The sequence below is a fragment of the Actinokineospora terrae genome (genome assembly GCF_900111175.1).
Taxonomy (GTDB): Bacteria; Actinomycetota; Actinomycetes; order Mycobacteriales; family Pseudonocardiaceae; genus Actinokineospora; species Actinokineospora terrae.
In genome coordinates, this window is sequence record NZ_FOGI01000010.1 from 114,447 (window position 1) to 172,117 (window position 57,671).

28 protein-coding genes and 1 pseudogene (1 of these 29 only partly in view) are annotated in these 57,671 nt (G+C 71.2%); 17 read left to right on the forward strand and 12 right to left on the reverse strand.

What is annotated here, in order from left to right:
* Nucleotides 1-101 precede the first annotated feature (101 nt).
* From BMY07_RS23320 to BMY07_RS23340, 5 genes are read left to right on the forward strand one after another with little or no spacing between them, the layout of a single operon-like run.
* Nucleotides 102-944: a helix-turn-helix domain-containing protein gene (locus tag BMY07_RS23320; protein ID WP_177215728.1), complete on the forward strand. Its 843-nt coding sequence runs from the start codon at nt 102-104 to the stop codon at nt 942-944.
* Complete coding sequence (locus BMY07_RS23325; RefSeq protein WP_245782595.1) at nt 916-1,113, forward strand: DUF397 domain-containing protein; 198 nt, start codon at nt 916-918, stop codon at nt 1,111-1,113. The genes BMY07_RS23320 and BMY07_RS23325 overlap by 29 nt, the downstream gene beginning before the upstream one ends.
* A gap of 9 nt (nt 1,114-1,122) precedes the next feature.
* The gene (locus tag BMY07_RS23330) at nt 1,123-1,269 is read left to right on the forward strand and encodes a DUF397 domain-containing protein (RefSeq protein ID WP_092782621.1); all 147 of its coding nucleotides are present in this window, start codon (nt 1,123-1,125) and stop codon (nt 1,267-1,269) included.
* A 56-nt stretch (nt 1,270-1,325) separates the two neighbouring features.
* The gene (locus BMY07_RS23335) at nt 1,326-2,027 is read left to right on the forward strand and encodes a hypothetical protein (protein WP_092782624.1); all 702 of its coding nucleotides are present in this window, start codon (nt 1,326-1,328) and stop codon (nt 2,025-2,027) included.
* Between the two features lie 4 nt (nt 2,028-2,031).
* On the forward strand, nt 2,032-2,475 hold the full coding sequence (locus BMY07_RS23340; RefSeq protein WP_092783038.1) for a hypothetical protein: 444 nt from the start codon (nt 2,032-2,034) through the stop codon (nt 2,473-2,475).
* Between the two features lie 60 nt (nt 2,476-2,535).
* On the opposite strand, the gene BMY07_RS23345 is transcribed toward BMY07_RS23340, so the two are convergent.
* The 3 genes from BMY07_RS23345 to BMY07_RS23355 form a co-directional block, all read right to left on the reverse strand.
* Complete coding sequence (locus BMY07_RS23345) at nt 2,536-4,794, reverse strand: glycosyl hydrolase family 18 protein (RefSeq protein ID WP_092782627.1); 2,259 nt, start codon at nt 4,792-4,794, stop codon at nt 2,536-2,538.
* A gap of 467 nt (nt 4,795-5,261) precedes the next feature.
* Complete coding sequence (locus tag BMY07_RS23350; protein ID WP_092782630.1) at nt 5,262-5,921, reverse strand: hypothetical protein; 660 nt, start codon at nt 5,919-5,921, stop codon at nt 5,262-5,264.
* Entirely contained in the window at nt 5,918-6,172 is a 255-nt protein-coding gene (locus tag BMY07_RS23355; protein ID WP_092782633.1) for a hypothetical protein, read from the reverse strand. The genes BMY07_RS23350 and BMY07_RS23355 overlap by 4 nt, the downstream gene beginning before the upstream one ends.
* 200 nt (nt 6,173-6,372) lie before the next feature.
* Here BMY07_RS23355 and BMY07_RS23360 point away from each other — a divergent pair, with 200 nt between their 5' ends.
* The 4 genes from BMY07_RS23360 to BMY07_RS23385 all read left to right on the forward strand — a co-directional run bounded on the left by BMY07_RS23360 (nt 6,373) and on the right by BMY07_RS23385 (nt 13,543).
* Entirely contained in the window at nt 6,373-7,131 is a 759-nt protein-coding gene (locus tag BMY07_RS23360) for a hypothetical protein (RefSeq protein WP_177215729.1), read from the forward strand.
* 895 nt (nt 7,132-8,026) lie between these two features.
* The gene (locus BMY07_RS23375) at nt 8,027-11,368 is read left to right on the forward strand and encodes a fibronectin type III domain-containing protein (protein WP_092782639.1); all 3,342 of its coding nucleotides are present in this window, start codon (nt 8,027-8,029) and stop codon (nt 11,366-11,368) included.
* Nucleotides 11,368-11,817, forward strand: coding sequence for an MTB12 C-terminal domain-containing protein (locus BMY07_RS23380; RefSeq protein ID WP_092782642.1), 450 nt, complete (start codon nt 11,368-11,370; stop codon nt 11,815-11,817). Before BMY07_RS23375 ends, BMY07_RS23380 begins: the two co-directional genes overlap by 1 nt.
* Before the next feature lie 25 nt (nt 11,818-11,842).
* Nucleotides 11,843-13,543 (forward strand): bifunctional copper resistance protein CopD/cytochrome c oxidase assembly protein, encoded by a 1,701-nt coding sequence (locus BMY07_RS23385; protein ID WP_092782645.1) that lies wholly within the window; start codon nt 11,843-11,845, stop codon nt 13,541-13,543.
* Here the strand turns inward: BMY07_RS23385 and BMY07_RS23390 are convergent.
* Nucleotides 13,521-14,387, reverse strand: a complete 867-nt coding sequence (locus tag BMY07_RS23390; protein WP_092782648.1) for a hypothetical protein — start codon at nt 14,385-14,387, stop codon at nt 13,521-13,523. The genes BMY07_RS23385 and BMY07_RS23390 overlap by 23 nt on opposite strands.
* A 120-nt stretch (nt 14,388-14,507) precedes the next feature.
* On the opposite strand from BMY07_RS23390, the gene BMY07_RS23395 reads away from it, so the two are divergent.
* Together BMY07_RS23395 and BMY07_RS23400 are read left to right on the forward strand one after the other, a co-directional pair.
* Nucleotides 14,508-17,717, forward strand: a complete 3,210-nt coding sequence (locus tag BMY07_RS23395) for a S8 family serine peptidase (protein WP_143073605.1) — start codon at nt 14,508-14,510, stop codon at nt 17,715-17,717.
* Between the two features lie 159 nt (nt 17,718-17,876).
* Nucleotides 17,877-19,127 carry a S8 family peptidase gene (locus BMY07_RS23400; RefSeq protein ID WP_092782654.1) on the forward strand — a complete coding sequence of 417 codons (1,251 nt, stop codon included), beginning with the start codon at nt 17,877-17,879 and terminating at the stop codon, nt 19,125-19,127.
* Between the two features lie 17 nt (nt 19,128-19,144).
* On the opposite strand, the gene BMY07_RS35925 is transcribed toward BMY07_RS23400, so the two are convergent.
* From BMY07_RS35925 to BMY07_RS23425, 5 genes are all read right to left on the reverse strand, one after another.
* Entirely contained in the window at nt 19,145-23,398 is a 4,254-nt protein-coding gene (locus BMY07_RS35925) for a tetratricopeptide repeat protein (RefSeq protein ID WP_143073606.1), read from the reverse strand.
* 24 nt (nt 23,399-23,422) lie between these two features.
* Entirely contained in the window at nt 23,423-24,349 is a 927-nt protein-coding gene (locus BMY07_RS23410) for an AAA family ATPase (RefSeq protein ID WP_092782657.1), read from the reverse strand.
* A gap of 9 nt (nt 24,350-24,358) precedes the next feature.
* The gene (locus BMY07_RS23415; protein WP_092782660.1) at nt 24,359-26,185 is read right to left on the reverse strand and encodes a vWA-MoxR associated conflict system protein; all 1,827 of its coding nucleotides are present in this window, start codon (nt 26,183-26,185) and stop codon (nt 24,359-24,361) included.
* 76 nt (nt 26,186-26,261) lie between these two features.
* On the reverse strand, nt 26,262-27,839 hold the full coding sequence (locus tag BMY07_RS23420) for an MFS transporter (RefSeq protein WP_342741556.1): 1,578 nt from the start codon (nt 27,837-27,839) through the stop codon (nt 26,262-26,264).
* The gene (locus tag BMY07_RS23425) at nt 27,829-28,260 is read right to left on the reverse strand and encodes a MarR family winged helix-turn-helix transcriptional regulator (protein ID WP_177215730.1); all 432 of its coding nucleotides are present in this window, start codon (nt 28,258-28,260) and stop codon (nt 27,829-27,831) included. Before BMY07_RS23425 ends, BMY07_RS23420 begins: the two co-directional genes overlap by 11 nt.
* 865 nt (nt 28,261-29,125) lie before the next feature.
* Here BMY07_RS23425 and BMY07_RS23430 point away from each other — a divergent pair.
* Nucleotides 29,126-29,830, forward strand: coding sequence for a Crp/Fnr family transcriptional regulator (locus BMY07_RS23430; protein WP_177215731.1), 705 nt, complete (start codon nt 29,126-29,128; stop codon nt 29,828-29,830).
* 3 nt (nt 29,831-29,833) lie between these two features.
* Here the strand turns inward: BMY07_RS23430 and BMY07_RS23435 are convergent, their stop codons facing one another.
* Complete coding sequence (locus BMY07_RS23435) at nt 29,834-31,102, reverse strand: hypothetical protein (protein ID WP_092782672.1); 1,269 nt, start codon at nt 31,100-31,102, stop codon at nt 29,834-29,836.
* 372 nt (nt 31,103-31,474) lie between these two features.
* Here BMY07_RS23435 and BMY07_RS23440 point away from each other — a divergent pair, with 372 nt between their 5' ends.
* On the forward strand, nt 31,475-32,761 hold the full coding sequence (locus tag BMY07_RS23440; protein ID WP_143073607.1) for a hypothetical protein: 1,287 nt from the start codon (nt 31,475-31,477) through the stop codon (nt 32,759-32,761).
* On the opposite strand, the gene BMY07_RS23445 is transcribed toward BMY07_RS23440, so the two are convergent.
* Nucleotides 32,758-33,066 (reverse strand): ArsR/SmtB family transcription factor, encoded by a 309-nt coding sequence (locus BMY07_RS23445; RefSeq protein ID WP_245782596.1) that lies wholly within the window; start codon nt 33,064-33,066, stop codon nt 32,758-32,760. The genes BMY07_RS23440 and BMY07_RS23445 overlap by 4 nt on opposite strands.
* 88 nt (nt 33,067-33,154) lie before the next feature.
* Between BMY07_RS23445 and BMY07_RS23450 the strand changes: the two genes are divergently transcribed.
* The gene (locus BMY07_RS23450; protein WP_092782681.1) at nt 33,155-34,330 is read left to right on the forward strand and encodes an MFS transporter; all 1,176 of its coding nucleotides are present in this window, start codon (nt 33,155-33,157) and stop codon (nt 34,328-34,330) included.
* A 106-nt stretch (nt 34,331-34,436) separates the two neighbouring features.
* Here BMY07_RS23450 and BMY07_RS23455 read toward each other — a convergent pair whose 3' ends face one another.
* The gene (locus tag BMY07_RS23455) at nt 34,437-34,718 is read right to left on the reverse strand and encodes an early set domain-containing protein (protein ID WP_092782685.1); all 282 of its coding nucleotides are present in this window, start codon (nt 34,716-34,718) and stop codon (nt 34,437-34,439) included.
* An 851-nt stretch (nt 34,719-35,569) separates the two neighbouring features.
* On the opposite strand from BMY07_RS23455, the gene BMY07_RS23460 reads away from it, so the two are divergent.
* The 3 genes and pseudogenes from BMY07_RS23460 to BMY07_RS23470 all read left to right on the forward strand — a co-directional run.
* Nucleotides 35,570-36,910 carry a serine hydrolase domain-containing protein gene (locus BMY07_RS23460; RefSeq protein WP_092782688.1) on the forward strand — a complete coding sequence of 447 codons (1,341 nt, stop codon included), beginning with the start codon at nt 35,570-35,572 and terminating at the stop codon, nt 36,908-36,910.
* Between the two features lie 98 nt (nt 36,911-37,008).
* Nucleotides 37,009-44,547: pseudogene (locus tag BMY07_RS23465) on the forward strand (amino acid adenylation domain-containing protein); the annotation flags it as partial.
* A gap of 109 nt (nt 44,548-44,656) precedes the next feature.
* Nucleotides 44,657-57,671 carry the 5' portion of a non-ribosomal peptide synthase/polyketide synthase gene (locus BMY07_RS23470; RefSeq protein WP_245782597.1) on the forward strand. It continues 5,915 nt past the right edge of the window, so 13,015 of the gene's 18,930 nt are visible here — the first part of the coding sequence; its start codon is at nt 44,657-44,659; its stop codon lies beyond the right edge, outside the window.

Sequence of the window (57,671 nt, forward strand, 5' to 3'; positions counted from 1 at the left end):
ACACCCTTCACTATTTGCCACGAACACGGGCCGTTCCCGCGTCGGGCAAGGCGAAGCTAGGGCGTTGCCCACCCTGCCAGAAACACCGAAGGAGGACCGCCGTGCCCAGCGGCACCCACAAACCCGCGTCCCCGAAAGACCGCGCGCTGGGCGCGGAACTGCGCAAGCTCCGCAACGCCGCAGGTCTCAGCCTCGCGGCCGTGTGCGAAGTGATCGACTGGAAGGAGTCAACCCTCAGTCGGGTGGAACGCGGCCTGCGCAGTCTTTCACCCGAAACGGTGATGGCTCTTGCGTTGATCTACAAGATCCCGCACAAGCAACGGGAGAGGCTGGTCGCTTGGTCCAAGGAGACGCCCAGCCTTGGGTGGTGGGACCGACCGCCCGCAGACATGCCTCCTGAACTCGGCGCCTTGGCTGCCTACGAACTCGAAGCCACACAGAGGTTTGACTGGAGCCCCGGGATCGTCCCGGGGCTGCTGCAGGTCCCCGCCTACACTGAGGCGGTCATGCGTGAGGCTGGCATCGCGGAGAAGGACATGTCGGTCCGCCTGGAGGCACGTCGCGCTCGTCAGCAGATGCTCATAGGTAGCCAAGCTCCTTACGCAGCCTTGATCGATTTGGGTTCTCTTCGAAACCAACTGTGTTCGCGTGAGGACTTTGTCGCCCAGTTGCGACACCTCACCCGGCTGAGTCAGTCCCCCAACATCTCTCTGCGGCTCGTCGTTCGGCCAACCATTCAGATGATGTCTGCTTGGTATCTCTTGCGGTTCGCCTACGTCGGCCCGATGGTCCACATCGAACACTTCCAGTCCGCCACCTACCTCTTCGACGGGGAAGCTGCGCCGTACATCGAGCTCAAGCGCTTCCTGGAACAACTGGCTCTGAGCGAGCAGGACACCAGGGATATGCTCAACAGTGAAATCGAGCACGTCCTTGGAGGCTGAGTTGCGGCAAGACAGTCTGCGGTTCAAGAAGTCCAGCCGGTCTGGCTCGTACACGAACTGTGTCGAGGTTGCCCAAACGCTGTCCCACCTGCGAGACAGCAAGAACCCGACCGGGTCATCTCTGTCGGCCGATGCTGCTGCGCTGATCAGGTTCGCCAAGACTCGCTAGGAGCGCGCCATGCGGTTCAAGAAGTCCACCCGATCCGCCGCCAACTCCGACTGCGTCGAGGTGGGCAGCACCCTCCGCCACCTCCGGGACAGCAAGAACCCCCACGGCCCCGTCCTCACCGCCGACATCACCGCCCTCATCCGTCACGTCAGGTGACGCTTGCTGGGCCTGGGGTCTCCAGGCCCAGCAAGCGCTGGACGGGGTGTCGGCTCATGTCAGTCGGCGATAGGGCCATGGCGCTGGGTGCTGCGCAGGCTCGGCTTGCCAAGGTAGCCGCCGACCTGGTCGGGTCGACGTCCTCGTGGTTGGCGGAGGCGCGCCAGGTCGTCGACAGGTCTCTCGGGCGCGCGGCTGGACAGGGTACTGCGCTGGCTGCGCTCCACGCCGCGAGCGCCAGGCTCGATGATCTCTGTGTGGCCCTCCGCCAGACGGAGAGCGCTATCTCCGGGACCGCTGACCACCACTTGGGTACTGGCCAGCAGGGCGACACGTCCACGCGACCGCCGGTTCACTCCAGCAGGCAAGCGCTCCCCGGGGCAGCGACGAACGAACCGCCGCCGAAGGCCGTGGGCCCAGCGAAGTTCGGCCACAGCGGTTCCGCCGACTACCGGAAGACGTTCTTCACCGCGCACCCGCACCTCAAGGGGACCGTGGTGGTTCACCACGCCGTGGAACGGCAAGCCGAACGCAGGTATCCGACTGCCGGTCTGACTCCGGAGGAAATCAACTCGTTGGAGAACTTGCGGGGCATTTCCAAAGGAGATGTCAACAACCGGATGCACCTCAGTGCGTTGCGCATCGCCTGGAACAGATTCTACGCCAAGAATGTGAGCGCGTCGAAACAGGATTTGTTGAACTTCGCCACCGAATTGGATGACAAGCATGGCGCGAGTTTTCGGCCCCGGGTACGGTGACGGCGTGAGTGACTATTTCCTGCTTGAGCCTGAGGTCGCCGGGGAGTTGGGGGAGGGGTCGGAGCAGGACAGGTCGGTGCATCCGCCCAGGGTGAGTCGGGTGGAGTACGCGTTCCACGACTGGTTGGGTGATGAGTTGATCACCGCGTTCCCGGTCTTCCTGGTGACTGCGGGCCTGGCTGAGGAGTTGGCGCGGTCGGCGCTGAGCGGGTTCGAGATCAGGGATGTCGTGACCACGCTCGCGCCCGAGGGGGAGGACTGGATCGGCGATATCGGCAAGCTGCCCCGGTTCGCATGGCTGGTCGTGATCGGTGCCGCGGGGCACGACGATTTCGGGTTGGTGCCCAACGCGAGTCTCGTCGTTTCCCGGGCCGCGCTCGCGCTCCTGAAGACCAGGCAGTTGGAGATCTGCGACATCACTCCGTACGAGCCCACCGGGGCGGCGTGATCGGTGACAAAGCGGAATGGGGCTCCCCGCGTGCGGGGAGCCCCATCCGGTGGTGGTGCGCTACTTCAGGTTGGTGTCCACCGCCGTCATCAGGGTGCCGGGGTCGCCGGACATCTCCCAGGCCATGACGCCCAGCAGCTTCTTCTGCTTCAGCCAGGTGATCTTCTGCTGGATCGACCAGGCGTCGTCGAAGGTCCACCACTGGCCGTTGGTGCCGCCGGTGTGGCAGGCGGTGGCCACGGAGGCCGTGTCGTGGTAGATCGTGCAGTTGGGCACGCTCGCGAGCAGGTTGCTGTACCCGCGTGTACCCGCCTCTTCAGCGAACTGGCCGGGAGCGGCGCCTGTCGCCGACTGCCACTCGCCCTTCTTACCGTTGTCGGGCACGCCCTGCCAGCCTCGGCCGTAGAACGCTAGACCCAACGTCAGCTTGCGTGGGTTCGCGCCCTTGTCGGTGTAGGCCTTGATGGCGCCCTCGACGCTGAACTTGTTGTTGTACGGGTCATCCGCGTCCGGGTACAGGTTGCCCTGGTGGCCGGTGCGGTTGGGCTCCCACGAGTTGTCGCTACCGGAACCGTGGAAGTCGTAGCCCTGCACGTTCGCGACGTCCAGGTAGTCGAAGATCTTCGGGACGTCCCAACCGGCCTCGACCTTGCCGGGGTCGGCGGGGGTGAACGCCTGGAGCTCGTACCTCTTACCCGTGGTCTTGCTCTTGGCGTCGAGCTGCTCGCGGAACTCCTTGAGCAGCGCGGTCAGGTTGTTCTTGTCGTTGGGCGACCAGTGGTTGCCCGGGTGACCGTCAGCGCTACCCGGCCACTCCCAGTCGATGTCGATGCCGTCGAAGATGCCCGCCGCGGTGCCAGGACCACCCGCGCCGCCGTAGGCCTTGATGTTGCCGTTGATGTAAGTGTCGATGCACGAGGACACGAACTTCTTACGGGAAGCATCGGTGGCGGCGACATCGGAGAAGTACTTCGAATAGGTCCACCCGCCGAGGGAGATCAGGATCTTGATGTTCGGGTACTTCACCTTGAGCTTCTTGAGCTGGTTGAAGTTGCCGCGCAACGTCTCCCACCCGGTGTCGCCGACGCCGTCGACGGACTGGCCCGCGGCGAAGGGCCGCGAGTAGTCGGCCTCGGCGTCGCCCGCGCCGTCACCCTGGCTCGGGTCCTGCGGGTTGGCCGTCGTGCCCTTGGTGACCCCGGTGAGGCAGGTGAGGTTGACCGGGTCGATGTTGCCGAACGCGTAGAGCAGGTGGGTCAGCTTCGCCGCGGCCCCGTTGGTGACGAGGTTCTTGACGAAGAACTGCCTGCCGTAGATGCCCCACTGCACGAAGTACCCGACGCGGGCGTACCCGTCGACGATGTCCTTCGTGGTAGCGGAAACAGCCGCGCTCTGAGCCGACGCGTTGTCGTAACTGTCGCGCGCCCGCACCGTGAAGCTGTAGGCGGTAGAGGGCGACAGGCCGGTCACCTTGGCCGTGGTGGTGGTGGCCGTGGGGCCCGCCGCACCGTTGACGAAGATGTCGTAGGCGACAACGCCGGTGTTGTCCGTCGAGGCATTCCAGGCGAGGGTGACGCTACCCGAGTCGGTCGCGGTGGAGCGCAGACCGGTGGGCACGGTAGGAGCCTGGGTGTCATCGGACGGGTTGCTGGTCGTCACGGTCAACGGCGCGCTAGCGGCTGACGAGAGACCGTTGGTGTCCTTCGCCTTCACGGTGAACGTGTAGGCCGTGTTCGGCGTGAGGTCCTTGACGTTCGCCGTCAGGTCCGGCGTGGTGGCGACAAGAGCGGCGCCTTGGTAGAGCTCGTAGTTCGCGACCGGCAGCGAGCCGATCACCGAGGCGTCCCAGGCAAGGGTGATGGTCTTGGTCGTCTTCACCGTCGCGCGCAGGTTGGCCGGGGGTGCGGGCGGTGTGTCGGGGGTGCCATCGCAGTTGCCGTTGTCGACGCGGCACTTGCCGGGGGTCGCGGCCGCGCTGAGGCGGAACGACGGGCTGTACGGGTACGTCGAGCGACCCGGCTGGATCGTGTTGATGTAGTAGGCGGGGGTAAGCGTGACCCGAGTACCGGTCTGGCTCACCGTGGCGTTGGCATTAGCGGTCGCGGTGACACCAGCAGGCAGCTCGAACTGGATGGACCAACCGGTGACGGCAGCACTACCGGAGTTGGTGACGGTGTACTCGCCACTGGTCCCGGTCAGCACAAGCGCGGCGCGCAGCGAACCCGCCGCCGAGGCCGGTTGGTTCACGACGATCAGTGCGGTGGCGGCTAGCAGGAGGCTCACCGCCGCGGTGGACAAACGACGAAGGGTGCGTCTCATGGGGATGGCTCCAGGGGATGACGGAGTAGGCCCTGTGTGGTCTAGACCACACTCGAATCTAGCGGGTGGATCGGTTTAGGTCTAGACCAATGGTCCGGCGGAATTCACCAGTTGACCCTGGTCGCGCTCCCCGTCCCCGGCCCGCTCCGAATTCGACGCCCGGCCGCTTGCCCGCCCGGGTTGTCCACAACCTCCGCGGTTGTCCACAGAATCCGCGCGTCCGTTGTCCGCCCAGCTCAGCGCTCGATACGTTCGTGGTGTGACTCGAACCAGTGGGAACGCCCCCGATAAGTGGCAACGCACCGATGACCCCTCGAATCCGACCATTCGGACCTCTACGGTCAAATTCCGCACCCGACTACCTCGACGACGTGGGGTAGTGGACCTCTTACCGCCATGACCACATCTGGGGCACCCGTGGTCCAGCGGCGGTGCGAGACGTCCGCACCGCCGCTGGCGGGAGTGGCTCAACTGGCGATCGGTGCCGCCCGCGTGCGGACCTGGGGGCAGACCGCACACGCGGTGGGGCCTTCCTGGGACCACCAGCGGCAGGTGTCGCGGATGCCGCAGTGGGGGAGAGCGATGGTGTTGTCGAGAGCGGGATTCGTGGAAGGGGTGATGCCGGGGTAGGTGCTCGACACCGGATCGGCGGGAGCCCGGCGGCCGCCCGATGGGTGGCCTTCGTCCGACAGGTCGCTGAGCGCTGGGGGTGCCGATGCCGAGTCGCCGGACGGCGGGGTGCCGCGAAGTGGGGCGGCGGCTGCCTGGCGGTCGGCTGCTGGGCTCGTCGGTGTCGGCTTGCCCGCTGCTGGGGCGTTGAGGGTTGGCGCGCCTGGTGCTTGGTGGCCGGGCGCCGGGGTCGGGTAGGTGTCGTGGGCGGCGTCGAGGGCTCGGCAGGTGCCGTCCCAGAAGGCACAACCCTTGGTGGCGCAGGGGGTCGCGAAGCGGTAGCGGGACTCCAGCGGTGCGCCGGGGTGGTTCTCGTCGACCTGTGCTTGGAGGTGGGTGCGCAGCGAGGAGGTGAGGGCGGGGCCGTGCGGGGTGAACACGACCCGGCCGCCGGGGCCCATGATGCCGAGCAGGGTGGCGCCTGGGGTGGCCTGCCCGCTCGGGCAGGTGTGGGTCACTGCTCCCGCTTGCCCAGGTAACCCTGCACCTGCTCCGCCAACTCGAGCGCGCGCGGACCGGCGAGCAGGTAGCGCCCGATCAGCTCCCACTTGCGCAGCCGGGTGCCGCCGAACTCGAGGTACGGCACATCTCGCCCGATCACCCGGTCCACGGCCGCCGTCCCCGCCTCGGCCACCGCCTGCGCGATCACCGCCTGCTGCGACTCGGACAACTCCAGACCGTCGACAACGAACGTGAACTCGGTCGCCATCGGGGACTCCTTCCCGAAAGGGTGTTTCCCCAGTTCGTCGCGACGGTCGGAGCCGGTGTGATGGCCAGGTGCGCAGCCCTGCCCCTTCGGGCAACCAGAGCGGGGGTGTGGCGAGAAAGCGACCAGGTTCTGTCCAGCGTGGGGAAGGGGTGCGGGCAGTACGGTGGACGGGCACGCGCGACACCGGCTGGGGAGGTCTTGTGAGCGAGGAACTGCCGCCGTACCTGGGTGTTCTGGTGGTCGACGCCGAGCGGTACGGGTCGAACAACGATCCGGGGCAGCAGAAGTTGGCCGAGGCGATCCCCGAGGTGGTGCGGGTCGCGTTCGCCGACAGCGGGCTCGAGCACGTCTGGGATGGGCGACTGTTCCCCCAGGACACCGGCGACGGGCTGGGGCTCGGGTTCGACAGCAGGTACCTGCCCGCCGTCACCGAGTCGGTGTTCGGGGCGTTGCAGGATGCGCTGGTGGCCAGGGATGTGTGGATGCGCAAGGTCCACCGCGGGTTGCGGCTGCGGCTGCGGGCGGCGCTGCACGTCGGGCCGGTTCGGCCGCTCGGGGGTGGTCGCGCGTTGGTCACCGCGCACCGGCTGCTCGACGCCGCCCCGCTGCGCGATGCCCTCACGCGTTCGGACGAGGACCGCACGTTCCTCGCCGCCCTCGTCTCCGACCGCGTCCACGACGACATCATCGACGCGGGCTACGCCACCCTCCCCACCGCCGCGATTCCCGTCCACATCAAGGAATACCGCGCCACCGCCCACCTCCACGTCCCCACCCCCAGCGGCGACCTCCTCACCAGCGGCCTGGTCCCCGCCCCCGCCGCTTCTCCCACCGACACCCCACCCACCTCCCACCCTCACCCCGACACCCCCGGCTCCGTCCACAACTCCATCTCCGGCACCCACAGCGGCACCGCCATCCAAGTGGGCCACCTCCACGGCGGCCTCACCAACCACTGACCCACCCCCGCCGGCCCGAACCAGGCGCCGCCCACGGCGGGCTACCGCAACCGCTGACCCACCCCCACCCCCGCCGTCCGGAGCCAGGCGCCGTCACGACAGACCGCCGCGACCGCTGACCATCCGGCCGTTCCGGAACCGGGCGCCGTCATGGCGGGCCGCCGCTACCGCTGCCGCCTTCGGGCGCGACAGCACCAGGCGAACGCTCACACTGTCGGCGACGCCAACCACCCGCCTGCCGCCGGCGGGCGCGCCTACCACCCCGACCGTCGGGTCGAGTGCGCCAATCACCCTGCCGATGTCGAGCGCGCCTGCCGCCCATCTCGGTCGGACACCCCGCCGCGCCTGGATCCTCGCGGTTACGGAACCCACCAGCGGTCCCTTGCCGCTGAGTGCTCGGCGCCCAGGGAGGCCGACGCTCCGGCTGCTCTTCCCCGCCGCCGGATCCCAGCCGCCGCCCAGTCCTGGCTGGCGTGGCTTGCCGCGTGGCGTGCTCGCCGGGAGGTGCGGCCGAATGGATGATCTTCGGGATCACCCTGCCCGCCGTTGATTCCCAGGCTGCTTTTGCGCGTGACAGTTTGTTGTCGATGTGGTCGGCGAGTCACCGAGTGGTTCCTGCTGGTAACCAGCCTTCGCTGAGAGCGTTGATTCTGCGGTGGGCATCAGTGGATGTGCCGGAATCAGCCGCGATGGCGGGTTTTGTCCGGTTTTCGGTGACCTGGCGCGTCAGGGGCATTGGGGCTCGTGAATTCCCATCACACAACGGGATTCGTGGCTAAACGTGCCGGGTGGAGTAATTTTGGTGACTTCGGGGCTCAGGCGAAACGTTGGCGGGGGTGGGGCGATGTAAGCGACGCCGGCGTGGTCGGTCTTGAACTGCGGTCGAGGACGTGACATGGGATTTCTCCGCCCCCGTCGGGCGCGTGTGGTGGTGAGCGCGCTGCTGGCATCGGTGCTGGTCGGGATGGGTCTGCCCGGTTACGCGGCCGCTGTGGCCCCCGCGTTCGTGCAGAAGGTGAGCGCCAGGGCGATCGCGGCGAGCAAGGCCGTGACGCTGCCGGGCAACGTGACCGCCGGGAACCGGATCGTTGTGCAGGTGGGCGTCTGGAGCAGCGGTAACGCTACCGCCAAGACCGTCAAGGACGCCGCCAACAACACCTACACCAAGCTCACCGCCGTCACCGCCTCCGATGGCACCGAGCTGAGCGTGTGGAGCGCACCGGTCGTCAACGGCGGCGGCACCAAGCCCGCCATCACCGTCACCGCGACCGCGAAGGCCGACCTCGGGATCGCGGCCGTCGAGTACTCCGGCCTGTCCCAGGTCGCCGACGCCACCGTGGTGGACCAGAAGTCGCAGGCCACCGGGACCAGCACCGTCGCGGGTGTCGTCACCTCCGGCCCCACGCCGGTCACCACCGGTGACGGGCTCGCGCTCGGCTTCTACGCCGACTCCGGTTTCGGCAAGACCCTCGCCGCGGGCGCCGGGTTCACCGAGCGGGTCAACGTCTCGCCGACCTCGGACATGGAGTTCGTGCTCGAAGACAGGCCTGTCGGCATCGGTGAGCAGCCGAGCGCGGGTGTGTCGACCGGTGCGGGAGTGCCGTGGTCGGTGGTCACCATCGTCTTCAAGGCAGCGCAGGGCGGCGGCAATGGCCCGACCGCGCCCGGTTCCCCCACCTCCGTCACCGCGCAGGCAGGCAACGCGAGCGCGACCGTGAACTGGACCGTCCCGCCCAACGGCGGTAGCCCCATCACGTCCCTCGCCGTCACCCCTTACGCGAACGGCGTCGCGCAGGCACCCATCGTCATCAGCGGAGCGGTGGCCACGCTCGCCGTGCCGGGTCTGACCAACGGCACCTCTTACACGTTCACCGTCACGGCCACGAACACCATCGGCACCAGCGCGCCGTCCGCCCCGTCCAACGCCGTCACGCCTACCGCGTCCCCCCAGGGCCAATGGGCACCCGCGATGAACTGGCCGTTCGTCGCCGTGCACATGGTCGCGTTGAACAACGGCAAGTACCTGCTGTGGGACGGCTGGCACCAGCCCGAGCCGACCTACCTGTGGGACCCGGCGACCAACACCTTCACCACCATCATGGCGCCGGACAGCATCTTCTGCGCCGCCAACGCCCACCTCCCGGACGGCCGCGTGCTCGTCGTTGGCGGCTACGGCGTCGTCTCCACCGGTGAGCTCGGCATCAAGGACACCACCATCTTCGACCCGGCCTCCAACACCTGGAGCCGCGGCGCGGACATGCACTACCCCCGGTGGTACCCGAGCGTGACAGAGCTACCTGACGGCCGTTACGTCACCATCAGCGGTAACACCTCTGACGCATACACCTGGGCGGAGCACCCCGAGGTCTACGACCCGGCGAACAACACCTGGACCGTCCTGTCCACTGTGAACACCTCGCAGATCCACGAGGTCGAGTACCCTTTCGCCTACCTGGCCCCCAACGGCAAGGTGTTCACGATGGGGCCCTCCGAGGACGTCTCCTACTGGCTCGACGTCAACAACCAGACCTGGACCCCGGTCGGCGCCAGCGGCGTCATCAACGGCTCGTCGACCATGTACCGGCCCGGCAAGATCCTCTACAGCGGTGGCTCCAGCACGGTCTCCGACGGCGCCCCCGCGATGGCCAACACCTCGGTCATCGACCTGACCGCGCCGACCGCGGCGTGGCGGCAGACCGCGCCGATGAAGACCGCGCGCGACTTCCACACGCTGACCACCCTGGCCGATGGCAAGGTGCTGGCGGTCGGCGGCGCCCCGACGAGCGACCAGAGCAAGCTCAACACCAACATCCTGACCACCGAGATCTGGGACCCGGCGACCGAGCAGTGGTCGACCGCCGCGTCGATGTCGGTGCCGCGCCAGTACCACCAGACCGCGCTGCTGATGGCCGATGGCCGGGTGCTCGTCGCGGGCGGTGGCCACCACATCAGCGCCACCGTGCCCGGCCAGTTCTCGGCGGAGATCTACTCGCCGCCGTACCTGTTCAACGGCGCCCGCCCCACCGTCACCGCCGCGCCCGCGAGCACCGCGTACGCGCAGACCATCTCGGTGTCCACCCCGGACTCGGCGGACATCAGCGCGGTCAACCTGGTGTCGATGGGCGCCAACACCCACCAGAGCGACATGGACCAGCGGTTCGTCCCGCTGCAGTTCACCCGGGGTGTCGGCAAGCTGGACATCCAGACCCCGGCCGGGGCGACCATGGCACCGCCGGGTGACTACATGCTGTTCGTGGTGAACTCCGCGGGCGTGCCCTCGGTGGCCAGGACGGTGCGGATCCTGCCGTCGATCACCGCCCCCTCGGCCCCGTCCGCGGTGGCCGCCGTGGCGAGCAACGCCTCGGCGACGGTCACCTGGTCGGCGCCCGGCGACGGCGGCAACGCCATCACCGGCTACACCGTCACCCCGTACATCGGCTCGACCCCGCAGACCCCGGTCGCCGTGACCGGCACGTCCGCGCAGGTCACCGGCCTGACCAACGGCACCTCTTACACCTTCCGCGTCACCGCGACCAACGCGATCGGCACTAGCGCGCCGTCGACCCCGTCGAACGCGGTAACCCCCTCGGCGACTCCTATCCCCGGCTACGTCCAGCAGGTCACCGGGCGCGGTCCTGGTGCTGAGCGGGCAGTCACCACGCCGTCCGCGGTGCAGGTCGGGGACCGGATCGTGGTCCAGGTCGGCGTGTGGAACACGGTGGGCTCGCGGGCGACCGGCGTGCGCGACTCGGCCGGGAACGTCTACACCAAGATCTCCAGCACCGTCGCGACCGACAACACCGAGCAGAGCGTCTGGACCGCCCCCATCACCGCGGGCGGCGGCCAGAAGCTGACGGTGACCGCCTCGGCCTCGGCGTCGGCCGACATCGGGGTCGGTGTCGTCGAGTACTCCGGCCTCTCGCTGGCCGCCGGGCTCGGCGCGGTGGACACGACCGTGTCCAACAAGGGCACCACCGCGGTCGCCTCCTCGGGGCAGACCGCGGCCGTCACCGACGACAACCACCTGGCGGTCGGCTTCTACGTCGACTCCGGGTTCTCCAGGAACCTGACCGCGGGCGCGGGCTTCACCCCGCGGCTCAACTCCTCGCCCGCCGGTGACATGGAGATGCTCATCGAGGACCAGCTCGTCGTGCTCGGCGCCCGACCCAACGCGACGGTGAACACGGTGGCCAACACGCCGTGGATGGTCACCACCGTCGTGTTCAAGCACGGCTGATGGACACCGACACCACGCCGGGGACCCGGCCGTCGCCAGCGCGGCGGCCGGGGGTCCTGGTCGGGGCGGCCGTCGCGGTCGCCGCCGTGGTCGGCGCGCAGTTCTGGCTGTTCGGCACCGCCGACGACACCCCGGCGGCCGCGGTCGACGGCTACTTCAAGGCCGCCATCGACGAGGACTGCCCGGCGGCGTTCGACCTGCTGACCGACCCCGTGCGGGGCAGCTACGGCACCGTCGAGCGGTTGTGCGAGCGGGCGAGGGCGGACACCATGGTCTCGTTCCAGGTGGGTGACACGGTCACCACGCCGGAGGGCGCGAAGGTCACGGTGACCCTGGTCCGACCCAACCTGACCCTGGTCGACGCGGTGACGATGGTCCAGGTCGACGGGAAGTGGAAGATCGCGTCGTTCGAGGTGCTGTCGTCGGACCGGGGCCACGGCCGCCCCTGACCGGGTGGTGGGCCAGGAGGATCTGATGGAACGCAGCAGGCTCACGCCGCTGGTCGGCATCGGCGCTGTCACCGGGGCGGTGGTCGCCGCCGGGATCGCCGCGCTGGCGCCCGTGCCGGTGCTCGGGCTGCCCGACCCCGGCGCGGTCGTGCGGTACGGGCTGCCCTCGGTCCGGGTCCTGGCCGAGGTCGCGGCGGTGCTGGTCGTCGGCGCGCTGCTGGCCGCCGCCGTTCTCATGCCGCAGCGGGACTCCGGGCGGGCCACGCGCCTGGCCGGGACCTTCGCGGGGTGGTGGGCGGCGCTGGCCGCCGCGATGGTGGTGCTGACTGTCGCGGACGCGCTGGGGCAGACCGTGACTGGTGTGCTTCCGCTGCTAGGGCCTGCGGTAGGGCGTCTGTCCGTCGCGCTCGCCTGGCTCGTAGTGGCGAACCTGGCCGCGTTGGTCTGGGTGGGTGTTCGGCTCCAGTTGAAGCCCTTGCCACTGTTGGTGCTGTCTCTCGTCGGTGTGGCGCCGGTAGCTCTGACAGGTCACTCATCGGCCGGTGGTGACCACGACATCGCCAGCGACAGCCTCATGCTGCACGTGGTCGCGATGTCGTTGTGGGTCGGCGGGCTCGTCGCGCTTCTAGTCCTGCTCAACCGCTCTTACGCCGCCACGGCCGCGCGGATGTACTCGGCCGTGGCGCTGGGCTGCTGGTTCATCGTGGTCGTGACCGGCGTGGTGAACGCGTCGCTGCGGTTGTCGCTGGGTGACCTGGGCAGGCAGTACGGCCTGCTCGTGGTGGCCAAGACGGCCGCCGCGCTGCTCCTCGGCTTCTTCGGCTACCTCCACCGCACCCGGACCCTGCGCCTAGTCGATGCGGGACGTCCGCGTGCGCTCTTGCAGTTGGGTGCGGTCGAGATCCTTCTTATGCTGGCGACGATCGGTCTCGCGGTAGGACTGAGCCGGACACCTGGACCTATCGGCGAGCGTCGGAAACTGTCGGCCACTGAGGTGCTGATCGGGTTCCCACTGCCGGAGCCGCTCAGCGTGGTCAGGGTCGTCCTGGACTGGCGCTTCGACCTGGTCTTCGGGTCGGCTGCCGTCGTTGCCGCTGTCTGGTACCTCGACCGACTGCGGCGTAGGACCGAACCGTGGCCGGCGGAGCGCACGGCCTCGTGGCTGGCCGGGTGTGCGCTGTTGCTCGTGGCTACCAGTTCGGGGCTCGGGAAGTACGAACCGGCCCTGTTCTCCGCGCACATCGGCGTGCAGTTGATCGTCGGTCTAGCCGTACCCGCGCTGTTGGCCCGAGGTAAGCCCAGAGCGTTGATCGGACCTGTCGCGGTCTGGTTGCCCCGCCCGATCATCGCCGCCCAGTTCGCCGCAGCGATCCCGCTGGTGACCTACGCGCTCGGACTGTACGACTCCGCCGCGGGACTTCACTGGGCCCGGTTGGTCATCCTCGGGGCGTCTCTAGCGACGGGGTTGGTGCTGTTCGCCCGCGTTAGCCGTGGCCCTGTGCTGCTCGTCGCCGCTGCCTACGGTCTGACCGGCGTCGTGTTGTTGTGGCGGGATACTGCGTTGGGTGCCGGGTTCTATGGCCGACTGGCACTGGGATGGCAGAACGACGTCCTGGCCAACCAGACCACTGCGGCCTGGACGTTGCTCGCCGTCGCCGTACTCCTCGCCGCCTACGCCGCACTGACCACGCGGAAGACCAAGGTCACCGAACTCGTCGCCGCCTGACCCCTTCGAGCAACGCGAACATCCCCACAGCCGCCAAGACCACGACAGCCACAACGGATGCGATGGCAGCGGCAACAGGTGGCGCCAGCGGTGACACCCCGGTGATGGACTCGACAGCGACGAGCGCGATAAGTGCCGCGTAGGCCACAACGGTCGACCACACCAACTTCAAACCAAGGTCAGCCCGCACAGCCGAGCGGTCCAAGAGCCACGCCACCACAGGGACCACCAGGATCGCGTGCATCGCGACCGCGTGGAGAGGCTTCAACGCACCCGCAGTCGTATACGCGAGCTGTGGATCCCCGCTCCGACTGGCGATCACCCCGCGCGCGATCATGGCCGCCCCCGCCGCCAACGCCACCAATAAAGCGATGAGACCGAACCGGATGGCAACGCGCATCGCGGGCGTGGACTGTCTGGTTCCGGCAACCGCCGCCACCGTGAAAGCGATCGTGGTCAGGATGAGCACCCCGCCACCGGCCGCGAGGGTCATCGAGACAGCCGTGTCGAACCCGGTCTCGAAGTTGAAATGCGACGGAACACCCCGCCATGCCTGCATGCTGACCAATACGACCTCACCCGCGCTCGCCCCCGCGAACAGCCCTAAGAGCAGCCTGCGAGCGCGCATCGCCACAAACGAGGTAGCCCAAGCGACCGTGACAAGGGTGAGTCCGAACGACAGGCCAAACGTCGCTGCCTTGCGCAGGGACAAAGGCCCCATCCACGTCCACCCTGTCACCAACAGGACCACGACGTGCACCAGCCCACCAGCGAACAGCGCAGCCCCCAGCGCATAGGACAAACGCTCCACAGGACGGGCATCGCGCCAGATTCCCATCAGCATGTGGCAAGTGTCGCGCACCTCCGCTTAGAACCCTGTCAGGCAAAACCGGACCGGAGGTGGGAATGGCAGCCTACGAAAGGACCCTAGACGGTGTCGTCGGGCGTCGAGTTGGTTTGGGAGATGCGCCCAGCCCTGGTCCTCCTGACCGTGACAGCGTCCGCGCTGCTCGGTCTTGCTGTTCCCGCCGCACATGCGAGCACGGACGCGCAGCGGCCCACCTACCTCGGATCGCTCACCCTCATCACGGGCGACCACGTGACCCTGCACAAGGTCGGCAGGCGGCTCGTACCCGCCGTCGAGCCGGGGCCCGGGCGGGTCGGCATCCAGTTCGCCACCGCCGGAACCGGCGACGACCTGTCGGTCGTCCCGTCCGACGCGTGGGCGCCCCTGCAGGCGGGCCGGGTGGACCGGCGGCTGTTCGACGTCGCCACCCTGCTGCGCGACGGTTACGGGGACGAGGACCGGGCCGACCTTCCCCTGATCGCGCCCGCCGCCGCGCCCGGCACCGGCATGGCACTGTCCAGTGTGGATGCCAAGGCGGTGCGGGTACCCAAGGCCGAGGTGGGCGCGTACTGGACGCAGCTGAGCCAGAGCCGAGCCGCGGGGAAGGTGTGGCTGGACGGGGTGCGCAAACCGAGCCTGGACGTGAGCGTTCCGCTGATCGGCGCGCGCGGGGCGTGGGGCGCCGGGTGGACCGGCAAGGGCGTGCCGGTCGCCGTGCTCGACACCGGGATCGACGGCACGCACGCAGATGTGCGCAAGAGCATCCAGGCCAGCCGCGACTTCACCGGTGAGGGCGGCGAACTGGCCGACGCGGACGGGCACGGCACCCACGTCGCCTCCACGCTCGCGGGCACCGGCTCGGTGTCGGCGGGCAAGTACGTCGGCGTCGCGCCGGAGGCCAAGCTGTTGATCGGCAAGGTGTGCGGCGGGCGGGGCTGCGCCGAGTCCGCCATCCTCGCGGGCATGCAGTGGGCCGTCGACTCCGGCGCCAAGGTCGTGAACCTGAGCCTGGGCGGCACCGACACCGCGGACCTCGACCCGCTGGAGGCCGCGGTCAACCGGTTGAGCGACAAGGCGTTGTTCGTGATCGCCGCGGGCAACGACGGCGGCTACGGCGCGGAGACCGTCGCCTCGCCCGCCAGCGCGGACGCCGCCCTCGCGGTGGGCGCGACCGACAAGTCCGACCAGTTCGCGGGCTTCTCCTCCCGCGGCCCGCGCGTGGGTGACGCCGCGCTCAAGCCGGAGATCTCCGCGCCCGGCCTGAACATCGTCGCCGCGCGGTCGAAGTACTCCAACCTGGGCACGAAGAAGGACCGCTACACCGCGCTCAGCGGCACCTCCATGGCCACCCCGCACGTCGCCGGATCGGCCGCGATCATGGTGCAGCGCCACCCGGACTGGGCGCCGCGCCAGATCAAGGCCGCGCTCATGGGATCGGCCAAGCGGCTGGACGGGCCGACCGCGTTCGACCAGGGCGCGGGCCGCGTCGACATCGGCAGGGCGGTCGACCAGGTCGGCGTCACCGACCCGCCCGCGGTGTCGATCGGCAGGCAGACGTGGCCGCACAACGACGACCAGGCGATCACCAAGAAGCTGTCCTATGTGAACACCGCGGCGGTCCCGCTGGTGCTGCGGCTGTCGCTGGCGGGCGGCGCGCCCGCGGGGATGTTCCGGTTGTCGGCCACCGAGGTGACCGTGTCCGCTCGGGGACGTTCCGAGGTCGAGATCACCGTCGACACCAAGGTCGAGGCGTCGGACACGGTCCACAGCGCGTGGGTCGTCGCCGAGGGCGGCGTGGAGCGGATCACGACGCCGGTCGCGGTCGACCGGGAGCCGGAGAGCTACGACCTCACGGTGCACACCGTCAACGCTTCCGGCGAGCGGTCCGACAGCAACTTCAGCCTGCTGTTCGGGGTGAGCGCGAACCGGTACCGTCCGATCTGGACGGTCGGTGGCGAGGGCAAGGTCCGGGTCCGCAAGGGCACCTACCACCTCGACACCGTCATCTCCGCGCCGACCGGGGACGGCCGGGTCACCTCGCGCAAGGTCGTGGAGCCGAACGTGGCGGTGTCGGCCGACACGACGGTCGAGCTGACCGCGGCGGACGCGAAACCGATCGTGATCGACTTCGACCGGGCCGACGTGCGCTCCCGGGTGGTCGGCACCGGCTACGGCCGTCGACTGCCGTGGGGCACCCTGTACGCGGGCGTGCTCGGCGACACCTTCGAGCGGATCTTCACCACCCAGCGCGGCGGCCCCATCCCCGATGTCGTGGCCGATGTCGGCGGCGCGTTCTACGTGCCGGACGCCGCGGGCGGTGTCGAGGGCGCGCCGGTCACCTACAACCTCGCCTGGTTCCAGGGCGGCGCGCTGCCGGACGGGTTCACCCGGCACGTGGCCGACGCCTCGCTCGCCCGGGTGGAAACGACCTACCGGCAGGTCCAGACCAAGCGAAGCGGCACCAAGCTGTGGCTGGTGTCCGAACCCGAGTTCCAGACCGGGTCCGGCTACGGGCTGCCGATCACGCTGCCGCTGACCAGGACCGAGTTCCACGGCGCGAGCGGCGAGGACTGGTCGGCGGAGTTCCAGCAGTGGCGGGTGGTCAAAGGCCAGGTGATCACCGAGTCGGTGTCCTCGGGTGATGTCGTCAAGCGGACCCCGGGGCAGACCTACCGCGAAGAGTGGAACACGGCCGCGTTCGGGCCCGCGCTGCCCAAGGACGGCCTGGCCGTTCGGGTGAACGACACCATCTCCATCGGGGTGCCGATGCTGACCGATTCGGCGGATCGGGTCGGTGCGTCACTTGTGGACTCGGCGCAGACCTCGCTGTACCGCGAGGGTGAGCTCATCGGCACCTCGACCGAGCCGGGTCAGGGGGTGTGGGACGTGCCGGAACAGGCCGCTCGCTACCGGATCGACGCGACGGTCGAGCGCAGCGCCGCGCTGTCGCCGCGCGTGCAGACGTCGTGGTCGTTCACCTCCGTGCGCCCGCAGCCGCAATCGCGCAAGGGCGGGGCGATCCTGCCGCTGCTGGCCGTCCGGTTCGCGCCGGTCGGGCTGGATCCGCGCAACCACGCGGTCGGCCGCACGACGCAGGTCGGCGTGAGCGTGGGGCGGCAGCCGCAGTTGGGCAGGGTGACGCTGACCCAGCTGACGTTGTCCGCCTCGTTCAACGACGGGATCACCTGGGTGGACGTACCGGTTGTGGACGGCGTGGGATCGGTTGTGCGGCCCGCCGGTACTGCGTTCGTGTCGTTGCGGGCCAAGGCGATCGACCGAGAGGGGAACGAGGTTGAGCAGACAGTGATCCGCGCCTACGGCGGATGACGCAGTCGGCCGGGCGGGCACCACCAGTGGGTGAGCCCGTCCGGTCCGGGGCGTGGTTGCGCCGAATGTCGGCTACGCGCGGGTCGCAACCGAACCACAACCCCGGTGCGGTGTGCTCAGCCTCCCTGTCATTCCCTGCTCCAGTGGAGGCTTCACGCAATGAACGCCAGGTTCAGGAAGGTGTCCCGGCGCTTCGCGCTGTTGGCGGGCACAGTCGTCGTGGTCGCCGGGTTCGGCGGAGCGGTGCCCGTCGCCGCCGCGCCCGCGCCCGCCACCAAGCCCGCGCAGATCCTGTTCGCCGACACCCCCACCGCCGTGCCGGACACCTACATCGCGGTACTCGCCGACCAGCAGGCGTCGCCGGACGTGGTGAAGCGGCGCGCCACCGAGGCGACGCAGAAGTACGGCGTGACCGTGCAGAACTCGTACTACACGGCGCTGCGCGGCTTCCAGGTCAAGGCCAGCGTCGAGCAGGCGCGCCAGCTCTCGACCGACACCGCGTTCGAGTACATCGCGCAGGACCAGGAGTTCTCCACCCAGGCACTCGGCGTGCAGACCGCGCCGCCGTCGTGGGGGCTCAACCGGATCGACCAGCGCTCGCTGCCGCTGGACACCAAGTACCACTACCCGCAGACCGCGCCGAACGTCTACGCCTACATCATCGACACCGGGATCCGCTACACCCACCAGGAGTTCGGCGGCCGCGCGATCTACGGCATCGACACCGTCGGCGGTGTCTTCCCGCCCGGCAACGACTGCCACGGCCACGGCACGCACGTCGCGGGCACCGTCGGCGGAAAGACCGTCGGCGTGGCCAAGCAGGTCCAGCTGGTCTCGGTGCGCGTGCTCAACTGCGCGGGCAGCGGCACCGGCGGCGGCGTCATCGCGGGCGTCGACTGGGTCACCAACGACGCCATCCTCACCGGCCGCAAGGGCGTCGCGAACATGAGCCTCGGCGGCCTCAACTTCCCGCCGCTCAACACCGCCGTCACCAACTCCATCTCCGCGGGCAACGTCCACTACTCCGTCGCCGCGGGCAACTCCAACGCCAACGCCTGCGCCTACTCCCCGGCCAGCGTCCCGGCCGCGACCACAGTCGGTTCCACCGACCCCAACGACACGCGCTCGACGTTCTCCAACTACGGCCCCTGCGTCGACCTGTTCGCCCCCGGCCGCAACATCTACTCCGCCCACCACACCGCCGACAACGCCTACACCACGATGAGCGGCACCTCCATGGCCGCCCCGCACGTCACCGGCACCGCCGCCATGTGGCGCCAACGCTTCCCCGGTGACTCCGCGTGGCAGACGGCGACCTCGCTGACCGCCAACGCCACCCCCGGCGTGGTGCTGAGCCCCGGCGCGGGTTCCCCGAACCTGCTGCTGTTCGCCAACCACATCCCCGTCTAACAGTCCACTGTGACCAGTCAGACCCCGGCGGTTCCGTCGCCGGGGTCTGACTGGCGCACGTACTCGTAGATCCTCTCGGTGCGCTCCAGGGCCTTGGCGTGCCCCGGGTCGTGGCGGGCGAGGTTCTGGAAGATCGCCAACGCCTCTCCGGCGGCGGTGTGAGCTTGCTGGGACGGGCCGTACGCGAGGGCGAGGTTGGCCAGGCAGATGGCCAGCTCGACGCGGTAGGCGCCGCGGTTCTCGTCGGCCAGCTCGCGGAAGAGGGTTGCCGCTTCGGTGTGGACGGTGATGGCGCCGGGGGTGTCGGCCATGAGGTCGAGGGTGATGCCGTGGTTGTTGAGGCAGGTGGCCAGGTCCGAGCGGAGTTCGGGCCGGTTGGGCAGGAGGCTGCGGTAGATCGCGATGGACGTGCGGTGGCAGTCGTCCGCGCTCATCAGCCTGCCCATCTCCCGCTGCACCGCGGCTCGCGCCTCGAACGCCTCGGCCGTGGTGGTGGCCCTGGGCTGGCTCGATGCCAGTGATACGGCTTCCTCGGCTGCTTGCAGCGCGGCGTCGAGGTTGCCGGTGGCGCAGTGGGTCAGGGAGAGGATGGTCAGACTGTGGGCGAGTGTGGCTGGACCGCACAGCCTGGAGGCGCGCAGGGTCTCGACCGCCTGCTGCGCCAGGTCGAGGGCTGGATCGTCCGAAAGGGATAGTCGGGCGATGATGGTCTGGACGTGGGCCAGGTGGGTGCGATGCGCGTCAGGATTCGCGGCGGATAGCTCAAGGGCGTTGTCCAACGCTGTCCTGGCCCTGTCGACGACAGCCCTGCGCTTGCCGGTCGCGTACTCGATCATCGCGGCATTGATCAACGTGGTGGAGAAGCTGCGGACGTCGTAGCTGTCGTTGCCCACCATGAAACTGTCACTGATGGCCCGCAGCGCCTGATCCGGGCGGGCCAAGGCCAAGAGGGCCATGGCGTGGTTGTTCAGGGCGACCGCGTGGTTGTGCCAGGACAACCGGTCGCGACCGCGGTTCGTCTCGTACGTGGTGGCCGCGTACTTCGCCGCCTGTTCGGCCTGCTTGAGATGCTCCTCGGCGTAGTAGGCGACGGCGAGTTCGTTGGCCATGGTGACGTCGAGGAGGGGGGTGGTACCGATGTGGATGGCCTCCCCGTACCTGCCCGCCCGGTTCAGCCGGATCATCATGGCCGCGTCGCCCCTGGTCACGGCCCGGGTGAGTTCGACCGCGAAGTCAGCCAACACCTCGCTGTAGTCCGGCAACAGCTTGAGCAACCGGTTGCGCCTGCCCTGTGCCATGCCCCTTGGCAGAGCTTCGACGAAGGTGTCCGAGTTCGTGAGGGATGGGGCCAGCACGAGGATGAGTTCGGCCATCTCCCTGTCACGCACCAGGAGACCGATGAGCTCGGTGAACTCGCCTCCGCCGCTTGCCTTGTCCAGGAGCAGCACGAGCCGGATCCGGTCCTCGGTGGTCGTGGACCGGAGGAGATGGCCGGGACTCGTCTGCCCGAATACGCCGAGACAACCGCGCCGGAGGAAGTCCGGTGCGGAGATGAAGTGGTGCCCGGACGGGTAGAACCGGGCGATTGCGTCGACCACAGCCTCTTTGTTGACCAACTCCAACGCGTGGGCACGGGTGGCGGGGCTCAGCAGAACGAGCTTCGCCGCGTCGTCGAGCGGAAGCCGGTGGACGATCTGCCACAGGTCCACCTCGTGGCGCAGCAGCGCGTTGATATCGCCTGGTGGGTTGCGGTGGGCATGCTCGAGATCGCGCGCTAGTTCGGCGACCCTCACTTGGATTCCCCGCACGAGCCGGCCGGTTCGCCGCAGGGGGACATCGGTGGCGCCGGTGACGACGGGGGTGATCACCGAGATCGCGGCGGAGGGGAGCGGGTGCTCGGAGAGCAGGAGAAGGTGAGTTCCGCCCTGTGGGAGCGGGATTGTGGCGTCCGGGGGCGGGTCGGCGCAGATGATCAACACTGGGTCGTGTGGGGAGAGGGCGAGGGTGGCGAGGTGGGGCCAGTCGAGCCAGGCGACTGTCCACTCGGCAGGGAGACCGTTGGCGAGGCGGGCGGTGAGAGTGGGGTGTGCGGGGAGATCGGGGTTGGCGAAGTTCAGGACCGCGTTGCTCGTGAGGAGCGTGTCGAAGGTGTCCAGCCAAGGCTGTTCGGTGGGGGTGGGGAAGGCGCCCAGGGCGGGGTTGAGGAGGGGGGCGGGGGTGAGGACGTGGCCGAAGGTGGGGAGGGTGGGGGGTGGGGTGGAGAACTCGGCCAGTTCCAAGGGTTCTGGGAAGCACGCGCCCGCGTGGGCGGCCACTACTTCGCGGAAGTTCTCGCGGTCCAACAGGGTTCGGGTAGTGACAACGGCGTGGTGGGCGGGGCTTTGTGGGGTGAGGGTGGGGATCACGCCCACGACCAAGCCCTCGTGGAAGACGATCGCGCCACCGGAGAAGGTGTAGCCGTTGGCGTCGCGGATGTGGCGGGGGTATTCGACGGTGAGGGGGTCGGTGAAGGGGAGGGTGGTGGTCCACACCAGGCGGGACGGGGCCAGGGAGCGGCCGATGACCTTGTGCTCGCCCTCGGCGCCCCCGGTGACCGGTGTGCCCCAGCGGACCGGCGGGAGGTCGGGGACGACGTCCTCGGTGGTGGTGAGCAGGGCCAGGCGCCCGGAGTGCCAGACGACTGTGCCCGTGGTCGTGGCGGATTCCCCGATGACGCCGATCTCCACCTGGTCCGGGAGCTTCTCGCTCGCAGCGAGGAGCAAGGCCAGACGTGAGGTGATGAGCAGGGCGGTGCGGTCGCCGACAGCGACGACTCTGGCCTGGGCGTCGTCCACCAGCCTGGTCGTCGGGGTGGCGATGGGGTCCGCTGCGTCGAGGGTGTTCAGGAGGTCGGTGGCGGCGGTGGCGAATTGCTGGGACTCGGCGGGGAGGGTGGCGCGGGCGGCGGGGTCCAGGATCAGGGCCGAGACGCCGGAGGGGGTGGGGGTCTGGGTGGCTATGTGGGCGGTCAGGGTTTCGACCAGGTCCCAGGCGTCCTGGTGGGTCAGGTGGGTCTGGATCAGGGGGGCGGCGGCGAGGCGGAAGGCGAGGACGGGGTAGCGGGGGTCGGGGGTGATGACCGTGAGCAGGCCGCTGGAGAGGAACTCGGCGATGTCCGACAGGCCCGCGTCGGGGACCATGGTGTGCCGGATCAAGTGCAGCAGCGGCAGGCCGAAGCGGCTGAAGTGGGAGCAGAGCACGGCCAGGCGGACGGCGGCCGGTGTGGCGGTGTGCAGGAAGGACTCGGCGACCTCGGTGATCGTCGCGGGGATGCTGGGGCGGACCGGGGAGTCCACGAGGATGGCGTCGCAGCCCGGGTGGGCGCCGCGCATGAGGGTGTGCGACCAGCGGGCGATCGAGGCCGGGGTCAACGACACGGTGGGGACGCCGGTGGTGAGGCGGCCAGGTGTGAGGGCGTGGGTCCGAACGCGGCGTTGGTTGAGGGCGGAATGGCGCCAGAGTCGTTGCGGCAGTGGGTCGATGATGACCGTGGGAGTGGTGGCCGCCGCAGAGCGCACCAGGTTCCACAGTGGACCGGAGCGCCATTCCGGGGCGGTGAAGTCCGACAGGAACATGACCAGGCGGCGGGAACCGGGGGTGCGCAGGCGCCGGGGGAGCGACGTGATCGGACCGTCGTCGTCGCGCACCGCCGCGGTGGCCGGGGCGAGCTGCCAGACCCGGACCTGTCGGAACGCGCCCATCCGGCGCAACAGGGCCACGAACGCCGACACGTCGTCGTGCCACACCGACATCGTGGTGCTGGTGTCGACGACCACCACCACGTCGAACCAGCGCTCCGGCTCCGGCGCGACCACCGGCACCAGGATCCCTTCCGCCGCATAGCGTTCGACGGTCGCGTCCACATCCAACCGGTTACGCACGCCGGCGCGCCACGGCTTGAGGAACGGCCGCAGCGCGCGCCCCATGGCCAACAGGTCCACCGACGCGCGGGTCACCGGCACGGTCGCGGGCTTGCCCTGCCTGCGCTCCAGGCTCGACGACGTCCGCTCCACCACTGGCCGCCGCTCGACGGGCGCGGGCGGGTCGACGCGCGCGGGCTCGGGAACGACCGGCGGCGTGACAACCGGAGCCCGCGGCGGCACGACCACCGGCTCGACCGGCGGCAACACAACCTGCCCCGCCAGCCACATCGCGTCCGCCACCGCCCAGACATCCAGTTCCGGCACCGCGGCCGAGATGGCCGCAACCACTCCCGCCAGCGCGTCGGTCATGACTCAGCGGCCACAGTGGTCGGGTCAGCCATGGTTCAGCGATCGCAGTAGCAGGTTTCGCAGGCTTTCCGTGTCCGCGCCGCCTGGACCCGTGACCACGTGGATGACGTTGAGCAGTTGGTCCACGGCGAGGACGTCGTTGTCCGCCAAGCGTTGCGCGAAGGCCTCGACCAGCTCCGACACCGGCTGGCTCAACGGGTCCACGTCCAGGTGCGCGGCGACGATCCGGCGCAGCTCCACCACCCCGGGCTTGGGCATCGTGAACCGCACGCAGCGCCGCAGGAACGCGGGTGGGAAGTCGCGTTCGTCGTTGCTCGTCAGGACGATGAACGGGAACTCGGTGCAGGCGACCTTGCCCGCGGACACCACGCTCGTCTCGGTGCTCTCCCAGTGCCGCACCGCGACCTCGTCCACCGCGTGCCGGGTCAGCTCCGGGATCTCGAACTCGCCGCGCTCCAACACGTCCAGCAGATCGCTGGGCAGGTCGAGGTCGCTCTTGTCGATCTCGTCGATCAGCAACGCCCGTGGCCGGACCGAGGGCAGCAGGGCCGTCCCGAGTGGACCGAGCCGCAGGAACTCGGCGATGTCGTCCACGCCGTGGTCGATGCCCTCCCGGCGCAGGTTCTGCGCGTGCACTCGACCCAGGGCGTCGTAGCGGTAGAGCGCGTCGCGCAGGGTGCTGCGGGAGGTGATGTGCCAGCGCAGCACCTGGCCCAGGTCCAGCTCGTGCGCGACCTGCTCGATGATCGTCGACTTGCCCGACCCCGCCGTCCCGGACACCAGCAGCGGCCTGCGCAGCAGCACCGCCGCGTTCACCGCCTCCACCAGTCCCGGCGGCGGCTGGAACCGCGCGTGCGGTGACCGGCGCGGGAAGGTCCGCCACGGCGGTGGGGCGGGCAGCACCTCGCGCCGCTGCTCGCCGTCACCCCGGTAGTACCGCGCCCAGGTCATGTCCACCTCTCAGTTCGCCGTCGGGGGGTTCATCTCGCGCCTGGCCAGGCGTCGGCCGAACACCAGCCAGTCCTCGTCGTGCCACACCGACCGCAGGCAGCGCAGCGGGGACCCGTCGCGGTACGCCGACGCGAGGCCCTCCGGCAGCGACCCCCACCGCTCGTACAACGCGGGCAGCCAGCCCTCGCTCTCCTCCCGCGGCCACAGCAGGATCGGGCAGTACGGCAGCAGCAGGTCCAGCACCGCGGCCAGGTCGGCGGGCCGGTGGTCGATGGCGATGGCCCGGGTGAACTCGCTGTTGGCCAGCCGCTCGTCGAGCACGTCCAGGTCGCCGAGCGCGTCGACACCCAGCGGGTCCAGCGGCACCCCGGCCGCCGCGCCCACCCGGTGCAGCACGTCGTGGGCGTTGTCGTGCAGGTCGGCGCGGTAGGTCGTCGGGTCGAGCCAGCCGGTCCACTGGGTCAGCACCTGGTGGCGGGCGCCGAGGAAGAACCGGCCCGGCCTGCTGCGCTCCGGGTACCAGGTGGCCAGCAGGTGCGCGGGCGCGGCCAGGTCCAGGTGGCGCAGCCGCTCACCCGGCCGCAGCCGCCCGTCCGCCCACGCCAGCGCCTGCCCGATCGCGGCCTCGGCGCCCGCCTGGGTCCGGTCCGACTCGAACACCGTCTGCGGGGTCGGGCTCTGGCCGGGCCGCAGCAGGTACGCCTCCACCGCGTCCGGCCACAGCGGCGCCTCGGCGGCAAGGCTCACCACCAGCCGCAACTCCTTGCGCCCCGCCAGCGGGACGTGCACCTCGGTCACCGCGTCCCGCAACTCCGGTTCCGCGTGCGCATCCGCCGCCCAAGTCCGCAACGCCGGGTGCTCGCCATCCGCGCCGACTGCCTTGGCTAAAGCCACCAGCAACCGTGCGACCGCGGCCTTCGGTTTGCCCCGCGCCGATCCGTTGAGCGCAGCGTCCTCCAGAACCCGCACCAGCAGACCCGATCCGGACCCGTCGCCGGTCACCCCGACCGCCGTTGCCGCCGCGCGGATCGCGTCCGTCGACAGGTCCAGCTCACGCGCGCACTCGGCGGCCCGCACGGCGTAGAACAAGGCGGAGTGGGTGTGCAGGATCCGCCGCGTGCCCAGGGTGTCCGGCGCCGACTCGGCCGCCGCGCGCAGTTCGTCGAACCGCTCGCGCGTCCAGACCGGCGGCACCGGGAACTCGCCCCAGGCGTGGAGCAACCGGTCCACTGTGGCGCGGCCGAGCGGTCCGATCACCTCGCCGAGCAGGTGCGGGACCCAGACCCGGTTGGGCACGAGGGGAACGGGGTCGCCGGTGAGGGTGGCACCGATTGTCGCGGCCAGCGCGGGGTCCACGGCGATGTGCTCGTCACCGGCCGGGTCACCCGCGGTGATCACGGCGCTGAGGGCGAAGGTGGCGCGGAGGTCGTGCGTCGCCGCGGTGAGGACGGTGCCGCCGTTGACGGTGACGGGGTGCGCGGCGCCGTGCAGGTCCAGCAGCGCGGTCAGGGGAACGACCTCGGCGCAGTCCTGGAGCAGTTGCCGCAGGTCGACCGTGGCGCCGGTGGCGGTGACGTACTGTGTGCCGCTCGCTGACCCCAGGACGGCCAACACGAGCCTGGCCCCCGCCCTGCTCGCGGTCCTGGCCGCGGTCATCACTTGCCTGCGGGCGTCGGCCGGGTCCGCGAACGAGGCCACCGGCGGCCCGGACATCGCCTTGAGCACCGGGTCGGTCAGCGCGGCGTGCAGGGTCGACGCGGCCCGCTCCAGGGCATCCGGCTGCCCGACCGCCCCGCACCGGGTGGCGACGACGAGCAGGTGCCGCGTCATGGTCATCCGCTCGCTCGCCGCTCCCTGTCACCGGGCAATGATCACAAGGCTAGATCGGTGCCGGGAGCGGCGGCGTTTCGGCTCAGGCGGCGGCTCGTTCCTCGGCCAGGCGCTGCGTGCCGGACTGGGTGCGGAGCGGGACCTCCCTGATGGCGGCCACGCAGACCACCGTCGCGAGGGACAACACCGCCGCCACCAGCAGGATCGTCGCCGTCGCGTCGCCGTAAGCGGTGCGGACGATGGTGGCCACGACGGGCGGGAGCTGGTCCAGCGAGCCGATGCCCGCGCCGCCGGAGCCAACGGGGATGCCCGCATCGGCCAGGCCCTGCGTGGTCAGGGTGCCCACCCGGCTGGCGAGGACCGCGCCGAGGACGGACACGCCGACCGTGCCGCCGAGCGAGCGGAAGAAGGCGACCGTGGAACTCGCCGCGCCCAGGTCGGCGGGGGCGACGGTGTTCTGCACGGCCAGGACCAGGTTCTGCATGGTCATCCCCATGCCGACGCCGAGGACGAACAGGAAGGCGCCGAGCAGCACCATGTCCGTGGTGTGGTCGATCGTGCCGAGCAGGCCGAAGCCCGCGACCATCAGCGCCGAGCCGACCACCAGGAACGCCTTCCACCGGCCGAGGCGGGTGATCAGGATGCCGGACAGGGTGGATGAGAGCACCGACCCGATGATCATCGGCAGGGTCAGCAGGCCCGCCGCGGTCGGCGAGTAGCCCCTGGCGATCTGGAAGTACTGGCCGAGGAACACCGCGCCGCCGAACAGGGCCGTGCCGACCGCGATGCCGGCGACCGTGGCCAACGCGGTGGTGCGGTCGGCGAACAGGCGCAACGGGATGATCGGCTCGACCGCCCGCGACTCCACCCACACCGCCAGCGCCAGCAGCACCACGCCGGCACCGGCCAGCGCGAACGACGTGCCCGAACCCCAGGCGAACTCGCCGCCCGCGAGCGTCACCCAGATCAGCAGGACGCTCACCCCGGCGGTGATCAGCGCGGCGCCCCAGTAGTCGATCCGCACCCTGCGCCGCACGACGGGCAGGTTCAACGTCCGCTGCACGACCAGCGCCGAGACCACCGCCAGCGGCACGCACACGAAGAAGCACCACCGCCACCCCAGCCGGCTCGTGTCGACGATGACCCCGCCCAGCAGCGGACCCGCGACCGTCGCCACCGACATGACCGCCGCGATCGGACCGGAGTACCGGCCGCGCTCCCTGGGGCTGATCATCGCCGCGATCACGATGACGACCAGCGACTGCAGGCCGCCGAGCCCGAGGCCCTGCACGACGCGCCAGACGATCAGGACGTCCATCGACTGCGCGAAGCCCGCCAGCACGGAACCGGCGGTGAACACGCCGATGGCCAGCTGCACCAGCAGCTTCTTGCTGACCAGGTCCGACAGCTTGCCCCAGATCGGGGTGCTCGCGGTGGACGCCAGCAGCGCGGCGGTGATCACCCAGGTGTACTGCCGCTGCGAGCCGTGCAGGTCTCGGATGATCGTCGGCAGCGCGTTGGACACGATGGTGGAGGACAGGAACGCGGTCAGCATGGCCAGCAGCAGACCGGTCAACGCCTCGATCACCCGGCGGTGGTCCATCCGGCCGCTCGCCTCGGCTCCGGTTCCGGTCGGGAGTGCTGTGGACTCAGTGGGCACGGGGGGACTCCTGGGTGGACAGGGCGCGCACGTCGTCTTCGAGCCTGCGCAACAGGGACAGGAGAGTCGCCGCGTCGTCCTCGGACCAGCGGTCGAGTGCCGCGAGCAGCCGCTGGGCCTCCTTGTCGCGGTGTCCTCGGAGCCAGTCGACGCCTTCGTCGGTCAGGGAGAGCAGCCCCGCCCTACCGTCCTCCGGATCCGGCCGCCGCTTGACCAGCCCATCGCGAACCAGCCCGACGACCTGCCTGCTGACCACGGACGGATCGACCGCCAGCCCACAGGCCAACTGCCCAAGCCGCTGCTCACCCGCGTGGTCGAGGAAGGCCAGCAGGGCAGCGGCCGACCGCTGCTCCTCCTGCTTGAACCCACGGCCAGCTCGCACGATCGCCCGGAACGCCTCGATCAACCCACTGGCTGTCACCCCGGCGACCATGACCGCCTCCTGTAGTGGTTGGGATAGCCAACTATAAGGAGGTTGGTTGTGGAACGCAACTACTGGGTGGCGGGGGTCACCGGACGGTCAGATCGGTGGTGATCCCCTTGGGGCGGACGCGGAACAGGTCGGCGCCGATCTGCTCGGAGTGGTCGTGGACGTACCCAGCCAGGTGGACCGGCCAGGCCGCTCTTGCCAGGGTGATGTCGCGGGTGATGGCGAGGAACCGGGCGAGTTGTCCGCGGTGAGCAGGCGGGTCAGGGCGAGTTCCCAGCCCTCGGTGTCACCTGTGCGCAGCAAGGGGGAGTGCGGCAGTGGGTCCGTCGGGGTCTCGGGCTTGGTTCACCCGATGGCGGAAGAAGGCGCGGGAAGCCACTCAGCGGACCAGGTACGGGGTTGGGTGGCCGCGTACGCGGATCTGGGTGTCTGCTCATCGGGGTGGGGTGACGCGGATGTGGAGGCTGCTGCCGTCGTCGCGGGTGTCGGTTAGGTCGAGGGTGGCGGTGTGGGGGAGGCGTTCGGTCAGGGTGCGCAGGGTGTGTTGTCTGCGGTGATCGCGTCTGGCTTGTCACCACAGGCGTAGGGCGGTGGTGACCAAGCCGCCTGCTGTTAGGACTAGCACCTCGGTCATGGTCTTCGCTCCGTTCGGCTGATGTGGGTAAGAGGCTGGGAGGGGCTTCGCCGTCACGGGGGTTCACTCGGGTGGCCCACAACGGCGTGGAACTCCGCACCGGTGCGGGATGGTGTTTGTGGACTGTGCGCCGTTCAGGGGACGTGGGGGTGTTTGGTGTACGGGGGCGGGACCTGGTGGGACAGTGGGGCGACACTGGTGCGACCAGGGAACGGTGGGCTGATGACCACTGCGAGCCGGTGGCCTCCGGCGAGTTTGCTCGGCGGTCTCGACGAGCGGGTTCGGCGGGAGTTGCTGGGGCTCGGGCAGTCCATCCGGGTGCGCGACGGCGACCGGTTGTTGCGGGCGGGGGATCCGGCGACGCACGTGTACCTGTTGCTGCTCGGGTGGTTCAAGGTCCACGCCAACCGGCCCAGCGGCGACGAGGCGCTCATCGCCGTGCGGTCCGGCGGTGACCTGGTCGGCGAGCTCGCCGCGTTCGAGGGCCGCCCCCGCACCGTGTCCGTCCGCGCCTGCGGCCCGGGCGTGGTCCGCCGCATCGACCGCGAGGACTTCCTCGCCTTCCTCACCCAGCACGGGCCCGCGTTGCGCGCCGTCCTGCGCGCCGTCTCCGAGAAGCACCGCTGGGTGACCCGGCGACTCACCGAGTTCGCAGGCTACGCCGTCCGCCGCAGGGTCGCGTGCGTCCTGGCCGAACTCCTGGAGAAGGACCTGCGGCACCAGACCGCCACCGCCATCCCGGTCCAACTGAGCCAGGCCGAACTCGCCGCCCTGGCGGGCACCTCGGTCCCCTCGGTACAACGCGTCCTACGCCAGTTCCGCACCGAAGGCCTCGTGGAAACCCGCTACCGCCGAGTGGTGGTAACCGACGTAGCGGGCGTCGCCCGACTCGCCGGCACCGAACAGGCCGTCGAGTGCGTGTGGTGAGGGCTAGAACGGGTTGCGTAGGGCGGCGTTGATGGTGCCTGCCAGAGCCGTCGCTGATTTGGCGAGGGTGTGCCAGTCGGTGGTGGGGGTTGGGGTGGGGGGTTCTTCGGATTCCCAGTGGGCTTGGCGTTCGGCCAGGTGGGTGAAGAGGGGTTCGTAGGCCGAGGCCAGTAGGCGCCAGATCTGGTTGATCAAGGTGGCGGTGGTGTCCTCGACGGCGCGGGGGAGGCCGGAGGGGCGGGTGGGGAGGGGGATGGCGATGTCCTCGGTGGGGGTGGTGACCTTGGCGAGGGTGTCCGGGGTGGGCGGTGGGTCGACGCGGAGGATGAGGGTGTGGGGTGGGCGCCAGGGACTGGGGTCGGAGAGTTGGCCTGCCAGCCAGTCGGCGTCGGTGGTGATGCCGGTGAGGATGTGGTGTTCGGCGCGCATGGCCTGGTCCATCAGCTCCGCGCGCAGCCGGTTGGGCAGGTGGGTGTCCCACCAGGTCCGCTCGTCGCCGACGCGGGCGAGGTCGGCGGTGAGGCGGGACAGGACCGCGGCCCGGTCGGCGCGCAGGTGTTCGCCGATGCGGCCGATCAGCGCCAGTTGCCGGTCCGAGAGCTGCACCCGCAGCAGTTCCCAGGTCCGCGCCCGGCTCGACCTGCGGTCGATGGACTGTCCACTGTGCACTCTCCGGGCGTCGGCGATGGTCTCGCCCGCGCTGGTGGCCATCGCGGTGCACTGGTCGGCGAGCCGGGCGGCGATCCGGCGGGCGCGCAACCCGGCCCGCTCCTGCGGCGGCGCCGAGTCGAGCAGGAACGCCCGCACCGCCGCCGTGGCGGGGTCGTCCGGCGCGGCACCGGGACCGGACAGCACCGCGATCCGGCCGACCCGCGCGGAGATGTAGGTCAGCACCCGGCCGCGTTCGGCCGAGGTGAGCCGGTCGAGCATGGTGACGACCACCGCGAGCGACGTGGTGTGCGCGGCGACCGCGTCCTCCAGCAGCCGCGAGTGCCCCGCGCCCCAGACCCCGGTGGCGGGCACCGCCAGCAGCACCCCGTCGGTGTCGGTGACCGCGGCCAGCGGCGCACCGCCCGGCTGCCACGGCGCCTCCAGCAGCTCCACCCCGGACAGCCCCTCGCGCCCCAGCACCCGGCTGACCAGCGTGGACTTGCCCACCCCCGGCTCGCCGACGACGTTGACCCGCCAGGACGGCCGGTCCCGGCCTGCCGCGAGCCGCTCGATCGCGGCCGAGGTCCTGCTCCGGCCGTGCTCGGCCGCCAGGCGCGCCACCTCGCGCAGCCACCGCGGTGTCGACGTGATGATCTCGCGGCTCTCGATGGTGCCTGCTCCCTCGCGATCGCGGCCACTGCGCGGTCATCATGGGCCGCGCCGCCCGCGCAGATGCCATCAGCGGAGGGGTTTGCCCGAACTGCCCGCCATCCGGACGCCAATGCAGACCACCTCCCGGTCCACTGAGGACGACGCGGGCGGGCTGTCGCGGAAAACGGCCACGCACCCGACTGTCCACTTGGGCCGCAGAACGCCCGGTCGGCGGGAATCGGACGCCGAATGGCCCTCTGTCACCGGTTGCGCGGTGGTGTGGCAATCTGAAGATCGCGAACCGGCGTCGGAGGGGAGCGGGTTAGGGGTTTCGGCGTAGTGGTGAGGCGTGGACCCGCGACGGTGCTGGTCGCGGTGGGGGCTCTGGCGGAGTTCGCGGGGCTCCGGGATGTCGTGCACGCCGTCGAGGCGGATCCCGATGTGGTGCTGCGGTGGAGCGCGGTGGGCGGGGCGCCCGCGGTGGAGCGCGTGTTGCGCATTGCCGGCGTGCCGACGGTGGCGTGGTCGCGGGCGGACGGGTTCGACCTGGTGCTCGCCTGCCACACCACCGGCGAGGTGCCCGGGCTGGTCGTGAGCATCACCGACAGCCACGACATCCCGGTGGCGGTCGGCGTGTCGACCGAGCAGGACCGGGCCGCCGCGGAGGCCTCCATCCCGGGGGCGGCCGGGCGGACCTTCGTGATGGGGGATCCGACCTGGGCCAGGGTGCTGGCCGCCGCGGGCAGGCGCGCGGAGTTCCGCGCGCGGCTGGGTGTCCCGGACGGCGTGGCGCTGGTCGCGCTGGGGTGCGCGCGGCCGGACGCGATCTCGCTCGTGCTGTCCCGCTTGCCTTTCGACGAGTTCCGGGTGGCCACGGTGGTCCCCGACAGCGCCGGTTCCCCCGGTCTCATCGCGGTGTCGCCGGAGTCCGACTGGATCGCCGTGCTCATCGCCGCGGACGTGGTCATCGGCGACCCAGGCCCGGCCGTCCGCTACGCGCGAGGACTCGGCCGCGCGACCCTGACCCCCGACGTCATCGACGGCGACCTGCTCGCCGCCGTGCGCGCCAACGAGTCCACAGTGGAACCCATAACCGCCCCCGCGTCCCCGCGGCTCGTCCGGGACAAAGTCCGCGAACTCGTTGACCTCGAAGCGGTCAGCGCCACTGCCGCATCGAGACCCTTCGGTCCGCTGGATCCCGCGACCGTACCCGCGACCGCGTTCCTGATGTCCGCAAGGGAATCAAGCGACGTCGTCACCGTCACCCGCGTCCCGCACCTGCCCGACCGCCGCGCGGGCGAGGACGTCCTGGCGGTCGACGCCGCCGAGCCGGACCCCGGCCTGCGCGCCAACGCCGAGATCATCGTCCACCCGGCCGCCGACGACCCGGCCGCCTGGGTCGCCGAGACGATCGCCACCTCCCACTGCGCGCTCGCCGTCGCCGCCGGGGATCGGGCCCACTTCACCTGGTACACCGGCCAGACCTGGACCGCGGACGTCCCCGGACTGGCCCTCATGGCCGTCGCGGGCGCGGTCTACCACCACGTGGTCGACAACGACGCCATCACCAAGCCGATCGACGTCCGCGTCGGCGAGATCACCGAGCGGATCACCTTCGGCGCGGGCTAGTGCGGCGCGTTGAGAATGCCTTCGAGCAGGCCCGGGTACAGCGCGTCCAGGTCGTCGCGGCGCAGCGAGGTGATGCGGGCGGTGCCGCTCGGCCGCACGGAGACCACCCCGGCCTCGCGCAGCGTGCGCAGGTGGTGGGTGCGGGTGGACTTGCTGATGGGCAGCTCGATCGACCCGCACGCCACGCCCTCGCTCAGCGTGGCCAGTTCGCGGACCATGTGCAGCCGGACCGGGTCGGCGAGGGCGTGCAGCACCCGCTCGATGCGGATCTCGGCCAGGCTGGGGTGGGGCAGTTCCTCGGGCACCGGTCCATAGTACGAGACATCTCGTAGTTTGATGCATCTCGTACTACGATCGCTCTCGTACCAGGCACCCGGCCAAGGGGGAACTCGCATGTCACCACGCACGTACCTGCTCGCGGCGGGGGCGTTCACCGTGGGAACCAGCGGCTACGTCATCTCCGGGCTGCTGCCCGAGGTGGGCCGCGAGCTGCACGTCTCGACCTCGGCGGCAGGTCAGCTGGTCACCGCGTTCGCCATCGCCTACGCCATCGCCTCGCCGCTGCTGGCCGCGGTCACCGGCCGCTGGGAGCGCAAGCGGCTGGTGATCGCCGCCCTGGTCGTCAGCGCGCTGGGCAACGCCCTGTCCGCGGTGGCGCCCACCTTCGAGCTGCTGCTCGCCGCCCGGGTCGTCGCCGCGCTCGGGGCCGCGGTCTTCACCCCGGTCGCCACCGCCATGGCGACGGCCATCAACCCGCCCGAGCGGCGCGGCAGGGCGGTCGCGGTGGTCTTCGGCGGTCTCACCACCGCGCTGGTTGTCGGTGTGCCCGCAGGCAGCCTGCTAGGTGGCTCTATCGGCTACCACGGCGTCTTCGCCCTCGTGGCCGCCGCGTCCGCGCTCGCGGCGGTGGTGAGCGTCTTCTGGCTGCCCCTGGTCGAGGCCCCGCCCGCGGTGGGCGTCCGGGAGCGGTTCGCGGTGCTGGCCGACAGCCGCGTGCGGATGGTGCTCGGCATGACCGTGCTCGGCTGCCTCTCGGCGTTCGCGGTCTTCACCTACGTCGCGCCGCTGCTGGCCACCACGGCCGGGCTGCACGGGAGCGCGATCAGCCTGTTGCTGCTGTCCTACGGCGTCGGCGGGGCCATCGGCAACGTGCTGGGCGGCAGGCTGACCGACCGGTTCGGCAGCAGGCGGCCGCTGCTGTGGTCGTTCACCCCGTTCGTGATCATCCTGGCCACGCTCCCGCTGACCGCGGTCACCGCGGTCTCGGCCGGGGTGGTGTTCTTCCTGTGGGGCCTGTGCACCTGGTCGGTGAACCCGCCGATCCAGAACTGGCTGATCGAACTCGCCCCGCGCACCAGCGGCCTGCTGCTGTCGATCAACGCGTCGGCGATCTACCTCGGCGTCGGACTTTCGGGGGTGGTCGGCGGGCTGGTGATCGACTCGTGGGGCGTCGTCGCGCTCCCGCCGGTGGCCGCCGCGGTGGCCTCGCTGTCCTTTGTGCTCCTCGTGCTGGCCGGTCGCCGCGACGGCGCGGTCGTCGAGGCGGAGCCGGTTCCGGTCCGCGCCTGAGCGGCGGGACGACCGACAGGCCCGTGCCGGGTTCGGCGCGGGCCTGTGGTGTGTCCGGGGGTTTGCGAGGTTTTACCGGGATTCGCGTCCCACCCCGGTTCCCGCCCTAAACAGTTATCCGCGGATTGCCCTGTCCGTCGCGGGTTTGCACGGCCGGGTCGTCGGACCACACGCCGCCCTCGGTGAGGTAGCGGAAGGACAGTGCGGTCCCGGCCGGGAGCACCACCGAGGTGGAGCGCTTGCCGTTGGAGCGGCCGCGCAGCACGTGGCGGCCGGGCGTCCAGCCGTTGAAGCAGCCGACCACGCTGGTCGGTCCTGGCGGGGTGTCGCGGTCGAGGGTGAAGGTCACCCTGACCTTGGCGAAGGGCAGCGGCTTGAGGTTGATCATCTTCGGAACGGGTTCCTCGGTGCTCGGGTGCGCTGGTCGAGCAGGAAGCCTGCCCGGCCGCCGCCGCGCGCACCAGCACCATCACCCGGACGTGTCGATTAGGGCGAACGGCCGCGAATGCGCCGCCCATTGCCGATCAGCCGAAACGACAGAACTCGGACATGGTTGTTGAGACCTCGACCACATTCGGGTTCTCACGCTTCCCAGATGATGGTCCGATCGGGCCGGGTTGTGGCGCGAATCTCCCCGCCGACCGATCCGGGTGTTACCCGGGGTCCGGTGTTCCCATTACTTCTCTTTGGGTGTTACTGGATCGCCGAGGGGCGTCAATGCCGATTCAGATGCACGTGCAAGTTACCCGCGAGTATCGAATGCGACAAACGCGAGAGACGTTCGGACACCGGTTCCCGAGTGCGCAATTGTTCGTACCAAAGGGAATCTGCACCGGCCATAGTGGACCATGGAATCGCTCCCCAATTCTTGTGATCGGGGTCACAGAAACGGGCTCGATAATCCGTCGTTGGGTCGCGAAACCGTTTTGCGAATGCGTCGCCTGATCGTTCAAACAAGTTTGTCGGGATTTCGCCGAGCCCTACCGCGCAAAGCAGTGGCCACAATGCATAGGGGTTCGATTGCTCCATTCGGCGGTAGCTGGTCTCCTCCGCCGCTGGTCAACATTGATTGCGTTCGAGGATTGAATCCGGTGAACGCGGGGAACACAGATCACAGGTGTCGCCGGAGTCGGCGGACTTGATTAACCCGGTCGCCGACACCGCACCCACCACGCCCGGTCCCACCCGAACTCCGTGCGTGGCCCCACCGTGCCCACCGGCACCTACCAGTGAGGACCCATGGACGCACCCGCAGGTACCCAGATCGCGGCCAGACTCGGTGAGCTGGCCGCGGCGCACGCCGTCCCCGGCGCGCAGTTGGCCATCCACCACGACGACCGCACCCGGACTTGGTGCACCGGCGAGGTCCGGCACGGCTCCGGCGAGCCGATGACCGACGCGCACGCCGTCCCGGTTGGATCGATCACCAAGGTGGTCACCGCGGCCACCGTGCTCGCGCTCGCCGTCGACGGCGACATCGACCTCGACGAGCCGCTCGCCGAGCAGGTGCCCGGCCTGGCCGTGCTGCCCGACTTCGCCGACACCACACCGCGCCACCTGCTCAGCCACACCTCCGGCCTGCCTTCCGACACCAGGGAAAGCGCGCTCACCTCCGCTACCACACTGCGCAGGCTCCTGCACGATTCGGCCTCCGGGCTGACCCCGATCGCCGAGCCGGGCACCGCGTTCTCGTACTCCAACGTCGGCTACCTGCTGCTGGGGCACGCCATCGAGTCGGTGACCGGAATGGACTGGGCCGAGGCGGTCGAGGCCATCGTGCTCGGCCCGCTCGGCGTGGACACCCGGTTCGTGGTAGGCCGCCACGCGTCGACCAACGAGGTGGTGACCGGGCACACGGTCAACCGCTCGCACGGCTCGGTCCGCCCGGTCGCCCAGTCGCTGACCGCCCTGGAGGCCCCGGCGGGCGCCCTGGCCGCGAGCGCGGCGCAGCTGGTCCGGTTGGGACGCGCGCTGGCCGGTGCCGAGGGCAACGACCTGCTCGACCCCGGTTCGCTCAAGGAGATGCGCGGTGCGGTCCCCTCGGCCGAGCCGTTCGGCATGGCCGACGGCTGGGGCCTGGGCCTCGCGGTCTACGACAGCGCCGGGCGCACCGTGGTCGGCCACGACGGCACCGGTGACGGCACCTCCGCGCACCTGCGGATGCACCCGTCTAGCGGCACCGTGGTGGCGTTCACCGCCAACTCCGGCTCCGGCTTCGCCATGTGGCGCACCCTGGCCGACGACCTGGCCGAGCTGGGCATCCCGGTCGCGGGCTTCGACCCGGTGCCGCGCGTGGTCGAGCCGGTCCCGGTGCCCGCGGGCATCGCGGGCGACTACGCCAACGGCGACACCGTGTACTCGGTGATCCCGGGCGTCGACCTGCCGCGGCTGACCGTCGACGGCGAGCCGTTCGCCGACCTGACCCCGCTGTCGGGCCTGCGCTTCGCGATGCGCGACTGCGACACCGGCGAGACCGACCAGGTCGGCCGCTTCCTCGCCGACGACTCCGGCGTGCCCGCCTGGCTGCAGGTCGGCGGCAGGCTCGCCCGCAAGACCACGGCCGCGTTCGCGGCCGCCTGAGCGCAACCCCCCTCCCCAGGCGCGCGGCCGTCTCCCCGCGCCTACCCGTCGTGCTCATGAAAGGTCAGACCAGGATGTCCGCCCGGTTAGCGAATCCGACGCTGTTGGACCTCTTCGCCGCCCAGGTCGCCCGCGATCCCGAGGCGCCCGCGTTGCGCTCGGGGGACCGGGTGGTCGACTACGGTGAACTGGACCGGTGGTCGGACCGGGTGGCCAGGGCGCTGGTCGCGCGCGGCGCCGGGCCGGAGCGGCTGGTCGCGCTGCGGCTGCCGCGGTCGGTGGACATCGTGGTGGCGCAACTGGCGGTGCTCAAGGCGGGCGCGGCGTACCTGCCGGTCGACCCGGCGTACCCGGCGGAGCGCATCGCCGACATGCTCGCCGACGCCAAGCCGCTGCTCGTGCTGACCGATCTGTCCGAAATGGACGGTATGGATGGCGCTGCCGAGGCCGAGCTGCCGGAGCGCGCCTACGCGGACCAGCCCGCCTACGTCATCTACACCTCGGGTTCGACCGGACGGCCCAAGGGCGTCGTGGTCACCCACCGCGGCCTGGCGACCTTCGCGCTCGCCGAGGTCGAGCGGTTCGACGTGCGCCCCGGCGACCGGGTGCTGCAGTTCTCCTCGCCGAGCTTCGACGCCTCGGTGCTGGAGCTGTGCATGGCCTACGCCGGTGGTGCCGCGCTGGTCGTCCCGCCGCCCGGACCGCTGCTGGGCGAGCAGTTGGCCGAGGTGCTGCGCGCCGAGCGGGTGACGCACGCGCTCATCCCGCCGGTCGCGCTCTCCACCGTGCCCGAGGGCACGGAGCTGCCCGACTTCCGGACCCTCATCGTCGGCGGCGACGCCTCGTCGGCCGACCTGGTGCGCCGCTGGGCCCCCGGCCGCAACATGATCAACGCCTACGGGCCGACCGAGTCCACCGTGGTCACCTCGTGGAGCGACCCGCTGGTCCCGTCGCCCGACTCGCCGACCATCGGCCGCCCGATCACCGGCACCCAGGTGCACGTGCTCGACGACGACCTGCGCCCGGTCGCCGAGGGCGCCCCCGGCGAGCTGTACGTCACCGGCGTCGGCGTCGCCCGCGGCTACCTCGACCGCCCCGGCCTGACCGCGCAACGGTTCCTGGCCGCCCCCGGCGGCGCCCGCATGTACCGCACCGGCGACGTCGTGCGGGTCGACGCGGACGGGAACCTGGAGTTCGTCGGCCGCGCCGACCACCAGGTCAAGATCCGCGGCTTCCGCATCGAGCCCGGCGAGATCGAGGCCGAGCTGGCCAAGGACCCGACCGTGGGCCGCGCGGTCGTCGTGCCGCGCACCGAGACCGGCATCAAGCGGCTGGTCGCCTACGTCGTCCCCGGCGACGGACACCCCCAACCGCACGCGCTGCGCGCCCTGCTCGTCGACCGGCTGCCCGCCCACATGGTGCCTGCCGCGATCGTCGTGCTCGACGCGTTCCCGTTGACCCCCAACGGGAAGCTCGACCGCGACGCCCTGCCCGCCCCCACGGTCGGGGTCGCCGAGGAGGACCACGTCGCGCCGCGCGACGAGCGGGAGCGGCTCGTCGCCGACATCTGGTCGCAGGTGCTGGGCGTGACCTCGATCGGGTCCTCCGACGACTTCTTCGCCCTCGGCGGCGACTCGATCCTGGCCGTGCGCGCGCAGACCCGGATCGCGTCGGCGTTCGGCACCACGCTGTCCGGCCGCGCGATCTTCGACGCCCGCACGGTGTCGGGTCTCGCCGCCCTGCTGCCCGAGCAGCCCGCGACCGCCGCCGTCATCCCGCCGGTGTCACGGGACGAGCCGCTGCCGCTCTCGCCCGCGCAGCGCAGGCTGTGGCTGGAGGAACAGACCTCGGTCGGACCGGTGAACAACACCGGGTTCGCGCTGCGGGTCACCGGCGTGATCGACCGCCCCGCCCTGCGCCGGGCGCTGGACCGGCTCGCTGCACGCCACGACGCCCTACGGACCACAGTGGACGGTGAGTACCAGGTCGTCGCCGAGCACGCCGCCCTGCCGCTCGCCGAGCGTGACACCACCGACCTCGACACGACCCTCACCGAGCTCGTCGCCGCCCCGTACGACCTCGCCACCGGCCCGCTGACCCGGGTGACCCTGGTCGCGGACGGCGCCGAGCACGTCCTCGTGGTCGCCCAGCACCACATCGTCACCGACGGCTGGTCGGCCGCGCTGCTGGTCGACGAGCTGACCGCGCTCTACGTCGAGGAGACCGGCGGCCCCGCCGCGGACCTGCCCGAGCACACCACCCAGTACCCGGATTACGCCGCCTGGCAGCTGGAGCGCCCCGAGCCCGACCTCTCCCACTGGCGCAACCGGCTCGACGGCCTGCTCCCGCTGGACCTGCCGACCGACCGCCCCCGCCCGCCGGTGCGGGTCGGGTCCGGCGCCGTGCTGCGCCAGGACCTGCCCGCCGACCTCGCCGCCGGGCTCACCACCCTCGGCGCCGCGCACGAGGCGACGCTGTTCATGACCCTCACCGCCGCCGTGCAGGTGTTGCTCGCCGAGCACGGCCGCACCCGCGACGTCGCGGTCGGCGCTGTCCGGGCGGGCAGGCCGGTCGCGGAGCTGGACGCGGTCGCCGGGTTCTTCGTCAACACGCTGGTGCTGCGGTCGCGGATCGACCCGTCCCTGCCCTTCAGCGACTTCCTCACCGCGGTGCGGGAGACCGTGCTCGACGCCTTCGACCACGACGACGTGCCCTTCGACCGGCTCGCCGACCAGCTCAGCACCGTCCGCGACCCGAGCCGCACGCCGCTCGTGCAGGCCGTGGTCGCGCTGCAACAGCCGTTGGTCACCCAGCACGAGGCCGCCGGGCTGCGCCTGGTCGACGAGCCGCTGCCCCGCCCGGCCGCCCGGTTCGACCTGGTCGTCGAGTTCTGGCCGTCCGCCGAGGGCCTGCGGATGGTGCTGGAGTACGACACGGCCCTGTTCGACGGCACCCGGATCGCCGCGCTGGCCACGGAACTCACCGCGCTGCTGCGGATCGTCACCGCCCGCCCGGACACCCCGCTCGGCACGCTGGTGGACCTCCCCGAGGGTTCCGCCGTCGTCGTCCCCGCGCCCAGGCCCGCCGAGCCGAACCGCTACCTCGCCCCGCGCACCCCGGTCGAGGCGACGCTGGCCACGGTGTTCGCCCAGGTGCTCGGCGCGCCCAGGGTCGGCGTGCGGGACAACTTCTTCGCCCTCGGCGGCGACTCGATCCTCAGCATCCAGGTCGTCACCGCCGCGCGGGCCGCCGGACTGCTGCTCACCGCGCGCGACGTGTTCGTCCACCAGACCGTCGCCGACCTCGCCCCGCACGCCACCGAGATCGGCGCCGACACCCGCCCCGAGGCCGGTCCCGAGTCCGGCGCGGTGCCGCTGACCCCGATCCAGCGCTGGTTCTTCGACCACTACACCGCCCACCCGCACCTGTTCGACCAGACCTGCGTGGTCGACCTCGGCCAGCCGGTGCTGCCGGATGCCCTGGCCACGGCCATGTTCGCCGTGCTGGAGCACCACGACGCGCTGCGCATGCGGTTCACGCGCGCCGCGGATTGGCACCAGGACAACGCCCCTGTCGGCGAGTCGGGCGCCATCGGTGAGCACGGGCCGATCTTCCTGGTCGAGCTGCACGGCGATTCCACTGTCCAGTTGCGAGCGCACCACCTCGTGGTGGACGGCGTCTCGTGGCGGGTGATCGCCGAGGACCTGCGCACCGCGCACCGGCAGGCGGCGGCGGGGGAGCCGGTCGTGTTCCCCAGGCGTACCACCTCGTTCCGGGAGTGGGCGACCAAGCTGGCCGAGCACGCCGTCGCCGGTGGGTTCGCCGACGAACTGCCGCACTGGGCCGAGCTGCGCGCCGAGACCCGGGTGCCGCGCGACCACTCCGGCGCCAACACCGCCGCCTCCGAGCGTTCGGTGACGGTCACGCTGACCGAGGACGAGACCGCCGCGCTGCTGCGGGAGGTCCCCGAGGCGTACCGCACGCAGGTCAACGACGTGCTGCTGACCGCGTTCGGTGCCGCGCTCGCGCGCTGGACCGGTCGGCCGGAAACCCTGGTGCACCTTGAGGGCCACGGGCGGGAAGACCTGTTCGACGGGGTCGACCTGTCCCGCACGGTGGGCTGGTTCACCACGATGTTCCCCGTCGTGGTCGGCAGTGCCGACGACTGGGGCACGGCGCTCAAGTCCGTGAAGGAGTCGCTGCGGGCCACACCTCGGCGCGGCATCGGCTACGGCGCCCTGCGCTACCTCGTCGGCGCGGACCTGGGTGGCGACGCCGAGGTGTCGTTCAACTACCTCGGTCGGTTCGACGGAACCGCCGACCTCGCCCTCGACGCCCACCCGGACTCCCGGCGCCCGCACGTGCTCGACGTGGTGGGCCAGGTCGAGCGGGACCGGCTCGCGATCACCATCTACTACAGCGAGAACCTGCACCGCGAGACCACCGCGTCGACCTTCGCCGAGTCGATCGCCGACGCGTTGCGCCTGATCGTGCGGCACTGCGCCCAGGGCGGCCGGGGCCGCACGCCGTCGGACTTCCCGCTGGTGCGCCTCGACCAGTCCACTGTGGATCGCCTGGTCACCCCGAACGTGGTCGACGTCCTGCCGCTGACCCCGATGCAGGCCGGGATGATCTTCCACGGGCTGTCGCAGGGCGGACAGGGTGGGAGGGCGGGTGAGGGACAACAGCGCGCGTACTTCCAGCAGACGGCGTTCGTGCTCGACGGTATCGACGACGTCGACCGATTGGCGTCGGCGTGGCGGCAGGTGGTGGACCGGGCGGCGATCCTGCGTTCCGCCGTCGTCTGGGAGGGCGTCGCCGAGCCGGTGTCGCTGGTGCACGAGCACGTCGACCTGCCGATCACCCGGCTGGACTGGAGCGGCGGCCACCGCGAGGCCCTGCTGGCCGCGCTGCTCGCCGCCGACCAGCGCAAGGGGTTCGACCTGGCGGCCCCGCCGCTGATGCGGTTGGCGCTGGCCGAGCTCGGCGGCGGTCGGGTGCAGGTGCTGTGGACGTTCCACCACGTGCTGCTCGACGGGTGGAGCATCTTCGGCGTCCTCGCCGACGTCGCCGGCGCCTACGCCGGTCGCGCGCTGCCGGACCGCCCGGACTTCGCCGAGTACCACCGCTGGCTGTCCCGGCAGGACCCGGCGACGGCCGAGCTGCACTGGCGTTCCGTGCTCGGCGACCTGGAGGCCCCGACCCCGCTGCCGTTCGACCGGCCGCGCGCGTCGGTCCCCCAGCCGACCACCTCCGCCCGGCTCGACATCACCCTCACCGACGCCGAGACCGAGCGGCTGACCCGGTTCGCCAAGGACCACCGGCTCACCCTCGGCACCGTCGTGCAGGGCGCGTGGGCGCTCCTGCTGGCGCAGAACAGCGGGCACCGCACCGGCGGCCAGGTGTGCTTCGGCGCCACCGTCTCCGGCCGCCCCGCCGACCTGCCCAGGGTCGAGGCGATCACCGGCATGTTCGTCAACACGCTGCCCGTGGTGACCACTGTGGACGGCCCGGTCGCCCGGTGGCTGGCCGAGGTGCAACGCGCCCAGGTCGAGTCCCGCGCCTTCGAGCACACCCCGCTGACCAGGCTGCACGGCTTCAGCGCGGTCCCCGGCGGGGTCGACCTGTTCGACAGCGCGGTGATCTTCGAGAACTACCCGGCCGACGGCCCCCGGCTCAGTGAGCTGACCGCGGTGGAGAGCACCACCTTCCCACTCAGCGTCACCGTCTACCCGGGCGAGCGGCTGCGGCTGCTGTTCGGCTACGAGCCCGGCCTGTTCGACGCCGAGACGGTCGAGACCCTCGCCGCCCAGCTGAGCAGGCTCCTCGCCGAACTCGTCGTCGACCCCGACCGCCCGGTCACCGCCATCCCGGCGCTCACCGGCGCCGACCGCGACCGGGTCCTCGTCGAGTGGAACGACACCGCGGTCGACGTCCCGGACACCACCCTCACCGCGCTGCTGGTCGAGCAGGCCGCGCGGACCCCCGACGCGCAAGCGCTTGTCTGCGGGGACCGGCGGTGGACCTACGCCGAGTTCGACGCCGAGGTCAACCGGCTCGCGCACTGGCTCACCCGGCACGGCGCCGGGCCGGAGAAGATCGTCGCCGTCTCGCTGCCCCGCTCGGCGGAGCTGGTGATCGCCCTGCACGCGGTGCTCCGCGCGGGCGCCGCCTACCTCCCCGTCGACCCGGAGCTGCCCAGGGACCGGGCCGCGTTCCTCGTCTCCGACACCGACGCCGTGCTGCTGCTCGACGCCATGCCGGACACCCACGACCAGCCCGACACCGCGCCCGGGGTGGCGGTCGCGCCGGACAACAGCGCGTACGTCATCTACACCTCCGGGTCCACCGGCCGTCCCAAGGGCGTCGTCGTCGCGCACCGCGCGATCGTCAACCGCCTGCTGTGGACCCAGGGCCGGTTCGACCTCGGCGCCGACGACCGGGTGCTGCAGAAGACCCCGGCGAGCTTCGACGTGTCGGTCTGGGAGTTCTTCTGGCCGCTGGTCGTCGGCTCTACCCTGGTCGTCGCCAAGGCGGACGGCCACCGCGACCCGGCCTACCTGGCCGAGCTGATCCGCGCCGAGCGGGTCACGACCGTCCACTTCGTCCCGTCCATGCTGCGCGCCTTCCTCGCCCACGCCGACCTGACCGGCCTCGACGGCCTGCGCCGGGTGCTGTGCAGCGGCGAGGCGCTCCCGGTCGACCTGGCCGAGCGGTTCCACGACGCGCTCGACGCCCAACTGCACAACCTCTACGGACCGACCGAGGCCGCCGTCGACGTCACGCACTGGGCGTGTCGGCCGGGTGAGTCGACGGTGCCCATCGGGCTGCCGGTCTGGAACACCCGGCTCTACGTCCTCGACGCCGACCTGTTCCCTGTGCCGGTCGGCGCTCCCGGGGAGCTGTACCTGGCCGGGGTCCAGCTCGCCCGCGGGTACCTCGACCGCCCCGGCCTGACCGCGGACCGGTTCGTCGCCGACCCGCACGGGCGCCCCGGCAGCCGGATGTACCGCACCGGCGACCTGGTGCGCTGGAACCGGGCCGGGGCGGTGGAGTACCTGGGCCGCACCGACCAGCAGGTCAAGATCCGCGGCATGCGCATCGAGCCCGGCGAGGTCGAGGCCGCCCTCACCGCCCGGCCCGAGGTCGCCGACGCCGCCGTGATCGCCCGCGACGGCAAGCTCGTCGGCTACGTGACACCGTCCGATCTGGACACCAAGGCACTGCGGGACGCGCTCGGCAGGGACCTGCCCGAGCACATGGTCCCCGCGGCGCTGGTCGCCGTGGACGCGCTGCCGCTCACCCCGTCCGGCAAGCTCGACCGCAGGTCGCTGCCCGACCCGGACTTCGGCCCCGCCGCCGAGTTCACCGCCCCCGAGACCGGAACCGAGGAAGCACTGGCCGAGATCTGGGCCGAGGTGCTCGGCGTGCCCAGGGTCGGGGTCACCGACAGCTTCTTCGACCTCGGCGGCGACTCCATCCTCAGCCTCCACGTGACCGCCCGCGCCAACGCGGCGTTCGCGGTGGAGCTCACCCCGCGCGACGTGCTGACCGCCCGCACCGTGCGCGCCCTCGCGGACGTGGTCGAGGACCACGTCCTGCGCGAACTCGAAGCCCTCGCGGGCGAGTCACTCTAAGCCCCGGGAGGCACTCACAATGACCGTTTCAAATACCCCCCCGCCCTCCCAATCATCGGACTCTCGCAGAAGCCGCCTCGACGCCCTCCCGGCCCACCTCCGCGCACAGATGGAGAAGCGCCTCGCGGGCAAGGCCGGTCCCGCCAAGGTGGAGACCATCCCGACCGCGCCCCGCGACGGCGTGCTTCCGCTGTCGTCGGCCCAGCAGCGGCTGTGGTTCCTCAGCGAGTTCAACCCCGGCGGCAACGACTACAACTCCGGCACCGCCCTGCGCTTCACCGGTGAGCTCGACGCCCCCGCGCTCACCACCGCCATCCGCGCCCTGGCGAACCGGCACGAGTCGCTGCGCACCACCTTCCGCGAGGACGACGGCAGGCCCGTGCAGATCGTGCACGAGTCGGTCGAGATCGACGTCCGGACGGCCGACTGCACCGAGCAAGCGCTTGCGGACACCCTGCAAGCCGAGTTCTCGCAGCCGTTCGACCTCCGCCGAGGTCCGCTGCTGCGGGCTCTGCTGCTGCGGTTGGGCGAGCGGGAGCACGTGCTGTTGCTGACGGTGCACCACATCGCGGTCGACGGTTGGTCGTTGGCGGTGCTCACCGAGGAACTCTCCGAGCTGTACGCCGGGCGCGAGTTGCCCGCGCCGACGCTGCACTACGCCGACTTCGCCGCGTGGCAGCAAGAACGGCTCACCGGCCCGTCGATGGACAAGCACCTGGCGTACTGGCGGGAGGCGCTGTCCGGGGTCGAACCGCTGGCCCTGCCCACCGACCGCCCACGCCCGCCGGTGCGCACCCCGGCCGGTGCGGCGCACCAGTTCACCGTCTCCGCCGCTGTCACCGCGCGGCTGGCGAACCTGGCGCGCGCCAACGACACCACGATGTTCACCACCCTCATGGCCGCCAGCCAGCTGCTCGTCGCCCGCTACGGCGGTGTGGACGACGTCGCCCTGGGCACCGTCACCGCCGGGCGCGGCCGGGCCGAGCTGAACAAGGTCATCGGGTTCTTCGTCAACACCGTCGTGCTGCGCTCCACTGTGGACCAGAAGACCAGCTTCGTCGACTTCCTGCGCGCTGTCAACGGCACCGCGCTCGACGCCTTCAGCCACGACGAGGTGCCGTTCGACCGGCTCGTCGAGGCAGTCGGCGCGCCCCGCGACCCCAGCCGCAACCCGCTGTTCGACGTGCTCGTGCTGCTGCAGAACGCCTCCCGCGGCCTGCCGGAGTTCCCCGGTCTCGCCGTGGCGGAGGTCGACCTGCGCCGCTGGGCGGCCAACTTCGACCTCAGCATCGAGTTCAGCGAGCGCGCCGACCAGCTCGACTGCGTGCTGGAGTACAGCACCGACCTGTTCGACCCGGCGACCGTCGAGCGGTTCGCCGGGCACCTGCTGACCCTGCTCGCGGGCATCGCCGCCGCCCCGGACCGGCCGATGACCGAGCTGCCCTGGCTGACCGGCACCGAACTGCGGACCGTCACCGAGGGCTGGAACGACACCGCCCTGCCCGTCGCCGCGGCCACTTTCCCCGCTGTGTTCGAGGAGCAGACCCGCCGCACGCCGGACGCGACCGCGCTGGTATTCGCCAGCGAGGCGCTGACCTACGCGGAACTCAACGCCCGCGCGAACCGCGTGGCGCACCACCTCGTTGCACAGGGTGTGCGTCGCGAGCAGGTAGTGGCTGTGTCGCTGCCGCGTTCGGTCGACGCCGTGGCCGCCCAGCTCGGCGTGTTCAAGGCGGGTGCGGTGTACCTGCCGGTCGACCCGTCGCTGCCCGCCGAGCGCCGCGCCCACCTCGTCGAGGACTCCGGCGCTGTCTTGGTCATTGACACTGCCCTGGATACCGCAGCGCTTGTCGACGGCCCGGACACCGACCCCGAGGTGGGGCTGCGGCCGGACAACACCGCGTACGTCATCTACACCTCCGGGTCGACCGGCAAGCCCAAGGGCGTCGCCGTCGAGCACCGGGCGCTGGTGAACCTGCTGCACAGCCACCGCGCCGACTTCGCCGGTGGTGACCGGCTGCGGGTCGCGCTCTCGGCCGTGTTCTCCTTCGACACCTCGCTCGAAGGTCCCGTGCTGATGGCGGGCGGCCACGAGCTGCACCTGCTCGGCGACGACGTGCGCCTCGACCCCGACGCGCTGGTCGCCTACGTGGTCCGCGAGCGGATCGACTTCCTCGACCTGACCCCGTCCTACCTGCGCAAGCTCCTGCCCGCCGGTCTGCTCGCCCACCCCGACCACAAGCCCGCCGTGCTGATGCTCGGCGGCGAGGCCCTCGGCGACGACCTGTGGCGTGAGCTGGGTTCGCTGCCGGACACGGCAGTACACAACTTCTACGGCCCCACCGAGACCACCGTCGACGCACTGTCCACTGTGGTTGGTGGAGAGCGGGCGACGATCGGCCGCCCACTGCGCAACCTCCAGGCGTACATCCTCGACGCCGACTTCCGGCCGCTGCCTGTCGGCGTCCCCGGCGAGCTGCACATCGCGGGCGCCCAGCTCGCCCGCGGCTACCTGCACCGCCCCGGGCTGACCGCCGACCGGTTCGTCGCGGACCCGTTCGGGCCAGCCGGTTCGCGCATGTACCGCACCGGTGACCTGGCCAGGTGGACCAGCGACGGCACCGTCGAGTACCTGGGCCGCACCGACGACCAGGTCAAGATCCGCGGCTTCCGCATCGAGCCCGGCGAGATCGAGGCCGCGCTGCTGGCCCGCCCGGGTATCCGGGAGGCCGCTGTCGTGGCCCGCGAGGACGGCGGCCACCGCAGGCTCGTCGCCTACCTCGTCGCCGACGCCTTTGACACCAACGAGTTGCGCGCGGCGCTGAAGGAGACGCTGCCCGACTACATGGTGCCCGCCGCGTTCGTGGGGCTCGACCGGCTCCCGATGACGCGCAACGGCAAGCTCGACAAGGCGGCCCTGCCCGCGCCCGAGTTCAGCGCGGCAGCGGAGGCCGAGTACGTCGCCCCGCGCGACGAGACCGAGGAGCTGCTGGCCCAGCTGTGGGCCGACGCCCTGGGCACCGAGCGGGTCGGGGTCACCGACAACTTCTTCGCCCTCGGCGGCGACTCGATCCTCAGCATCCAGATCGTGTCCCGCGCCCGCCAGGCCGGGCTGCGGCTGACCTCGCGGGACGTGTTCGTCAACCAGACGATCGCCGAGCTGGCGCTGGTCGTCACCCGCGAGGCCGCGCCGACCGAGCAGGCGATCCCCGAGGGCCCCGCGCCGCTGACCCCGATCCAGCGCTGGTTCTTCCAGACCCACGGCCCGCGCGCGCACTTCACCATGTCGGTGCTGTTCGACCTGGCCGAGGACACCGACCTCACCGCACTCGAAGGCGCCCTGCGGGCCGTCGTCGGCCACCACGCCGCGCTGCGCAGCCGGTTCCGCCAGGTCGACGGCCAGTGGCGGCAGGAACCCGCCGAGATCCAGGTGGACCTCGCCAGGGGCGGCGGCATCGAGGCTGCCCGCGCGGAGATCGACCTGACCGACGGCCCGCTGCTGCGCGCTCTGCTCCTCGACGACGGCAGGCTCTTCCTCACCGTGCACCACCTCGTCATGGACGGCGTGTCGTGGCGCGTCCTGCTCGACGACCTGGTCACCGCCTACGGCCACCTGCGCGAGCAGAAGCCCGTCGACCTGCCCGCAGTGGGCACGACGTTCGCCGAGTGGTCGCACCGCCTCGGCGACCTGGTCGCTTCCGGTGCCCTGGACTCCGCGCTCGACCACTGGACCGCCGTGCCGGACCCGGTGCCGCTGCCGACCGACCGGACCTCCGACACCACGGGCAAGAACACCGCCGGGACCACCGCGTCCGTCACCGTGCGGCTCGAGCCCGCCGTGACCGACGCCGTCCTGCGCACCGTGCCCGAGCGCTACCGCACCCGGATCAACGACGTCCTGCTCAGCGCGCTCGGCCGGGTGCTGACCCGGTGGACGGGCGAGCGCACCGCCGCGATCACCCTGGAGGGCCACGGCCGCGAGGAGGTCGTCGACGGCGCCGACCTGACCCGCACGGTCGGCTGGTTCACCACCCAGTTCCCCGTCGCGCTCGACATGCCCGGCGGTGACTGGGACACCGTGCTCAAGTCCGTCAAGGAGCAGCTGCGCGCGGTCCCGCACAACGGCCTCAGCTACGAGGCGCTGCGCTACCTGACCCCGGACAGCCCGCTGGCCGGGCGCCCGCTGCCGCGCATCAGCTTCAACTACCACGGCCGCTTCGACACCGACGACGAGAACGGCCCGCTCGGCGCCCGCTCCGACGCCGGTCCCGAGGTCGACCCGACCGCCGAGCGCGACTTCGACCTCGACGTCATCGGCCTGGTCGAGTCCGACGAGCTGGTGCTGACCTGGGAGTACTCGACCGCGCTGCACCACGGCGCGACCGTGCGCAGGCTGGCGGAAGCGATGCTGGCCGAGCTGCGCGGGATCGCCGCGCACTGCGCCGCCCCCGGCTCCGGTGGCCGCACCCCGTCCGACTTCCCGCTCGCGCGCCTCACCCAGTCCCAGGTGGACACCATCGCGGGCGACGGCTCCGACATCGAGGACATCTACCCGCTGACGCCGTTGCAGGCGGGCATGGTCTTCCACAGCCTCGTCGACCCGGACAACGGCGCCTACGTCGACCAGGTCCGGCTCGTGCTCGACGGCGTCACCGAGCCGACCGCGCTGGTCGCCGCGTTCCAGACCGTCGTCGACCGAACCCCGGTGCTGCGCACGGCCGTGGTGTGGGCCGATGTCGCCGAGCCGGTGCAGGTGGTGCGCCGCACGGTGCCGCTCGACGCCGACGTCCGCGACTGGCGCGACCTGTCCGAGCGCGACCAGGACAAGGCGCTGACCCACCTGCTGGCCGTCGACCGCGCCAAGCCGTTCACTCTGGACAGCGCGCCGCTGCTGCGCATCTCAGTGCTGCGCTTGACCGATGACCGCGTGCTGCTGGTGTGGTCGTCGCACCACGTGCTGCTCGACGGGTGGAGCACCGCGCAGGTCTTCGGCGAGGTCGTCGAGCGCTACACGGCGTTGGTCGAGGGCACCGCGCCCACCGCGCCGGTGCGCAGGCCGTTCCGCGACCACGTGCGGTGGCTGTCCGAACAGGACAGTGCGGCTGCCGACGCGCACTGGGCCGGGGTGCTGGCCGGGTTCGCCGAGCCGGTGGCCGTGCCGTGGGACCACGCTCCCGCGCAGGCGCACCGGACCGAGTCGAGCGCGTCGGTGAAGACGATCATCGACCCGGCGGAGTCCGAGCGGCTGCGCTCCGCCGCGCAGCGGGCCGGGCTGACGGTCAACACCGTCGTCCAGGGCGCGTGGGCGCTGCTGCTGGCGCGCTGGGCGGGCACCACCGACGTCGTCTACGGCACGACCGTGTCCGGCAGGCCCGCCGAGCTCAGCGGCGTCGAGTCGATGGTCGGCATGTTCATCAACACCGTCCCGACCCGGGTCCTCGCCGACCCCTCGCGTCCGGCCGGGGCGTGGCTGCGCGACATCCAGGCCGCGCAGAGCGAGTCGCGCCGGTTCGACTACCTCGCGCTCTCGCGCATCCAGTCGCACAGCGCGGTCGAGCCGGGCGCGGCGCTGTTCGACAGCGTCGTCGTGTTCGAGAACTACCCCTTCGAGGACGCTTCCCGCGAAGGCGGCGTGCGGGTCACCGAGGTCACGGCGGTCGACACGACCAACCTGCCGCTGACCCTGTCCGCGCACGTCGATGACCGGGTCCACCTCGACCTGGGCTACGACCCCGCGCTGCTGGACCGGCCGACCGCCGAGCGGGTCGCGTCGTGGCTGCGCACTCTGGTGACCGCGCTGGTCGAGGACCAGGACCGGGCCATCGGCACGCTGCCCTGGGTGTCTGCTGAGGACCGCGAGCGGGTTCTCCGCGCGTTCAACGACACCGACCACCCGCTGCCGTACGAGCCGCTCACCGAGGTGTTCGAGCGGCAGGCCGCCGGCACCCCCGACGCGACCGCGCTGGTGTTCGGCGACCGCGTCCTGACCTTCGCCGAGGTCGAGTCGGCCGCGAACCGGTTGGCGCACAAGCTGATCGCCGACGGCGCCGGTCCGGAGACCGTCGTCGCGCTGACCATGCCCCGGTCGGCGGACACCGTGATCGCGATCCTCGCCGTGGGCAAGGCCGGTGCGGCGTTCCTGCCGGTCGACCCGACCCTGCCCGCCGACCGCGTCGCCTACCTGCTCGACGACGCCAAGCCGGTGCTGGTGCTCGACGGCACGACCGACACCAGCGGCTTCCCGGAGACCAGCCCCGGCCGGGAGATCCGGCCGGAGCAGACCGCGTACATCATCTACACCTCCGGCTCCACCGGGCGGCCCAAGGGCGTCGTCATCAGCCAGGGCAACCTGTCCGCGCTGCACCAGGACCACCGGGTCGACATCACCAGCGTCGACCGCACCCGGTTCGCGCTGACCGCGACCTTCTCGTTCGACACGTCGCTGGAGGGCCTGCTGTTCCTGGTCGACGGGCACGAGGTGCACGTCATCGACTCGGACCTGCGCATCGACCCGGCCGCGTTCGTCGACTACGTCAGCACGCGCGGCATCGAGTACGTCGACCTCACCCCCACCCACGCCACGCACCTGGCCGCCGCCGGGCTGCTGGACAGCGGGCTCAAGGTGCTGATGCTCGGCGGCGAGGCGCTGTCGGAGAAGCTGTGGCGGGACGCGCAGGCCAAGGGCGTGCGGGTCGTGAACTACTACGGCCCCACCGAGACCACAGTGGACGCGACGGTCCTGTTCTCCGGCGAGGCCGAGCGCCCGCTGATCGGCCGCCCGCTGCGCAACACGCAGGCGTACGTGCTCGACGAGAACCTCGACCCGCTGCCGCCGGGCGTCCCCGGTGAGCTGTACCTCGCGGGCGTCCAGGTCGCTCGCGGTTACCTCGACCGCGCCGGGCTCACCGCGTCCCGGTTCATCGCCGACCCGTTCGGCGCGTCCGGCACCCGCATGTACCGCACGGGCGACCGGGTCCGCTGGACCGAGAACGGGCTGCTCGACTACCTGGGCCGCGCCGACGACCAGGTCAAGATCCGCGGGTTCCGCATCGAACCCGGCGAGATCGCGGCAGTGCTGCGGGAGCGAGCGGGGATCAGCGACGCCGCTGTCGTCCCGTTCACCGACGCCACCGGGACCCGCCTGGTTGCTTACGTCGTTGGAGCCGTCGACGGCGATCTGCGCGCCGAGCTGGCCAAGCAGTTGCCGGACTACATGGTGCCCGCCGCCGTCATCGCGCTGCCCGCCCTGCCGGTCAACGCCAGCGGCAAGCTCGACCGCCGCGCCCTGCCCGCGCCGGAGTTCACCGCCACCACCGCGCACGTCGAGCCGCGCACCGAGGCCGAGCGCGTCGTGGCCGCCGCGTGGGCCGATGTCCTGGGGGTGCCCGAGGTGGGCGCCGAGGACAACTTCTTCGCCCTCGGCGGCGACTCGATCCTGAGCATCCAGGTGGTGTCGCGGCTGCGCGCCGCGTTCGGCACCCAGATCTCGCCGCGCGCGGTGTTCGACCACCCGACCGTCGCCGCCCTGGCCAGGGCCGTGCCGGGGGAGCGGACCGACGCCATCCCGGTCCTCGACCACAGCGGACCGGTCCCGCAATCGTTTGCGCAGCGCAGGCTCTGGTTCTTGGACCAGTTCGAGCCGGGCGACACCGAGTACGTCAGCCCGACCGCGCTGCGGTTGTCCGGCGATCTCGACGTGACCGCGTTGACCTCGGCGTTGACCGCGCTCATCGCCCGGCACGAGTCGTTGCGGACCACGTTCGACGAGGTCGGCGGCGAGGCCGTGCAGATCGTCCACGAGCCGTACCCGGCCGACTTGGCCGTTGTGGACGGTGACCCGTCAGCGGTGCTGGAGCGGGAGAGCGCCCAGCCGTTCGACCTGCGACAGGGCCCGCTGCTGCGCACCACCCTCGTCCGGGTCGCGCCGCGGGAGCACGTGCTGATCCTGACGCTGCACCACATCGTCACCGACGGGTGGTCCACCGCCGTCCTCACCGACGACCTCGCCACCCTCTACCGGGCCGAGCTGTCCGGTGTGGACGCCTCATTGCCCGAGATCCCGGTCCGCTACACCGACTTCACGGCGTGGCAGCGGGAGCAGGGCAGTGACGTCGGCTTCTGGCAGGCCGCGCTGGCCGGGATCCAGCCGCTGGAACTGCCGACCGACCGGCCGCGCCCCGCCGTGCGCACCACCTCGGGGGCCAAGCACGAGTTCACCCTGCCCGCCGCGACCCTGGACGCGCTGCGCCAGGTCGGCCGCCGGGTCGACGGGACGCTGTTCACCACCCTGCTCGCCGCCTGCCAGGTCCTGTTCGCCCGCTACAGCGGCCAATCGGACATCGCGCTGGGCACCGTGGCCTCCGGGCGTGACCGCGCGGAGCTGGAGCGGGTCGTCGGGTTCTTCGTCAACACCGTCGTGCTGCGCTCCACTGTGGACCTGCGGGCGCCGTTCGCCGAGGTCCTCGCCGGGGCCAGGGCCACCGCGCTGGAGGCCTTCGCCCACCAGGACGTGCCGTTCGAGCGGGTCGTGGACGCGGTGGCCCCCGAGCGCGACGCCAGCCGCAGCCCGCTGTTCGACGTGATGGTGCTGCTGCAGAACACCCCGGACGAGGTCCCGGCGATCGCGGGCCTGACCGTCACCGAGGTGGACATCCCGGTCACCACCGCCACCCACGACCTGACCGTCGAGTTCCAGGAGTCGACGACCGGCCTGCGCGGCGCGGTCGAGTTCAACCCGGACCTGTTCGACCTCTCCACCGTCGAGCGCCTCACCGGGCACCTGACCGCGCTGCTCACCGCCATCGCCGCCGACGCCGACCAGGTGGCGGGCGACATCGAACTTCTGGACCCCGCCGAGCGGCAGCGGATCGAGGCGTGGCAGGGCACCCGCGACGGCGAGTTCACCCCGCTGACCAGGCTGTTCGCCGACCAGGCCGCCCGCATCCCGGACGCGGACGCCGTGGTGTTCGGGTCGGACCGGCGCACGTTCGCGCAGGTGGAGTCCGCCGCGAACCGGCTGGCCCGCTACCTCGTCGCCCGGGGCGCCGGGCCGGAGCGCCTGGTCGCGCTTGCCCTGCCCCGCTCGGCCGACGTCGTCGTCGCGATCCTGGCGACGCTGAAGTCCGGCGCCGCCTACCTGCCGATCGACACGACGCTGCCGCACGAGCGGGTCGAGTTCCTGCTCGCCGACGCCGCCCCCACGGTCGTCCTCGACGCCATGCCCGACCTGGATGGCTGGGACGACTCCGCACTCGAGGTCGACCCGCACCCGCGCGGCGCCGCCTACGTGATCCACACCTCCGGGTCCACCGGCACCCCCAAGGGCGTCGTGGTCGACCACGGCAACCTGGCCGCGCTCGCCGCCCACCAGGTGGCCGAGCTGATCGACCCGCTCGGCCCCGGCCTGCGCTACGGCCAGACCTCGGTGTTCTCCTTCGACACCGCCGTCGAGGGCCTGCTGTTCCTGGCCGCCGGGCACACCCTGCACGTCCTCGACGAGGACACCCGGCTCGACCCGCACGCCCTCGTCAGCTACGCCACGGCCAACCTCGACGCGCTGGACGTGACCCCCGCGCACGCCCGCCGCCTGGTCGAGGCCGGTCTGCTCGACGCCGGTCTCCGGCTGTTGACCCTCGGCGGCGAGGCCATCGACCCGGCGCTGTGGCGTGAACTGGCGGACGCCGACCTCACGGCGGTCAACCTCTACGGGCCGACCGAGGTCACCGTCGACGCCACGTGGGCCACGATCACCGGCGACCGCGCCACGATCGGCAGCCCGCTGTCGACCACCCGCGCGTACGTCCTCGACCAGGACGTCCACCCGCAGCCCATCGGCGTGCCCGGCGAGCTGTTCCTGGCCGGACCGCAGGTCACCCGCGGGTACCTCGGGCGACCAGGGCTCACCGCGGACCGGTTCGTCGCCGACCCGTTCGGCGCCTCGGGCAGCCGCATGTACCGCACGGGCGACCGGGCTCGCTGGCTCGCTGACGGGACCCTGGAGTTCCTGGGGCGCGCCGACGACCAGGTCAAGATCCGTGGACACCGGGTCGAGCCGGGCGAGGTGACGGCGGCCCTGCTGCGCCACGAGAACGTCCGCGACGCCGCTGTCGTCGCCCGGCCGCATGGCGGTCACCTCAGGCTTGTCGGCTACGTGGTCGGCGATGGCACAGTCGGGGATGGCGCTGTTGGACAGCACAGCGATTTCGCGGCGTTCCTGCGGGTGACGCTGCCGGACTACATGGTGCCCTCGGCGTTCGTGCTGCTCGACCGGCTGCCGGTGACCCACAACGGCAAGCTCGACCACCGCGCCCTGCCCGAGCCGACCATCGTGGCCGCCACGCACGTGCCGCCGCGACCGGGCACCGAGACCACCCTCGCCGGGATCTGGGCCGGGGTCCTCGGCCTGCCCGAGGTGGGGGCGACGGACAACTTCTTCGCCCTCGGCGGCGACTCGATCCTGAGCATGCAGGTCGTGTCCCAGGCCAGGGCGGCCGGTCTGGCGATCACCTCCAAGGACGTGTTCGTCCGCCAGACCATCGGTGAGCTGGCCACGGTGGCGACCCCGACCGCCGTCGCCGTCGCGCAGCCGGTGATCACCGGTCCCGCGCCGCTGACCCCCATCCAGCACTGGTTCTTCGCCACCCACACCGCGCAGCAGCGCAACCACTTCACCATGGCGATGACCTTCGAGCTGGCCCCCGGCGTCGACCGCGACCGGCTGCTCGCCTCGGTCGGTCGGGTCGTCGAGCACCACCCCGCGCTGCGCACCCGCTTCTTCGAAACCGACGCCGGGTGGGTCCAGGAGCCGACCGACTCCGGCATCACCGACGAGATCGACATCGCCGCGGGCCGGATGGTGCGGGCCGTCATCGAGCAGGACCGGCTGCACCTGGAGGTCCACCACCTCGTCATCGACGCGGTGTCGTGGCGGGTCGTGCTGGCCGACCTGGAACGCGCCCACCGCGGCGAGTTCCTCGCCCCCGCCGTCCCGTTCGGACAGTGGGCGCACCGGCTGGCCGACCTCACCCTCGGCGGCGGGTTCGACGCCGACCTCCCGCACTGGCAGGCGATCCCGCCGACCCCGGCGTTGCCCGTGGACGGTCACGGCGACAAGGACACCGCCGCCGGGTTCAGCGTCTCGATGCCCGCCGACGCCCTGCTGCACCAGATCCCGGACGTCTACCGCACCCAGGTCAACGACGTGCTGCTCGCCGCGCTCGCCCGCGCCGTCACCGACTGGACCGGGCAGCCGCACGCCCTGATCACGCTGGAGGGACACGGCCGCGAAGAGGTCATCGACGGCCTGGAGATCGGCGGCACGGTCGGCTGGTTCACCAGCCAGTTCCCGGTCGCGCTGCCCGTCGCCGACCGGTGGTCCGACACGCTGAAGGCGGTCAAGGAGTCGCTGCGCGCGATCCCGAACCGGGGCCTGGGCTACGAGGCGCTGCGCTACATCAAGGGCAGCCTCGACCACACGCCCGAGCCGGATATCGCGTTCAACTACCTGGGCCGCTGGGACGCCGGTGACGGCTCCGGTGACCTGCTGCGCGACCAGGTGGCCGACCCGGAGCGCCAGGGGCCGGTCATGCCGCGCAGCCACCTGATCGATGTCACGGCCGCCGTCACCGGTGGTGTGCTGACCCTGGACTGGGAGTACGCGCCGGGAATCCACGACGAGTCCACGGTCCGGGGTGTCGCCGAGCGGATGGTCGCCGCGCTGCGGGAGATCGTCGCGCACTGCGCCGAGCCGGGCGCCGGTGGCCGCACGCCGTCCGACTTCCCGCTCGCCCGCCTGGCCCAGTCCGAAGTGGACGTGCTGGTGGGCGACGGTTCGGACATCGCGGACATCTACCCGCTGACCCCGTTGCAGGCCGGGATGCTGTTCCACGGACTGCTCGACGCCGACTCCTACGTCAACCGCACCCAGGTGCGGCTGCGCGGGGTCACCGACGTGCGGCGCCTCGGCCAGGCCTGGCACGAGGTCGCCGAGCAGAACCCGGTGCTGCGCAGCCGCGTCGTATGGCAGGGCGTGGCGGAGCCGGTGCAGGTCGTGCACGTCGGCTCGCAGATCTCGGTGGAGTACGGGCCGATCGGCGAGGTCGGCATCGACCTGGCGCGCGGGCCGCTGACCAGGGTCGTGCTGCACGAGGTCGAGCCGGGCGTGGTCGACCTGCTGTGGGTGTCGCACCACCTGCTGCTCGACGGCTGGAGCACCGCGCAGGTGTTCTCCGATGTCCTCGCCCGCTACGCAGGCGCCACCCTGGCTGCCCGCAGGCCGTTCCGCGACTACCTGGCGTGGCTGGCCGAGCAGGACTCGACGGCGGCCGAGCGGCACTGGCGCGCGGTGCTCGCCGGGGTCGAGGGGCCGACCGCGCTGCCGTACGACCGCCCGCCGGTCGACGCGCACCGGGCCCAGTCCAGCGCCCACGTCCGCGCCGCGCTGCCGGTCGGGGAGGTCGGTGCCCACGGGTTGACGCTGAACACGGTGGTCCAGGGCGCGTGGGCGCTGCTGCTGTCGCGCTACAGCGGCGACCGCGAGGTCGTCTTCGGCACCACGGTGTCCGGTCGGCCCGCCGACCTGCCCGGGGTCGAGGACATGGTCGGCATGTTCATCAACACCGTCGCCAGCCGGGTGCTGGTCGAGACCCGCGGCAGCGCCCTGCCTTGGCTGCGTGGACTCCAGGCGGCGCAGGCGGAGTCGCGGCGGTTCGACCACGTCTCGCTGGCCCAGGTCCAGGCGTGGAGCGGGGTCGAGTCGCTGTTCGACAGCGTCGTCGCGTTCGAGAACTTCCCGGATGGTGCCGAGACTGACGGTGCGCCGGACGTCGAGACGGTGGACGGGGCCGAGGCGACGACGCTCGCGCTGAGCCTGTCCGCGCACCTCGACGGCGACCGGCTCCGCGTGGAGCTGGGGTACGACCCGGCGCTGTTCGCTGACGGCACGGCACAGACCCTTGTGGACCGTTTGGTCGCGCTGGTGTCCGCGCTGACCGAGGACCCGACCCGGGACCTGGCGCAGCTGCCGTGGCTCACCGAGGCCGAGCAGGCGCTGGTCCTCGACGGCTGGAACGACACGGCCGCCGAGGTCGAGCCTGTTGCCTTCCCTGCTTTGGTGCGGGGCGAGG

Coding starts and splice junctions, on each gene's coding strand:
- BMY07_RS23395 (WP_143073605.1), top strand. CDS start 14,508: ATGCGCCCAGCCCTGGTCCTCCTGACCGTGACAGCGTCCGCGCTGCTC.
- BMY07_RS23385 (WP_092782645.1), top strand. CDS start 11,843: ATGGAACGCAGCAGGCTCACGCCGCTGGTCGGCATCGGCGCTGTCACC.
- BMY07_RS23415 (WP_092782660.1), bottom strand. CDS start 26,185: ATGACCATGACGCGGCACCTGCTCGTCGTCGCCACCCGGTGCGGGGCG.
- BMY07_RS23400 (WP_092782654.1), top strand. CDS start 17,877: ATGAACGCCAGGTTCAGGAAGGTGTCCCGGCGCTTCGCGCTGTTGGCG.
- BMY07_RS23450 (WP_092782681.1), top strand. CDS start 33,155: ATGTCACCACGCACGTACCTGCTCGCGGCGGGGGCGTTCACCGTGGGA.
- BMY07_RS23455 (WP_092782685.1), bottom strand. CDS start 34,718: ATGATCAACCTCAAGCCGCTGCCCTTCGCCAAGGTCAGGGTGACCTTC.
- BMY07_RS23375 (WP_092782639.1), top strand. CDS start 8,027: ATGGGATTTCTCCGCCCCCGTCGGGCGCGTGTGGTGGTGAGCGCGCTG.
- BMY07_RS23410 (WP_092782657.1), bottom strand. CDS start 24,349: ATGACCTGGGCGCGGTACTACCGGGGTGACGGCGAGCAGCGGCGCGAG.
- BMY07_RS23380 (WP_092782642.1), top strand. CDS start 11,368: ATGGACACCGACACCACGCCGGGGACCCGGCCGTCGCCAGCGCGGCGG.
- BMY07_RS23390 (WP_092782648.1), bottom strand. CDS start 14,387: ATGCTGATGGGAATCTGGCGCGATGCCCGTCCTGTGGAGCGTTTGTCC.
- BMY07_RS23335 (WP_092782624.1), top strand. CDS start 1,326: ATGTCAGTCGGCGATAGGGCCATGGCGCTGGGTGCTGCGCAGGCTCGG.
- BMY07_RS23345 (WP_092782627.1), bottom strand. CDS start 4,794: ATGAGACGCACCCTTCGTCGTTTGTCCACCGCGGCGGTGAGCCTCCTG.
- BMY07_RS23460 (WP_092782688.1), top strand. CDS start 35,570: ATGGACGCACCCGCAGGTACCCAGATCGCGGCCAGACTCGGTGAGCTG.
- BMY07_RS23430 (WP_177215731.1), top strand. CDS start 29,126: ATGACCACTGCGAGCCGGTGGCCTCCGGCGAGTTTGCTCGGCGGTCTC.
- BMY07_RS23355 (WP_092782633.1), bottom strand. CDS start 6,172: ATGGCGACCGAGTTCACGTTCGTTGTCGACGGTCTGGAGTTGTCCGAG.
- BMY07_RS23330 (WP_092782621.1), top strand. CDS start 1,123: ATGCGGTTCAAGAAGTCCACCCGATCCGCCGCCAACTCCGACTGCGTC.
- BMY07_RS35925 (WP_143073606.1), bottom strand. CDS start 23,398: ATGACCGACGCGCTGGCGGGAGTGGTTGCGGCCATCTCGGCCGCGGTG.